This is a genomic window from Streptomyces sp. NPDC041713, from assembly GCF_055591085.1.
Genome location: NZ_JBVIZY010000002.1, coordinates 1 through 57671, shown reverse-complemented (window position 1 = coordinate 57671; position 57671 = coordinate 1). Strand labels below are relative to the sequence as shown.

The 57671-nt window shown below is 71.4% G+C and carries 50 protein-coding genes (1 of these 50 running past the window's edge); 24 read left to right on the top strand and 26 right to left on the bottom strand.

Annotated elements, in window-relative coordinates; genetic code table 11:
- The 4 genes from ACZ6CV_RS05110 to glxA form a co-directional block, all read left to right on the top strand.
- Positions 1–179: the 3' portion of a DUF4166 domain-containing protein gene (locus tag ACZ6CV_RS05110; RefSeq protein WP_469249673.1), read on the top strand. Its footprint begins 511 nt before the window's first position; 179 of the gene's 690 nt are visible here — the last part of the coding sequence; the start codon falls outside the window, past its left edge; its stop codon occupies positions 177–179.
- 32 nt (positions 180–211) lie between these two features.
- Positions 212–865, top strand: coding sequence for a TetR family transcriptional regulator (locus tag ACZ6CV_RS05105; protein WP_469250276.1), 654 nt, complete (start codon positions 212–214; stop codon positions 863–865).
- 335 nt (positions 866–1200) lie between these two features.
- Positions 1201–3057, top strand: a complete 1857-nt coding sequence (locus ACZ6CV_RS05100) for a glycosyltransferase family 2 protein (protein WP_469249672.1) — start codon at positions 1201–1203, stop codon at positions 3055–3057.
- A 3-nt stretch (positions 3058–3060) separates the two neighbouring features.
- Positions 3061–5028, top strand: a complete 1968-nt coding sequence (glxA, locus tag ACZ6CV_RS05095; protein WP_469249671.1) for a radical copper oxidase GlxA — start codon at positions 3061–3063, stop codon at positions 5026–5028.
- A 24-nt stretch (positions 5029–5052) separates the two neighbouring features.
- Here glxA and ACZ6CV_RS05090 read toward each other — a convergent pair whose 3' ends face one another.
- Positions 5053–6069, bottom strand: a complete 1017-nt coding sequence (locus tag ACZ6CV_RS05090) for a glycoside hydrolase family 6 protein (RefSeq protein WP_469249670.1) — start codon at positions 6067–6069, stop codon at positions 5053–5055.
- A 63-nt stretch (positions 6070–6132) separates the two neighbouring features.
- Entirely contained in the window at positions 6133–7134 is a 1002-nt protein-coding gene (locus ACZ6CV_RS05085) for an ArsR/SmtB family transcription factor (RefSeq protein WP_469249669.1), read from the bottom strand.
- A 122-nt stretch (positions 7135–7256) separates the two neighbouring features.
- On the opposite strand from ACZ6CV_RS05085, the gene ACZ6CV_RS05080 reads away from it, so the two are divergent.
- The 5 genes from ACZ6CV_RS05080 to ACZ6CV_RS05060 all read left to right on the top strand — a co-directional run bounded on the left by ACZ6CV_RS05080 (position 7257) and on the right by ACZ6CV_RS05060 (position 12763).
- On the top strand, positions 7257–8594 hold the full coding sequence (locus ACZ6CV_RS05080; protein WP_469249668.1) for an MFS transporter: 1338 nt from the start codon (positions 7257–7259) through the stop codon (positions 8592–8594).
- 10 nt (positions 8595–8604) lie between these two features.
- A complete protein-coding gene (locus tag ACZ6CV_RS05075) occupies positions 8605–9114 on the top strand; it encodes a MarR family winged helix-turn-helix transcriptional regulator (RefSeq protein WP_469249667.1) in 510 nt (169 codons plus the stop codon).
- A 52-nt stretch (positions 9115–9166) separates the two neighbouring features.
- Complete coding sequence (locus ACZ6CV_RS05070) at positions 9167–9499, top strand: DUF3817 domain-containing protein (RefSeq protein ID WP_358713685.1); 333 nt, start codon at positions 9167–9169, stop codon at positions 9497–9499.
- A gap of 73 nt (positions 9500–9572) precedes the next feature.
- Positions 9573–11273: an acyl-CoA mutase large subunit family protein gene (locus ACZ6CV_RS05065; protein WP_469249666.1), complete on the top strand. Its 1701-nt coding sequence runs from the start codon at positions 9573–9575 to the stop codon at positions 11271–11273.
- A gap of 398 nt (positions 11274–11671) precedes the next feature.
- Entirely contained in the window at positions 11672–12763 is a 1092-nt protein-coding gene (locus ACZ6CV_RS05060) for an alpha/beta fold hydrolase (protein ID WP_469249665.1), read from the top strand.
- Positions 12764–12813: 50 nt separating this feature from the next.
- Here ACZ6CV_RS05060 and ACZ6CV_RS05055 read toward each other — a convergent pair whose 3' ends face one another.
- Complete coding sequence (locus ACZ6CV_RS05055) at positions 12814–14211, bottom strand: sensor histidine kinase (RefSeq protein ID WP_469249664.1); 1398 nt, start codon at positions 14209–14211, stop codon at positions 12814–12816.
- Positions 14208–14951 (bottom strand): response regulator transcription factor, encoded by a 744-nt coding sequence (locus ACZ6CV_RS05050; RefSeq protein ID WP_355802697.1) that lies wholly within the window; start codon positions 14949–14951, stop codon positions 14208–14210. Before ACZ6CV_RS05050 ends, ACZ6CV_RS05055 begins: the two co-directional genes overlap by 4 nt.
- A gap of 64 nt (positions 14952–15015) precedes the next feature.
- Here ACZ6CV_RS05050 and ACZ6CV_RS05045 point away from each other — a divergent pair, with 64 nt between their 5' ends.
- Both ACZ6CV_RS05045 and ACZ6CV_RS05040 read left to right on the top strand, forming a co-directional pair.
- Complete coding sequence (locus ACZ6CV_RS05045) at positions 15016–16164, top strand: UDP-N-acetylglucosamine--N-acetylmuramyl-(pentapeptide) pyrophosphoryl-undecaprenol N-acetylglucosamine transferase (protein ID WP_469249663.1); 1149 nt, start codon at positions 15016–15018, stop codon at positions 16162–16164.
- Positions 16161–17165, top strand: a complete 1005-nt coding sequence (locus ACZ6CV_RS05040; protein ID WP_469249662.1) for an SDR family NAD(P)-dependent oxidoreductase — start codon at positions 16161–16163, stop codon at positions 17163–17165. The genes ACZ6CV_RS05045 and ACZ6CV_RS05040 overlap by 4 nt, the downstream gene beginning before the upstream one ends.
- Before the next feature lie 107 nt (positions 17166–17272).
- Here the strand turns inward: ACZ6CV_RS05040 and ACZ6CV_RS05035 are convergent, their stop codons facing one another.
- Entirely contained in the window at positions 17273–17911 is a 639-nt protein-coding gene (locus ACZ6CV_RS05035; RefSeq protein WP_469249661.1) for a TetR/AcrR family transcriptional regulator, read from the bottom strand.
- A gap of 340 nt (positions 17912–18251) precedes the next feature.
- Here ACZ6CV_RS05035 and ACZ6CV_RS05030 point away from each other — a divergent pair, with 340 nt between their 5' ends.
- The 4 genes from ACZ6CV_RS05030 to ACZ6CV_RS05015 all read left to right on the top strand — a co-directional run bounded on the left by ACZ6CV_RS05030 (position 18252) and on the right by ACZ6CV_RS05015 (position 22665).
- Positions 18252–19235, top strand: coding sequence for a tetratricopeptide repeat protein (locus tag ACZ6CV_RS05030; protein ID WP_469249660.1), 984 nt, complete (start codon positions 18252–18254; stop codon positions 19233–19235).
- Positions 19236–19904: 669 nt separating this feature from the next.
- The gene (locus ACZ6CV_RS05025) at positions 19905–20522 is read left to right on the top strand and encodes a DUF6230 family protein (protein ID WP_469249659.1); all 618 of its coding nucleotides are present in this window, start codon (positions 19905–19907) and stop codon (positions 20520–20522) included.
- Between the two features lie 162 nt (positions 20523–20684).
- The gene (locus tag ACZ6CV_RS05020) at positions 20685–21248 is read left to right on the top strand and encodes a DUF6114 domain-containing protein (RefSeq protein ID WP_362364978.1); all 564 of its coding nucleotides are present in this window, start codon (positions 20685–20687) and stop codon (positions 21246–21248) included.
- Positions 21238–22665 carry a hypothetical protein gene (locus ACZ6CV_RS05015; protein WP_469249658.1) on the top strand — a complete coding sequence of 476 codons (1428 nt, stop codon included), beginning with the start codon at positions 21238–21240 and terminating at the stop codon, positions 22663–22665. Before ACZ6CV_RS05020 ends, ACZ6CV_RS05015 begins: the two co-directional genes overlap by 11 nt.
- An 82-nt stretch (positions 22666–22747) precedes the next feature.
- Here the strand turns inward: ACZ6CV_RS05015 and pyk are convergent, their stop codons facing one another.
- The 3 genes from pyk to pta all read right to left on the bottom strand — a co-directional run bounded on the left by pyk (position 22748) and on the right by pta (position 27584).
- Positions 22748–24178, bottom strand: a complete 1431-nt coding sequence (pyk, locus tag ACZ6CV_RS05010) for a pyruvate kinase (RefSeq protein WP_469249657.1) — start codon at positions 24176–24178, stop codon at positions 22748–22750.
- A gap of 73 nt (positions 24179–24251) precedes the next feature.
- Positions 24252–25466 (bottom strand): acetate kinase, encoded by a 1215-nt coding sequence (locus ACZ6CV_RS05005; protein ID WP_469249656.1) that lies wholly within the window; start codon positions 25464–25466, stop codon positions 24252–24254.
- A 24-nt stretch (positions 25467–25490) separates the two neighbouring features.
- A complete protein-coding gene (gene pta / locus ACZ6CV_RS05000) occupies positions 25491–27584 on the bottom strand; it encodes a phosphate acetyltransferase (RefSeq protein WP_469249655.1) in 2094 nt (697 codons plus the stop codon).
- Positions 27585–27885: 301 nt separating this feature from the next.
- Between pta and ACZ6CV_RS04995 the strand changes: the two genes are divergently transcribed.
- On the top strand, positions 27886–28911 hold the full coding sequence (locus ACZ6CV_RS04995) for an ATP-dependent 6-phosphofructokinase (RefSeq protein WP_355802675.1): 1026 nt from the start codon (positions 27886–27888) through the stop codon (positions 28909–28911).
- Between the two features lies 1 nt (position 28912).
- On the opposite strand, the gene ACZ6CV_RS04990 is transcribed toward ACZ6CV_RS04995, so the two are convergent.
- The 13 genes from ACZ6CV_RS04990 to ACZ6CV_RS04930 form a co-directional block, all read right to left on the bottom strand.
- Positions 28913–29656: a helix-turn-helix domain-containing protein gene (locus tag ACZ6CV_RS04990; RefSeq protein WP_469249654.1), complete on the bottom strand. Its 744-nt coding sequence runs from the start codon at positions 29654–29656 to the stop codon at positions 28913–28915.
- A gap of 74 nt (positions 29657–29730) precedes the next feature.
- Positions 29731–30066, bottom strand: a complete 336-nt coding sequence (locus tag ACZ6CV_RS04985; RefSeq protein ID WP_469249653.1) for a hypothetical protein — start codon at positions 30064–30066, stop codon at positions 29731–29733.
- A gap of 487 nt (positions 30067–30553) precedes the next feature.
- Complete coding sequence (locus ACZ6CV_RS04980; RefSeq protein ID WP_469249652.1) at positions 30554–30895, bottom strand: hypothetical protein; 342 nt, start codon at positions 30893–30895, stop codon at positions 30554–30556.
- Complete coding sequence (locus ACZ6CV_RS04975) at positions 30888–31232, bottom strand: hypothetical protein (protein ID WP_469249651.1); 345 nt, start codon at positions 31230–31232, stop codon at positions 30888–30890. The genes ACZ6CV_RS04980 and ACZ6CV_RS04975 overlap by 8 nt, the downstream gene beginning before the upstream one ends.
- A gap of 104 nt (positions 31233–31336) precedes the next feature.
- Positions 31337–32293, bottom strand: a complete 957-nt coding sequence (locus tag ACZ6CV_RS04970) for a putative T7SS-secreted protein (RefSeq protein ID WP_469249650.1) — start codon at positions 32291–32293, stop codon at positions 31337–31339.
- A gap of 256 nt (positions 32294–32549) precedes the next feature.
- Complete coding sequence (locus ACZ6CV_RS04965; RefSeq protein WP_469249649.1) at positions 32550–33161, bottom strand: hypothetical protein; 612 nt, start codon at positions 33159–33161, stop codon at positions 32550–32552.
- A 378-nt stretch (positions 33162–33539) separates the two neighbouring features.
- A complete protein-coding gene (locus ACZ6CV_RS04960; RefSeq protein WP_469249648.1) occupies positions 33540–34574 on the bottom strand; it encodes a hypothetical protein in 1035 nt (344 codons plus the stop codon).
- The gene (locus ACZ6CV_RS04955) at positions 34562–35215 is read right to left on the bottom strand and encodes a hypothetical protein (RefSeq protein WP_469249647.1); all 654 of its coding nucleotides are present in this window, start codon (positions 35213–35215) and stop codon (positions 34562–34564) included. Before ACZ6CV_RS04955 ends, ACZ6CV_RS04960 begins: the two co-directional genes overlap by 13 nt.
- Positions 35216–35392: 177 nt before the next feature.
- Positions 35393–36265: a carbohydrate ABC transporter permease gene (locus tag ACZ6CV_RS04950; protein WP_469249646.1), complete on the bottom strand. Its 873-nt coding sequence runs from the start codon at positions 36263–36265 to the stop codon at positions 35393–35395.
- Positions 36266–37222 (bottom strand): carbohydrate ABC transporter permease, encoded by a 957-nt coding sequence (locus ACZ6CV_RS04945; RefSeq protein ID WP_469249645.1) that lies wholly within the window; start codon positions 37220–37222, stop codon positions 36266–36268. It lies immediately after the preceding gene.
- Positions 37223–37385: 163 nt separating this feature from the next.
- Complete coding sequence (locus ACZ6CV_RS04940; RefSeq protein ID WP_469249644.1) at positions 37386–38753, bottom strand: extracellular solute-binding protein; 1368 nt, start codon at positions 38751–38753, stop codon at positions 37386–37388.
- A 163-nt stretch (positions 38754–38916) separates the two neighbouring features.
- On the bottom strand, positions 38917–39600 hold the full coding sequence (locus ACZ6CV_RS04935; protein WP_469249643.1) for a response regulator: 684 nt from the start codon (positions 39598–39600) through the stop codon (positions 38917–38919).
- Entirely contained in the window at positions 39597–41573 is a 1977-nt protein-coding gene (locus ACZ6CV_RS04930) for a sensor histidine kinase (protein ID WP_469249642.1), read from the bottom strand. Before ACZ6CV_RS04930 ends, ACZ6CV_RS04935 begins: the two co-directional genes overlap by 4 nt.
- A 216-nt stretch (positions 41574–41789) precedes the next feature.
- Between ACZ6CV_RS04930 and ACZ6CV_RS04925 the strand changes: the two genes are divergently transcribed.
- Positions 41790–43268, top strand: a complete 1479-nt coding sequence (locus ACZ6CV_RS04925; protein ID WP_469249641.1) for a cation:dicarboxylate symporter family transporter — start codon at positions 41790–41792, stop codon at positions 43266–43268.
- Between the two features lie 229 nt (positions 43269–43497).
- Here the strand turns inward: ACZ6CV_RS04925 and ACZ6CV_RS04920 are convergent, their stop codons facing one another.
- Positions 43498–44088, bottom strand: a complete 591-nt coding sequence (locus ACZ6CV_RS04920; protein WP_469249640.1) for a TetR/AcrR family transcriptional regulator — start codon at positions 44086–44088, stop codon at positions 43498–43500.
- A gap of 225 nt (positions 44089–44313) precedes the next feature.
- Here ACZ6CV_RS04920 and ACZ6CV_RS04915 point away from each other — a divergent pair, with 225 nt between their 5' ends.
- A complete protein-coding gene (locus ACZ6CV_RS04915) occupies positions 44314–46002 on the top strand; it encodes an MFS transporter (RefSeq protein ID WP_469250275.1) in 1689 nt (562 codons plus the stop codon).
- Positions 46003–46213: 211 nt separating this feature from the next.
- Positions 46214–46825: a dihydrofolate reductase family protein gene (locus tag ACZ6CV_RS04910; protein WP_469249639.1), complete on the top strand. Its 612-nt coding sequence runs from the start codon at positions 46214–46216 to the stop codon at positions 46823–46825.
- On the opposite strand, the gene ACZ6CV_RS04905 is transcribed toward ACZ6CV_RS04910, so the two are convergent.
- On the bottom strand, positions 46822–47619 hold the full coding sequence (locus ACZ6CV_RS04905) for an alpha/beta fold hydrolase (RefSeq protein WP_469249638.1): 798 nt from the start codon (positions 47617–47619) through the stop codon (positions 46822–46824). The two genes, ACZ6CV_RS04910 and ACZ6CV_RS04905, sit on opposite strands and share 4 nt — an antisense overlap.
- A 94-nt stretch (positions 47620–47713) precedes the next feature.
- Here ACZ6CV_RS04905 and ACZ6CV_RS04900 point away from each other — a divergent pair, with 94 nt between their 5' ends.
- The 5 genes from ACZ6CV_RS04900 to ACZ6CV_RS04880 all read left to right on the top strand — a co-directional run bounded on the left by ACZ6CV_RS04900 (position 47714) and on the right by ACZ6CV_RS04880 (position 52626).
- Positions 47714–48682 (top strand): helix-turn-helix domain-containing protein, encoded by a 969-nt coding sequence (locus ACZ6CV_RS04900; RefSeq protein WP_469249637.1) that lies wholly within the window; start codon positions 47714–47716, stop codon positions 48680–48682.
- Between the two features lie 55 nt (positions 48683–48737).
- The gene (locus ACZ6CV_RS04895; RefSeq protein ID WP_469249636.1) at positions 48738–49364 is read left to right on the top strand and encodes a mycothiol-dependent nitroreductase Rv2466c family protein; all 627 of its coding nucleotides are present in this window, start codon (positions 48738–48740) and stop codon (positions 49362–49364) included.
- Positions 49365–49438: 74 nt separating this feature from the next.
- A complete protein-coding gene (locus tag ACZ6CV_RS04890) occupies positions 49439–49831 on the top strand; it encodes a MerR family transcriptional regulator (protein ID WP_355802638.1) in 393 nt (130 codons plus the stop codon).
- Positions 49832–49861: 30 nt separating this feature from the next.
- On the top strand, positions 49862–50194 hold the full coding sequence (locus tag ACZ6CV_RS04885) for a thioredoxin family protein (RefSeq protein WP_469249635.1): 333 nt from the start codon (positions 49862–49864) through the stop codon (positions 50192–50194).
- A 185-nt stretch (positions 50195–50379) separates the two neighbouring features.
- On the top strand, positions 50380–52626 hold the full coding sequence (locus ACZ6CV_RS04880) for a HelD family protein (RefSeq protein ID WP_469249634.1): 2247 nt from the start codon (positions 50380–50382) through the stop codon (positions 52624–52626).
- On the opposite strand, the gene glgB is transcribed toward ACZ6CV_RS04880, so the two are convergent.
- The 3 genes from glgB to ACZ6CV_RS04865 all read right to left on the bottom strand — a co-directional run.
- Complete coding sequence (glgB, locus tag ACZ6CV_RS04875) at positions 52601–55183, bottom strand: 1,4-alpha-glucan branching enzyme (protein WP_469249633.1); 2583 nt, start codon at positions 55181–55183, stop codon at positions 52601–52603. The genes ACZ6CV_RS04880 and glgB overlap by 26 nt on opposite strands.
- 26 nt (positions 55184–55209) lie before the next feature.
- Entirely contained in the window at positions 55210–56673 is a 1464-nt protein-coding gene (locus tag ACZ6CV_RS04870) for a maltokinase N-terminal cap-like domain-containing protein (RefSeq protein WP_469249632.1), read from the bottom strand.
- Between the two features lie 140 nt (positions 56674–56813).
- Positions 56814–57671, bottom strand: an 858-nt coding sequence (locus ACZ6CV_RS04865) for an alpha-glucosidase C-terminal domain-containing protein (protein WP_469249631.1), incomplete at its 5' end; no start/stop codon positions are given.

Here is a 57671-nt window from a genome sequence, read left to right as displayed (position 1 = left end):
AGGTGCGGGAGTCCTACGACGACGCGACGGGCCGCTTCCGCATCCGGGTGCGCGTCGTGAACCGCCGCTTCGGGCCGCTCTTCGGTTACGAGGGCTCCTTCACGGCGACGTACGGCGACGTCCGCGCGTGCGGGGTGCGGCCCGGGCTGCGACCGGTGCGCGAGGAGGCGCGGGCGTGAGCGCGGCGAAGGAGCCGGCCAAGAGGGCGGGCGTGGGCGCGGCCAAGGACCCGGCCAAGAGCGCGGAGACGCGCGGCAAGCTCCTGGAGGGCGCGTTGCGCACGCTCACGGAGCAGGGTATCGCCAAGGCGTCGGCCCGCAACATCGCGGCGGCCGCCGGGGTCAACCAGGCGCTGGTCTTCTACCACTTCGGCTCCGTCGACGACCTGCTGGCGGCGGCGTGCCGCCACGGCACCGAGCAGCGGGTCTCCCTGTACCGGGAGCGCCTCGCGGAGATCGGCTCCCTCTCCGAACTCCTCGCCTTCGGGCGGGAGATGCACGAGGCGGAGCGTGCGGCGGGGCACGTCGCCGTGCTCGGCCAGCTGCTCGCCGGCGCGCAGACGCAGCCGCGGCTCGCGGCGGCGACGGCGGCGGGGCTCGCGCTCTGGATCGAGGAGATCGAACGGGTCCTGACCCGGGTCCTCTCCGCGTCGCCGCTCGCCGAGTTCGTCGACCCCGTGGGGCTCGCGCGGGCGGTGGGCGCGTCCTTCGTGGGCATGGAGCTGTACGAGGGGGTCGACCCGGAGGGTACGGGGCGGGCGCTGGACTCCTTGGAGCAGCTGTCGGTCCTCGTGACGGCCGTCGAGGACCTGGGGCCGCTGGCGCAGCGGGCGGTCCGTCACCGGTTGCGTCGTACGCGCGCTTGAACGGTTTCCCCGGGTGGGGGTGGGCCGCTCCGCGGTGGGGTGGGTGGGGGCTGCCCTCTGCCTTTTCCTGCCGGGTTCAAACAGGCCCGCCGCTCCGCGGCGGATGTTTCCCACCCGCCCACCCGTTTACCCCGCGACGCAGGGGCGGAGTAGGGGCGGGTGGGTGGGTGGGTCCCGGAGCCGTCCTTGCGTTCACACCCCCCAACCCCCCGCAACCCCGCCAAAACTCCCCACCGTAAAACCCCTCGCACGGGCGAACTCCGTTCGACACGCCGGTGAAAGTCCACTTTTGTGTGGGTATCGGCTCGTTCGATCACCAGAACCTGGAGGGCGCTGTGCGGCAGCCGGAGGGCTACGACTACGAGACCCACAGCACGCTCGCCGGCCCGCTCACTGAGCCGGACGGCGAGGACGCAACAGGCGAGGGCACCACAGGAGGCGCAGGCGAGGGGAAGCGGGGGGCCCGGACCTATCGGGTCCAGTACCGGTCCCTTCTCGCCGGTGAGCCCCACCGAATACGCGCCGTCCTCCTGATGAGCCTGGCCCCGGTGCTCACCGGTCTCCTGCTCGTGTACCTCGTCTGGCCCACCCACTGGACCGAACGCGAAGGCGCCGACCGCTGGCTGATAGGCCTGGACGTCACGATGCTCGTGGCGATCGGACTGATCGAGCTCTTCATGCTCGTGAACGTCGTCTCCATCGCCCACGCCACGATGGTCGCGAGGGACCCGATCCCCGTCTTCCCCGAGCCCGGCACCCGCGTCGCCTTCCTCACCACGTACGTGCCCGGCAAGGAGCCCCTCTCGATGGTCCGGGCCACCCTGGAGGGCGCCGTCCGCGTCCATCACCCCGGCCCCCTGGACGTCTGGCTCCTGGACGAGGGGAACACCCCCGAGGCCAAGGCCCTGTGCGAAGAGCTCGGCGTGAAGCACTTCACGCGCTTCGGGATCGAGGAGTGGAACCGCAAGAAGGGCCCGCACAAGGCCCGCACCAAGCACGGCAACTACAACGCCTGGCTGGCGCTCTACCACCGTGAGTACGACTTCTTCGCCTCCGTCGACACCGACCACGTCCCGCTCCCCAACTTCCTGGAGCGGATGATGGGTTACTTCCGCGACCCGGACGTCGCGTTCGTCGTCGGACCGCAGGTCTACGGGAACTACACGACGCCGGTCACCAAGGCCGCCGAGTCCCAGCAGTTCCTCTTCCACGCGCTGATCCAGCGCGCCGGCAACCGCTACCGCGCCCCCATGTTCGTGGGCACGAACAACGTCGTCCGGATCAGCGCGCTGACCCAGGTCGGCGGCCTGCACGACTCGATCACCGAGGACATGGCGACCGGCTTCGAGCTGCACCGCCACCGCAACCCGGCCACCCGGCGGCACTGGCGCTCGGTCTACACGCCGGACGTGCTGGCCGTCGGCGAGGGCCCGGCCTCCTGGACGGACTTCTTCACCCAGCAGATGCGCTGGTCGCGCGGCACCTACGAGACGCTGTTCAAGCAGTACTGGAAGGCGCCGTTCACGATGCCGCCGGGACGGCTCTTCTCGTACTCGCTGATGCTCGTGTACTACCCCATGACGGCCGTCAACTGGCTGCTCGGCATCCTCAGTTGTGTGCTGTTCCTGTGGTTCGGGGCCAGCGGCACCCAGGTCGCGGCGTCCGTCTGGCTGATGCTCTACAGCGACGCCGCCGCCCTCCAGATCGGCCTCTACCTCTGGAACCGCCGGCACAACGTCTCCCCGCACGAGCCCGAGGGCTCCGGCGGTCTCGCCGGCATGGCGATGTCGGCCCTCTCCGCGCCCATCTACGCCAAGTCGCTCGGCGCGGCCCTCGTACGCCGCCCCAGCCGTTTCGTGGTGACCCCCAAGGGCGGCGACGCGAGTCCGGACCGCCTGATGACCTTCCGCATCCACCTCTTCTGGGCGGTGCTGCTCGCCGGTTCGCTGGTCGCCTCCTTCGTGCTCGGCCACACCCACGCGGCGATGCGCACCTGGGCGGTCCTCGCGATGGTCATCTCCCTCGCGCCGGTCTCGATCTGGGCGTTCGGCCTCGCCAAGGAGCGCAGGGCGGCCCGGCTGGAGCGGCGGGAGCAGCGGGAGCGGGCGCCGCGGCCGGCCCCGCTCGGCGAGGAAGTGGAGGGCGAGCCGGAGCCCGCGTTCGCCACCGGCACGACGACAGGAGGGAACTGAGCCATGGCCTACCGCCCCTCGAAGCGGACCAGGAAGACACTGTTCGGAGTCGGCGCGGGCGCTCTGCTCGTGGGACTGAACGCGCCCGCCGCGCTCTCCTTCGCCGAGGAGCAGTACTACGACTACAAGATCTCCCGGCCCGGCTACAAGGCGCGGTACGGCTCCTGGAAGCAGGTCGACATCCCCAGGGAGTTCCGTACCAACGCCATCCACGCCGCGCTGCTGCACACCGGCAAGGTGCTGATCGTCGCCGGTTCCGGGAACGAGCAGAAGAAGTTCGACGCCGGGTCGTTCGACACGGTCCTGTGGGATCCGAAGAACGACACCTTCAAGAAGATCCCGACGCCGGAGGACTTCTTCTGCTCCGGGCACGCCCAACTCCCCGACGGGCGGCTGCTGGTGGCGGGCGGCACCGCGCGCTACGAACTGCTCGACGGCGAGGTGGACCGGGCCGGCGGCGGCATGCGGGTGAAGAACGAGAACCCCGACAAGCCGGTGGTCCTGAAGAAGGGCACCAAGTTCCGCTCGCCGTCCGGGATCGAGTACGTCAGCAAGTTCGACGTCAAGGTCCCCAAGGCCAAGCGGGACTTCGAGATCACGTACTCCAAGTCCGGGGTGATGCAGCCCTGGAAGACCAAGGTCAAGGCGAGCGAGACGCGCGTCTTCGTGGAGGCGGTCGAGGCGGGCGAGCATTCGGTCACCGAGAAGTCGGCGCAGTACGAGATCGAGGGGCTGACCGGCGACGAGGCGGACAACACCTACGGCATCGCCGAGAAGATCGACATGGAGAAGCAGGACTTCCAGGGGATCAAGGCGGCGTACGAGTTCGACCCGAAGGCCGAGCGGTACCTCCCCGTCGACCCGATGAAGAAGGCCCGCTGGTACCCGACCCTGGTCGGCCTCGAGGACGGCAAGGTGCTCGCGGTCTCCGGCCTCGACGACGTGGGCGTGATCGACCCGGGCGACAACGAGATCTACGACCCGAAGACCAAGAAGTGGACGGACGGCCCCAAGCGGTACTTCCCGACGTACCCGGCGCTCTTCCTCACCAAGGGCGGCAAGCTCTTCTACCCGGCGTCGAACGCGGGCTACGGGCCGGCCGACAAGGGCCGCGAGCCGGGCCTGTGGGACCTGGACACCAACACCTTCCAGAAGGTGCCGGGCCTGGAGGACATGGACCAGACCGAGACGTCGGCGTCCGTGCTGCTGCCGCCCGCGCAGGACCAGAAGGTGATGATCATGGGCGGCGGGGGCGTGGGCGAGTCGGACAAGGCGACGCCCCGCACGGCCGTGATCGACCTCAAGGAGGAGAACCCGTCCTTCAAGACGGGCCCCGAACTCCCGCAGGGCACCCGGTACTTGAACAGCGTCCTGATGCCGGACGACTCGGTCTTCACGTCCAACGGCTCGGGCGACTACCGGGGCCGCAGCGCCAGCAACATCCTCAAGGCGCAGTTCTACGACCCCAAAACCAACACCTTCCAGGAGGCCGCCGCGCCCAAGGTGGGCCGCAACTACCACTCCGAGGCGCTGCTGCTGCCCGACGGCCGGGTCGCCACGTTCGGCTCCGACCCGCTCTACGACAACGAGCAGAACACCAAGCTCGGCCACTTCGAGCAGCGCATGGAGATCTTCACGCCGCCGTCGCTGCACAAGGGCGGCGCGACCCGGCCGGTGCTCGGCGCGGGCCCGGAGCAGCTGGCGCCGGACGGCCGCGCCACGTTCCGCACCGACCACCCCGAGAAGATCGCCTCGGCCCGCTTGATGCGGCCGAGCGCGGTGACCCACACCACCGACGTCGAGCAGCGTTCGATCGCCCTCGGGGTCCACAAGGGCCGGGGCGCGGTGACGGTGGACGTGCCGCGCGGCGACGCGGCGCTGGTGCCGCCCGGCTGGTACATGCTCTTCGTGACGGACACCGACGGCACGTCCTCCGAGGCGAAGTGGATCCACGTCGGCCCCAAGGGCTGACCCGGCACGCCCCGGCGCCCGGCCTCAGGCCTGCTTCGCGTTGCGGGCCAGGCCGAGCGCGTAGTCGGGCCACCACTGCCCGGCCGCCGGGCCGCCCCGGCACGGGCCGTCCGAGTCCCCGGGGCGCTTGATCCACAGGACGGCGTCGAGCAGCGGCTCGCCGGTGCGGTCGGTCGGCGGGGTGCCGAGGCCGCGGCCCGGCGGGTTGCACCAGGCGTCCTGCCGGTCGCCGACCAGGGGGCCGCGGCCGTTGCGGCTGGTGTCCATGACGAAGTGCTTGCCGTCGACGGTGGCCGACAGCGTACGGCCGTACCTCTTGGTCGTCTCGTCGCTCTGGAAGTTGGAGACGTTCAGCGAGAAGCCGTCGGCCTGCGCGACGCCCGCCCTGCGCAGCGGCTCGGTGAGCTTGTGCGCGTCGTTGATCCAGCCGGGGTTGCCCGCGTCGAGGTAGACCTTCACCCCCGGCTGCCGCTTGAGCCGCTGGATCGCCTCGGAGAGCAGCTGGTAGCGCTCGTCGTGGTACGCGGCCGGGGTGCAGCCGTCGGCGATGTGCGGGATCGCGTCCGGCTCCAGGACGACGAGCGCGGGGGCGTCGCCGATCGCGTCGGCGAAGGTGTTCAGCCAGTCCCGGTACTGCTCGGAGCTGCCGGCGCCGCCCGCGGAGTGCTGCCCGCAGTCCCGGTGCGGGATGTTGTACGCGACGAGCACCGCGGTGCGGCCGTCCTTCGCCGCGCCCTGGGTCGCCTCCTTGATGTCGGGCGTCGGGTCGTCGCCGGCCGGCCACACGGCAACCGGCTGCTCGGAGATGCGCCGGAGCACCGTGGCGTCCTTGGTGCGGCCCTGCCGTTCCCACTGCTCGACCTGGCGGGCGGCGGCGCTGTCGGGGTCGACCCAGAAGGTGCCGGGCGCCGCGGCGGAGGCGGAGGCGGCGCCGCGCCCGGCCGCCGTCTTCTCCGTGCCGGAGTTCGACGAGCAGCCCGCCGTGAGGCCGAGGGCGGTGAGGGCCGCGAGTGAGGTGAGTGTGCGGAGCAGCCGGTGCATCCAGCCCCCTTGGGCGGTGGTGACGGTGACGGTCAGTCAGCCCGGCAATCGTTACATAAAGGACTATTCAAGCTCTTGTGCCACACCGCCCCCGGCGCTCAGCGCGGTCCCGAGCGGCGTGCACGTGTAGATCACCCGGTGCCCGTACCGGCGCGACACCAGCAGCCCCGCGTCCCGCAGCGCCGCCAGGTGCGCCGACACCGACGACGGCGCCAGCCCGAGCCGCTGCGCCAGGCCCGACGTGGTGTCCGGGGTGGCGAGCGCGGTGAGGACCGCCGCCCGGCCGCGGCCGAGGAGCCGGACGAGCGAGGCGGGCGTACGGCTCGCCGGCTCGGCCCACAGCCCCGCGATGCCTCGTACGGGGTACGCCACCGTCGGCTGCCACGGCGGATCGAAGCCGCTCACCACGTCCGGCCAGGAGAAGACGCTCGGGATGAGGACGAGACCCTGCCCCGACAGATCCCGCACGTGCTCACCCCGCCACTCCACGGTGAGCGTGCCGGCGTCCCACGAAAGGCGCCGGTCCAGCTCCGGGAGCAGCCCGCCGAGGCCGACCTCCGCGAGCCGCCGCGAGTGGTGGGCGACGTCGGCCTCCAGAAGCGCGCGCAGCCTCGGCCAGACCGGCTCGACCAGCGTGTGCCAGGCGGTCTCCATGACGTCCGCGAGCTCCCGCACGGCGCCCGCCGGATCGGCCAGGAGCGCCCGGCCCTTCGGCGACGCGGCGGCGCCCGGGGTGCAGGCGAGCGCCCGCGCCATGTCCTCCGCCGCCGCCTCGGGGTCGGCCGCGCGGACGCCCGCGATCTCCTCGTCGAAGCGGGCGGCGGGGCCGATCGGGGGCGGCCCGAGGAAGTCCGGGGCGTGCCCGCGCCGGGGCATCAGGAGCCACAGCGTGCTCAGGTCGATCTCCCGGCTCGCCGCGCGGATCTCGCGCAGCCACTGCGGGTGGTAGGCGTGGCGCTCGGGGCGCTTGAGGGTACGGACGGCCTCCTGGGTCTCCCACAACGGCGACACCGCGAACCGGCAGCGCAGCAGGTCGTCCTGACCGAAGTGCAGATGGAACGGCACGCGAACCCCTCCCCGGGCGCCGACGACGCGTCCCGGACGCCACGACGGCGTCCCCGCGCACCGAAGATTCGTCCGAGCCCGAAACTCTAGGGCAGCGCGCGCCCCCGCGTGAGGCTGCCGCCATGGCCCCTGAACCACCCCCGCCCCCGCCCACACCCAGGGCGCTACCCACGGCCCGGTCCGCCGGTTACCTCAAGGTCCTCGCCGTGACCGAGTTCCGTGCCGTCTTCGTCGCGCACGCGTTCTCGCTGCTCGGCGTCGTCGTCAGCGAGATCGCGCTGACCGTCCTCGTCTACGGGCTGACCGGATCGCCGCTGCTCGGCGCGCTCACCTTCGCCCTCGGCATGCTGCCGTACCTCGTGGGCGGCACGCTGCTCGCCGGGATCGCCGACCGGTATCCGCCGCGGCGGGTGCTCGTCCTGTGCGACGCGGTGTGCGCGGGATGCGCGGGCCTGATGGCGCTGCCCGCCACCCCCGTCGCCGCGCTGCTCGCGCTGCGCTGCGCCATCGCCCTCGTCGCGCCCGTCTTCAACGGCACCCGGATGGCGACGCTCACCGACATCCTCGGCGACGGCGACCTGTTCGTGCTCGGGCGCTCCCTGCTGCGGATCGTCTCGCAGAGCGCGGTCCTGGTCGGGTTCGGCCTCGGCGGCGTGCTCCTCACCCTGGTGTCCCCGCGGGGCGCCCTCGCCGTCACGCTCTGCACGTTCCTGTTCTCGGCGCTGGTGCTGCGGTGCGGGACGCGGCGGCGGCCCGCGCGCGCCCGGGGCGGCGGGGCGCTCGTACGGTACTCGCTGGGCGGCGCCCGGCAGGTGCTCGGCGACCGGCGGGTGCGGGCCCTGCTGCTGCTCTTCTGGGTGCCGCCGCTGTTCCTGGTCGCCCCGGAGGCGCTCGCCGCCCCCTACGCGGACGAGATCGGCATCGGGGCCGGCGGTGTCGGACTGCTCATGTGCGCCCTGCCGGTGGGCACGGTCGCCGGTGAACTCTGGGCCGGGTCGGTGCTGTCCGCCGCGGCACGCGCCCGCGTCGTCCTGCCGTTCGCCTCGCTCACGCTGGTGCCGCTGACCGTGTACGCGGCCACGCCCGGCGTGGTCCCCGCGCTGGCCGCGCTCGCGCTCGCCGGGGCCGGTTCGGCGTACACGCTCGGCCTGGACCGGTGGTTCGTCGAGGCCGTGCCGGAGGAGTTGCGGGGGCGCGCGATGACGGTGCACACGGCGGGCCTCATGACGATCCAGGGCGTCGGCATGGCGCTCGCGGGTCTGGCGGCCGAGTTCACCGCGGTGAGCACGGTCGTCGCGGGCGCCGGGGTCGTCGGCACCCTCTGCTGTCTCCTCCTGGCGCTTGAGGTGCGGCGCACGCGGGGCCCGGGGGAGCGGCCCCGAAGCCGTACGAAGGAGAGCGCAAGGGAACGTACGCCCGAATTGCGAGACGGGGCTGACCACCATGTGACCGACGGGTAAGGTCGATGGCGTGCCGAAGCCGCTCAGCCTCCCCTTCGATCCCATCGCCCGCGCCGACGAGCTCTGGAAGCAGCGCTGGGGATCGGTCCCGGCGATGGGCGCGATCACCTCGATCATGCGCGCGCACCAGATCCTGCTCGCCGAGGTCGACGCGGTCGTCAAGCCGTACGGCCTGACCTTCGCGCGGTACGAGGCGCTGGTCCTGCTCACCTTCTCGAAGGCCGGCGAGCTGCCGATGTCGAAGATCGGCGAGCGGCTCATGGTGCACCCGACGTCGGTCACCAACACGGTGGACCGGCTGGTCAGGTCCGGTCTGGTCGACAAGCGCCCGAACCCCAACGACGGCCGGGGCACCCTCGCCTCCATCACGGAGAAGGGCCGCGAGGTCGTCGAGGCCGCCACGCGCGAGCTGATGGCGATGGACTTCGGGCTCGGGGTGTACGACGCGGAGGAGTGCGCGGAGATCTTCGCGATGCTCCGGCCGCTGCGGGTCGCGGCGCAGGACTTCGAGGAGCTGTAGGAGCGCCGGGGTCGGCGAAGATCGCGCAAAACGGACGGTTACGCTCGGAGGCATGAAATCCAGCGTGCTGACCCGCTACCGGGTGATGGCCTACGTCACCGCCGTCATGCTGCTCGTGCTGTGCGCGTGCATGATCTTCAAGTACGGCTTCGACAAGGGCGAGGGTCTGACGCTCGTCGTGTCGCAGATCCACGGCGTGCTCTACATCATCTACCTGATCTTCGCCTTCGACCTGGGCTCCAAGGCGAAGTGGCCGTTCGGCAAGCTCCTGTGGGTGCTGATCTCCGGCACGATCCCGACCGCCGCGTTCTTCGTCGAGCGCAAGGTCGTCCGCGAGGTGCAGCCGCTGATCGCCGACGGCACCCCGGTCACCGCCAAGGCGTAAGCGCACCGCCACGGACAGGTCCGTGGCGGTCAGCCATCGACATTTACTAGGACGTCCAAGTAAATTCGGGGGTATGGACGCTGACGCGATCGAGGAAGGCCGCCGCCGCTGGCAGGCCCGTTACGACAAGGCCCGCAAGCGTGACGCGGACTTCACCACGCTGTCCGGGGACGCGGTCGACCCCGTCTACGGGCCCCGGCCCGGCGACACCTACGACGGGTTCGAGCGGATCGGCTGGCCCGGCGAGTACCCGTATACGCGCGGGCTTCACCCCACCGGGTACCGGGGCCGGACCTGGACCATCCGCCAGTTCGCGGGCTTCGGCAACGCCGAGCAGACGAACGAGCGCTACAAGATGATCCTGGCCAACGGCGGCGGCGGCCTCTCCGTCGCCTTCGACATGCCGACCCTCATGGGCCGCGACTCCGACGACCCGCGCTCGCTCGGCGAGGTCGGGCACTGCGGTGTCGCCATCGACTCCGCCGCCGACATGGAGGTCCTCTTCAAGGACATCCCGCTCGGCGACGTCACGACGTCGATGACGATCAGCGGCCCCGCCGTCCCCGTCTTCTGCATGTACCTGGTCGCGGCCGAACGCCAGGGCGTCGACCCCGCCGTCCTCAACGGCACGCTGCAGACCGACATCTTCAAGGAGTACATCGCGCAGAAGGAGTGGCTCTTCCAGCCCGAGCCGCATCTGCGTCTTATCGGCGACCTGATGGAGCACTGCGCGCGCGACATCCCCGCGTACAAGCCGCTCTCGGTCTCCGGCTACCACATCCGCGAGGCCGGGGCGACGGCCGCGCAGGAACTCGCGTACACCCTCGCGGACGGCTTCGGCTACGTGGAGCTCGGCCTCTCCCGCGGCATGGACGTCGACGTCTTCGCGCCGGGCCTCTCCTTCTTCTTCGACGCGCACGTCGACTTCTTCGAGGAGATCGCCAAGTTCCGCTCGGCCCGCAGGATCTGGGCCCGCTGGATGCGCGAGGTGTACGGGGCGCGGTCCGACAAGGCGCAGTGGCTGCGGTTCCACACGCAGACGGCGGGGGTCTCCCTCACCGCCCAGCAGCCGTACAACAACGTCGTACGAACGGCCGTCGAGGCCCTCGCCGCGGTGCTCGGCGGCACGAACTCCCTGCACACCAACGCCCTGGACGAGACCCTCGCGCTGCCCAGCGAGCAGGCCGCCGAGATCGCGCTGCGCACCCAGCAGGTGCTGATGGAGGAGACCGGCGTCGCCAACGTCGCCGACCCGCTCGGCGGCTCCTGGTTCATCGAGCAGCTCACCGACCGCATCGAGGCCGACGCGGAGAAGATCTTCGAGCAGATCAAGGAGCGGGGGCGGCGGGCCTGCCCCGACGGGCAGCACCCGATCGGCCCGATCACCTCGGGCATCCTCCGCGGCATCGAGGACGGCTGGTTCACCGGCGAGATCGCCGAGTCGGCCTTCCAGTACCAGCGGTCTTTGGAGAAGGGCGACAAGCGGGTCGTGGGCGTCAACTGCCACGAGGGTTCCGTCACCGGTGACCTGGAGATCCTGCGGGTCAGCCACGAGGTCGAGCGGGAGCAGGTCCGGGATCTCGCGGGGCGCAAGGAGCGGCGGGACGAGGGGCGGGTGCGGGCGTCTCTCGCCGCGATGCTGGCGGCCTCGCGGGACGGGTCCAACATGATCGCCCCCATGCTGGACGCGGTGCGCGCGGAGGCGACGCTGGGTGAGATCTGCGGGGTCCTCAGGGAGGAGTGGGGCGTATACGTGGAGCCTCCGGGCTTTTAACGATTTCCGCGCAGTTCCCCGCGCCCCTGAGGGGGCCTGGTGGGGGGTTGGTTGTGTGCGGGTGGGTGGGGGTTGCTCGCGCAGTTCCCCGCGCCCCTAAAAGACCCCCCGGCGCCCTGGTTAGCCCCGAAGGGGCGGACCAGGGGCGCGGGGAACTGCGCGCCCAGCCCCCACCCACCCGCAGCAGACGACGGGTCCAGGGGCGCGGGGAACTGCGCAAAGAGAGCCGCACCCTCCACGCACCCGCAGCCGACGAACGGGTTTCAGGGGCGCGGGGAACTGCGCAAAAAAAACGGTGACCGGACCCATCACGCGGGCGGCGAGAATTCGTAGGTTTAGGGCCCAGGGGCCAGGGCAGGCGCACCGCCGGTCCACCACCCCCCGCCCCAGGAGACCCCGTGACCTCGTCCGGCCACGCCCGCACCGCCGCCATCGCCATCGGAGCCGCCACCGCCACCGTCCTCGGCGCGCTGCTCATCGGCGGGTCCGGCGAGGTGAGCGCGAGCCCGCCGACCGAGCCGAAGGTGCAGGACGCCTTCGACTCGCTCGGCCCCGAGGTGCACGCCGCGAAGCTCTCCGACGGGCGCACCGCGCACTATTCGGACACCGGCAACAAGGACGGCAAGCCCGTCCTGTTCATCGGCGGCACCGGCACCAGCGCCCGCGCCTCGCACATGACCGACTTCTTCCGCACCACCCGCGAGGACCTGGGCCTGCGCCTCATCTCCGTGGAGCGCAACGGCTTCGGCGACACCGCGTACGACAAGGACCTGGACAAGGCCGACTACGCCAAGGACGCCCTCCAGGTCCTCGACCAGCTCGGCGTCGACGACGTGTCCGTGATCGCGATATCCGGCGGCGGACCCTACGCCGCCGAGCTCGCCGCGGCCGCCCCCGACCGCATCTCCCAGCTCCACCTCGCCGCCGCCCTGCCCCCGTACGGCACGAAGCCCGCGTACTGCGGCCTCTCCGACGACGCGCTCGCCGCCGCCGTGAAGGATCAGATCAAGGACCCGCGCAAGTGGTGGGCCTTCCCCGACGACAGCCCCGTCAAGTCCATCCCCGGCTTCGCCGACACCGCATACGAGGAAGGCGCCCGTACGTACAACCAGCGCGGCCAGCAGGCCGACCCGGCGCCCCAGGTGCACGAGCAGAAGCTGTACTGCGGGCGTCCCGGCCCCGACCTGTCCGGGCTCGACGCCCCCGTCTACCTCTACGGCGGCAAGAAGGACACCACCGTGCCGCCGGCCACCCTGAAGACCTGGCAGGAGGCGCTGCCGGGCAAGGAGCGGGTGCGCACCTACGCGGACTCCGGGCACGACGTGCAGTACCGGCACTGGGACCAGATCCTGGTCGACCTGGCGGGCCACGGCGACCGCACCGTCATCTGCAAGGGCGACAAGACCCGCGTCCTGGTCGCCCGCGAGGCCGACCGCCTCGTCGCCAAGAGCAAGGCCCAGCTGGGCAGTTGCGCCTGGGCGAAGAAATAGCCGCCCCGCACCGGTGCCTCACCCCGCCGGCGCCTCACCAAGCCGGCGCCTCACCCCGCCGGCAGGGACAGGCGGAACTGCGCGCCCCCGCCCGGCGCCCGTTCCGCCGTCAGCTCCGCCCCGTGCGCGTGCGCGATCTGCCGCGCCATCGCCAGGCCCAGGCCCGAACCCGGCAGGGCGCGGGCCTTCTCGGCGCGGTAGAAGCGGTCGAAGACGTACGGCAGGTCCTCCTCGGAGATCCCCGGGCCGTGGTCGCGCACCGTCAGGTCGGCGGCGGTCAGCGACACCTCGACCGGGGCGCCCGGCGGGCTGAACTTCGCCGCGTTGTCGAGGAGGTTGGTGAGCAGCCGGGACAGCCGCGCCGCCACGCCCGGCACGCTGAGCTCCGCCGCCTCCGGCGCCACCCGCAGCACGAACGGCACCGCGGGCCAGTGGCCGCGCGCCGCGTCCACCACGTGGGCGGTCAGCGGGGCGAGCCGCACCTCTTCGAGCAGCGGCTGCGGCTCCGCGTCCCTGGCCAGTTCGATCAGGTCGTTGACCAGGCCCGTGACCTCGCGCAGCTGCCGGCCGAGCGCGCCCGAGGCGCGGTCGCGCTGCGCGTCGGTCAACCGGTCGGCCTTGGCGAGCAGTTCGGCGTTGGTGCGCAACGCCGTGAGCGGGGTGCGCAGTTCGTGGGAGGCGTCCGCGACGAGCCTGCGCCGGGCCGCGACCGACTCCTCCAGCTCCGCCAGCATCGTGTTGAACGTGGCGGCGAGGCGGGTCACCTCGTCCTCGTGCCCCTCACGCCCCGGCGGCCCCGGCGGCAGCTCGATGCGGTGCCGGGCGTCCCGGGTGGCCGCGATGCGCTCGGCGGTGGCGGTGAGACGCGTGATCGGCGCGAGCCCGGTCCGCGAGACCCAGTAGCCGCCGGCCGCCGAGAGCAGCACTCCCGCGCCGCCCACCGCGGCGAGCAGCGACGCGGCCTGGCGCACCCCGCGCTCGGCGATGTCCGCGCGCAGCGCGACCTGCACCGCCTCACCCTTGCCGAACGTCGTCGTGAGCATCCGGCCCGGCTTGCCGCCGGGAAGCGTGAAGTTCGTGTAGTACGGGGCCCGTCGACCGGCGGCGACCGCGCGCGTCGGCCCCGACACCGGAAGCAGGAAGGGCTGCGCCGGGTCGTCCGCCGGGTCCGCGGGGACCACCTGCGAGCAGGCCGGGGCGCCGAGGAAACGGCACTCGCCGGCCAGCACGCCAGGACCCTCGGAGCGGTGCTGCTGGGCGACGAGCGTCGCCGACTGGGCGAGATTCTGGTCGAGTTGCTGGTACAGCTTGTAGCGGATCACGAAGAACGCGGCGGCGCACACCCCGACCGCCACCACCGCCACGGCCGCCGCCGCCATCACCGCGAGCCGGGTCCGCAGCGGCCTGCGCCGCCGCCAGCGCGCGCCCAGCCTGCGCCGCGCGCTCACGGGGAGCCCAGCCGGTAGCCGACGCCGTGCACCGTGTGGACGAGCCGCGGCTCGCCGCCCGACTCCAGCTTCCGGCGCAGATAACCCACGTACACCGCGAGGGAGTTGGAGTCCGGGCCGAAGTCCCGCCCCCACACCGCCTGTTGGATCAGCTCGCGCGGAAGGACCTGCCCCGCGTTGCGCAGCAGCAGCTCCAGCAGGACCGCCTCCGTGCGGCTGAACTCCACCCGGCGCCCGCCGCGCCGCCCGGTGCGCGTCGCCGGGTCGAGGACCAGATCGCCGTACGCGAGCTCGTCGCCGTCGTCCGCGGCCCGCTCCGGCGTCGCCCGCCTGAGCAGCGCCCGCACCCGCGCCACCAGCTCGTCCAGCGCGAACGGCTTGACCAGATAGTCGTCGGCGCCCGCGTCCAGGCCGTCCACGCGCTCGCTCACCGAGTCCAGGGCGGTCAGCACCAGCACCGGCGTACGGTCGCCCGCTGCGCGCAGCTGGCGGCAGACCGCGAGGCCGTCCATGACCGGCATCAGCACGTCGAGGACCAGCAGATCCGGCTGCCAGCGCGCCACCGCGGTCAGCGCCCGGTGGCCGTCCGCCGCGCCCCGCACCTGGTGGCCCTCGACCGTCAGCGCGTCCTCCACGGCGGCACGGACCTCCGGGTCGTCGTCCACGACGAGGATCCGGTGCCGCGGCCCCTCACCCGCACCCGGCGGGCCGCCCTTGCTGGTCACGCTCGCGAAGCTCATGGACCAAAGGTGCCAAACGCGGCTCTTAAAACCCTCTTAGACCCCCGCGTGAAGCTCCCGTGCCATGCGAACCTCTCTCTCCGTCGTGATCGGCGCGGGCGGCACCGGCGGGCACATCTATCCCGGCCTCGCCCTCGCCGACGCGCTCCGCCGGGCCGTGCCCGACGCGGTGATCTCCTTCGTCGGCACCGAACGCGGCCTGGAGACCCGGCTGATACCGGACGCCGGATACCGCCTCCACACCGTCGACATGATCCCCTTCGACCCCTCCCTCGGCGCGCGCCGCTTCATGCTGCCCGCCGCGCTGGTGAAGTCCGGCGCCCAGTGCCGCGCCATCCTGCGCGGGCAGGGCGCGCAGGTCGCCGTCGGCATGGGCGGCTACCCCAGCGCCCCCGTCATCGTCGGCGCCCGGATGGCCGGACTGCCGAGCCTCATCCACGAGTCCAACGCGGTGCCCGGCCGCGCCAACCGGTTCGCGGCCCGGCTCACCCCGAACATCGCGGTCGCCTTCGACCGCAGCCGCGCCCACCTGCCGGGCGGCGAGCGCGCGTACACCACCGGGATGCCGATCGCCGCGCCGCTCGCCGCGCTCGACCGGGCCGCGCTGCGCACCGAGGCGCGGCGCGAGCTCGGCGTACCGCCGGGGGCGCGGCTGATCCTCTTCAACGGCGGCAGCCTCGGCGCCGCCCGCCTCACCGAGGCAGCGGTCGGCCTCGCGGCGCGCTGGCGGCACCGCAGCGACGTCCACCTCCTGGTGAAGACCGGACCGGCGGCGCTGGACGAGACGCGCGCCCGGCTCGCCGTCGAGGGCGGCGACGCCGTCGCCCGCGCGGTGCCCTACCTAGACCGCATGGACCTCTCCTACGCCGCCGCCGACCTCGTCGTGTGCCGGGCCGGTTCGGCGACCGTCGCCGAACTGGCCGCCACCGGCGTGCCCGCCGTCCTCGTGCCCTACCCGCACGCGCCCGGCGACCACCAGACCCACAACGCGCGCGTCCTCTCCGACGCCGGCGCGGGCCTCCTGCTGCCCGACGCCGAGACCACCGCGGACCGCCTCGCGGGGTTGCTCGGGCCGCTGCTCGCGGACCCGGCACGGCTCGCCGCGATGAGCGGCGCCGCGGACCCCGGGCCGCACGCCCGCGCCGCCGACCTGCTCGCCGAGCGGGTCCTGCAGCTCGCCCACACCACCACCCCTCACCTGGAGTACGCATGAGCACCCCCACGACCTTCAGCTGGCAGGACCGCACCGTCCTCGTCACCGGCGCCGAAGGCTTCATCGGCTCGACCCTCGTCGACCTGCTGATCGCGGCGGGCGCGCGGGTCCGCGCCTTCGTGCACTACAAGCCGTACGCGGAGAAGGGGCACCTCGCCCACCTCATCGGCGACCCGCGGGTCGAGATGATCGCGGGCGACGTGCGGGACGCGGGGCGCGTGATGGACGCCGTCGACGGCTGCGACACGGTCTTCCACCTGGCCGCGCTGATCGGCATCCCGTACTCGTACGACTCGCCCGGCGCGTACGTCCAGACGAACGTGGTCGGCACCGAGAACGTCGCCGAGGCGTGCCGGCGGCACTCCGTGCGGCGGCTCGTCCACACCTCCACCAGCGAGGTGTACGGGACCGCGCTGACGGCACCGATCGCCGAGACGCACCCGTTGCAGCCGCAGTCGCCGTACTCCGCGTCGAAGATCGGCGCCGACATGATGGCGCTGTCGCACTGGCACGCCTTCGAGCTGCCGGTGACGGTGGTCCGCCCCTTCAACACGTACGGGCCGCGGCAGTCGGCGCGCGCGGTCATCCCCACGATCCTCGCGCAACTGCACGCCGGCGCACGGGAGATCAAGCTGGGCTCGCTGACGCCGACGCGTGACTTCACGTACGTGACGGACACGGCCCGCGGCTTCATGGCGATGGCGGTCGCCGACCGGGCGCTCGGCCACGCGGTCAACCTCGGTGTCGGCCGGGAGATCTCCATCGGTGACCTCGCGGAGGCGCTGATCGCGGCGTCCGGGCGGGAGGCGTCGGTGGTCGTGGACCCGGCGCGGCTGCGTCCCTCGGGGAGCGAGGTGGAGCGGCTTCTGTCGGACAACTCCCGGGCGCGGGAGTGGGCGGGCTGGGTGCCGGAGGTGTCCCTCATGGAGGGGCTCAAGCACACGTCGGCTTGGGTCGCCGAGAACTTGCGGCTGTTCGCTCCGGAGCGGTATCAGGTCTGAGTTTCCTCCGCGGGCCGGTGGGGGGGTCTCCTGTGCCGCCGCTTCGCGGCGGATGCTTCCCACCCGCCCACCCGTTCACCCCGCACCGCAAGCTCCACGCAGGAACCTCAAGCCTGTGCCGCTGCCGCCGCCAACCCGCCCAGCAGCAGCAGCGTGAACCGTCGTGCCCACTCCTCGTCCACCGGTTCCGCGCTGACCAGGGCGCGGTGGACCACCGCGCCCGCGATCACGTCGAAGATGAGGTCGGCGGTGCGGCCCGCCGACACCGCGTCGGGCTCGGCGGGGAGCTCGCCGCGCTCCTCGGCCCGCTTGCGGCCCGCGAGGACGAGCCGCTTCTGGCGGTCGACGATGGACGCCCGGATGCGGGCCCGCAGCGGCTCGTCCGTCGTCGACTCCGCCACCACCGCCATCAGCGCCGTCTTCGTCTCGGGCCGCCCGAGCAGCGCCGCGAACTGCAGGACCACGCCCTCGATGTCCGCCGCGAGGCTGCCCCGGTCCGGCAGCTCCAGCTGGTCGAAGAGTTCCGCCACCGCGTCCACGACCAGCTCGCTCTTGCCCGCCCAGCGCCGGTACAGGGTCGTCTTGGCGACGCCCGCCCGCGTCGCGACGGCGCCGAGCGTCAGCTTGGACCAGCCGAGCTCGACGAGGCCCTGCCGGGTCGCCTCCAGGATCGCGGCGTCGGCCGTCGCGCTGCGCGGGCGGCCGCCGGTGCGGGTGGCGGGAGTGGTGGGCGTACGGCTCTGCATGGGCGCGACCATACCGGCCAGTACGGAGCGATCCGGGGTGCGGAGTGAGCGAGATCACCGAAGGCGCCGTTCCGCGCCCCCGGGGGGACAGTTACGCTACGACCTGTAGCGAAAGTTGACGACCGCGGTGAACGGCGAACACCCCCGCGACGGCAGCGAACGCCACGAGAGACGACCACAAGCACGAACACGCACAGCACGACCACCGGCCCGGGGTGGGGACCCCGCGCCAACCGACGGTCCTCCTCGGGACCTTGAAGCGTGCCCCCGGTGACCCCGCAATCCGGCGGGGGGTCACGGACGGGCGCGGTTCCCGCACGGGTTGGGGGAGGATGTACTCATGCAGCCACGGAACATGTCCATGAGCGGTGTCGTCGACCTCGCCGCGGTGAAGGCGGCCCAGGAGGCCAAGGCGAAGGCGGAGCAGGCGCGCGCCGAAGCGGCCCGGCAGGGCGGGGGAGCGGCGGGCGCCGCGATCCCCCCGGCTTCCCTCGTCATCGATGTCGATGAGGCTGGCTTCGAGCGCGAGGTTTTGCAGCGCTCCACCGAGGTCCCGGTCGTCATCGACTTCTGGGCCGAGTGGTGCGAGCCGTGCAAGCAGCTGAGCCCCCTCCTCGAGCGGCTCACGCAGGAATACAACGGCCGTTTCCTCCTTGCCAAGATCGATGTCGACGCGAACCAGATGCTGATGCAGCAGTTCGGGGTCCAGGGGATCCCGGCTGTCTTCGCGGTGGTGGCCGGACAGGCCCTGCCCCTCTTCCAGGGCGCCGCACCCGAGGCGCAGATCCGCCAGACCCTGGACCAGCTCATCCAGGTCGGCGAGGAGCGCTTCGGACTGACCGGCCTGGTGGTCGACGCCGACGCGCAGGGCCAGGAGGCCCCGGCCCCGGCCGAGGTGCCCGCGGGTCCGTACGACGCGCTGCTCGAAGCGGCCGTCCAGGCGCTGGACGCGGGCGATCTCGCCGGCGCCGTCCAGGCGTACAAGAACGTGCTCAGCGACGACCCCGCCAACACCGAGGCCAAGCTCGGCCTCGCCCAGGCCGAACTGCTCCGCCGCGTCCAGGGCCTGGACGCGCAGACCGTCCGCAAGGACGCCGCCGACCGGCCCGCCGACGTGGCGGCGCAGATCGCCGCCGCCGACCTGGATCTGGTGGGCGGTCACGTCGAGGACGCCTTCGGGCGGCTCATCGACGCCGTGGCGCGCTCGGCAGGCGACGACCGGGACGCCGCGCGCGTGCGCCTGCTCGAACTCTTCGAGGTGGTCGGCGCCGAGGACCCGCGCGTCACGGCGGCCCGCACCAAGCTCGCCCGGGTGCTCTTCTGACCGGATGTCGAACCCGTGGCCGGGTCCGTCCCCCGGCCCGTCGGCTGACCAGTCCCTAAACGCCGGGGCTTGTGATGCCGGAGTGAAAAGTCTGTTCCCAGGACGCAAAGTGGCCGCGTTTTGCCAAAACTTGGTAAACGCGGCCACTGTTACTCGTAGTAAGAGAACGGCTTCCTTCTGGGTGCTTCCCTCCCCTCATGTCCCGTTCTGTTCCTCCCTTCTGAGCCACGGTCCGTGGCCGATCGATACCGCGCGGTCGCGCTTCGGTTATCCGGCCGTTACTAGCGAGTAACGAACCCCCTTGTGCGGGGGGCGAGAATGCACCACGATCGGCGACGCTCGGTCCGATGACCCGCAGCCCGAAAGCCAGTCGGGAGCGGGCCTTCTGGGTCCCCACCGAGCAGGCCGGTGACGCCGTCGCCGGTCTTGGACAGGGGGGTCTCTGCCGGTCCCGGCAGGGCCTGTCCGCGAGGTTGTGCGTGATGCGTCAGGCGCGACCAGTGGTTGTCGCTCGGGGGTGATCGCCGGTGAAGTGTGGTGCGGTTGCGCGCCTCCGATGCGGGCGCTCTCCTTCCCGAGGACGTAGCACTTCTCCCATCCCTGCCCGGCTGAGCCGCCCGAAAGGGAGCAGTCAGGGCCGGAGATGTACGTCCGAGAAGGAGGAAAGTCATGGAGTCCGTGGCTCGTGGCGGAACCAGATGGAAGCGGTTCGCCGTGGTCATGGTGCCGAGCGTCGCGGCGACTGCCGCGATAGGCGTCGCCCTGTCCCAGGGTGCGCTCGCGGCATCGTTCAGTGTGTCCGGCCAGCAGTTCAAGGTGACGGCCAAGGAGCTCAACGGCAAGGGGTTCGTCCAGTACGGAGCCCTTGACAGCGGCAAGTCGGGTCACCACCCGGTGGCCGTCGTCGGTCTCGAATCGGCGAAGATCACCAATCTCTGCCAGTCGGTGGTCGTGCCGGTCCCGGTCTTCGGCGATGTGTCGATGACCCTCAAGGCCGGTGGCGAGGGTGGTCCGAAGGTCGAGGCCAAGAAGCTCTACATCGACGCCGATGACCTGAAGGCCAATGCGACCTTCCACAAGGTCGACATCGGCGTCTCGGTCGACCAGACCACCAAGGGCCCTGGTCCGGCGAAGGGCGACAAGTACGCCCCGGACTCGTTCGCGCAGCAGGCGGAGTCGGTGAAGTTCACCGATGTCAAGCAGCGTGCGTGGGCGACCACCGCCGGTACCTTCAAGCTCTCTGGCCTCGGTATGTCGGTCAAGAAGGGCAAGCACGAGTGCTACTAGGGCAGTTGATGCCCTGGCGGGTCGCAGTTAGGCGGCCCGGTGCGCACTCCGTGCGATGAGAACGGCCGGGCGCGGGGGCGCGACGGCATCTGACGGAGCCGTCCCCGTGCCCGAATCCGCACGACACACAGAACCAACGCCATTCCCGAGGAGCTGTACGACATGAGCGCCGAAGCGCAAGTGGGACTGGGCGACAAGCTCGGCCGGATGCGCCTTCGTTTCCGAGGGTGGCGCGGTCAGCGCCCGTTCTGGGGTGGTCTGCTGACACTTCTCGGCGGCATCCCGATCATGTATTTCCCGTACGCGAATCTCACGCTCGGCACGATGACGATCCGGATGGCGACCACCGCCGGTGCCGGCTCGCTGATCATCGGCGTGCTGTTGGTCGTGCTCGGCCTGACCATGTGGTTCCAGCCGCACTCCCGGGTGTTCGCGGGTGTCGCGGCGATTCTGCTCGCCCTGGTCTCCCTGGTGGTCTCCAACTTCGGTGGCTTCGTCATCGGTTTCCTGCTCGCCCTGATCGGCGGCGCCCTCGGCGTCTCCTGGGCGCACGCGAAGCCCGCCGGTGAGCCCGCGAAGGGACGTACGACCGGAGCGTCCGGCGGCACCGACGGGGTCCCCGGGCCCACCGCCGCGGCCGGCGCGGGTGGGGTGAGCGGCGAACAGGACGATCTGTCAGGAACGAGCCCGACGAACGGGACGAACGGGAGGCACCGTGCCGGCTGACGAGGTGCACCACGAGGGCTTTGCGGGAGAGCCCCGTGCGAGAACCGGGCCGCGCCACGCGGCACCCAGGAAGCCGCTGCTGACCCGGCTGCAGGTACCCGCGGGCAAGGCGATCGCCATCGCTGCGATGCCCACCGCCGTGCTCATGGGCATGGGCCTGACCCCGACGCTCGCGCAGGCGAAGCCGGGCGTCCCGGACAACCCCTTCCAGGACGGGCCGTGTGTCACGGCGCCGGACAAGGACGCCGAGAAGGACGCGGAGAAGGACGCCGCGGCCAAGGCGAAGGAGGCGGCGGCCGAGAAGGACGCCAAGGACGCCGCGAAGGCGAAGGACGCCGAGAAGGCGAAGAAGGCCGAGAAGCGGGCGGACGAGGACGAGGCGAAGAAGGACGACGCCGAGAAGCCGACGCCGTCGACCGAGCCCTCCGCGGGCGACCGGGCGGACCCGGAGGACGAGGCCGGCTCCACCACCCCGTCCACCGGCGACAAGGACGGCGCGCAGGAGCCCGGGAAGACCCCCGAGCCCACCGAGACCAAGAACCCCTGGGACCCGCTGGGCGTCGGCGAGGCCCTCAAGGACGTCTTCACGCCCGACAAGGACAAGAAGGAGTCCGAGACCCCGGACCCGACCCCGTCCGACTCGGCGAAGACCGGCTCCGACACGACCGCAGGCGACAAGGCGGCGGACGACGAGGCCGCGGACGGCAAGTCCGGCGACGACAAGGCCGCGGACGACGGCGAGAACCCGCTCAAGGACACGACCGACAAGGTCACCAAGCCCGTCGGGGACGCCCTCGGCAAGGTCGGTGACGGGGTCGAGGACGGCGCGGACAAGGCCCGCGACGAGGCCGACAAGCTCCAGGACAAGCTCGACAAGGCCGCCGAGGACGCGAAGGACAAGGCCGCGGACCCGATGGCACCGGACGAGGACGGCAAGAAGCCGTTCCCGTGCGTCGTCGAGAAGAAGGTCGACGGAAAGGCCGAGCAGACGCCCGCGCCGATCCCGAACCAGCCCTGGCGCCTTGAGGCCAGCTCGCTCACGCTCAAGGGCGCCGACTACCAGGGCGTCGTGAACCTGACGATGCCGGGCGGTCAGAGCAAGCAGGCCCTCAAGTACGTCGTCCAGAACACCGACATCGGCGACCTGCACCAGATCGTCGAGGGACCGGGCGGCAAGAAGTACCACGTCGAGGCCGCCAAGGGCTCCACGTCCACCATCCGGGACGGGGAGACCACGATGTACACCGAGTCGATCTCGGGCAAGCTGTTCGGGCTGATCCCGATCACCTTCGACCCCGAGCACCCGCCGCCGCTGAACATCCCGCTGATCTACTTCACGGACGTGAAGGTGCAGCAGGCGGGCCAGTTCGGCGGAAACCTGACGATCCCGGGCCTGCACCAGTCCATCAGCGACTGAATCCGACTGAATCGCCGGCCGACGCACCGAGGGCGCCCCCCGTCGCGGGGGGCGCCCTCGGTGCGTGTCGTGCGTGCGGCGGTCAGTCCCGCTCGGCGCCGCCCAGGTGGTGCACCCGGACCATGTTGGTGGTGCCGGGGACGCCGGGGGGCGAACCGGCGGTGATGACGACGGTGTCGCCGTCGTTGAAGCGGTTCAGCTTGACCAGCTCGGCGTCGACGAGGTCGACCATCGCGTCGGTGTTGTCGACGTGCGGCACGACGTAGGAGTCGACGCCCCAGCTCAGGGAGAGCTGGTTGCGGGTGGCCTCGTCGGTGGTGAAGGCCAGGATCGGCTGGGCCGCGCGGTAGCGGGAGAGCCGGCGGGCCGTGTCACCGGACTGCGTGAAGGCGATCAGCGCCTCGCCGCCCAGGAAGTCCGCGATCTCGCACGCGGCACGGGCCACCGAACCACCCTGCGTACGCGGCTTCTTGCCGGGCACGAGCGGCTGCAGGCCCTTGGAGAGCAGCTCGCCCTCGGCCGCCGCGACGATCTTCGACATCGTCTTGACGGTCTCGATCGGGTAGGCGCCCACGGACGACTCGGCGGACAGCATGACCGCGTCCGCGCCGTCCAGGATGGCGTTGGCGACGTCGGACGCCTCGGCGCGCGTGGGGCGCGAGTTGGTGATCATCGACTCCATCATCTGGGTCGCGACGATCACCGGCTTGGCGTTGCGGCGGCACATCTCCACGAGGCGCTTCTGCACCATCGGGACCTTCTCGAGCGGGTACTCGACGGCCAGGTCGCCGCGGGCCACCATGACCGCGTCGAAGGCGGCGACGACGCCCTCCATGTTGGCGACGGCCTGCGGCTTCTCCACCTTGGCGATGACGGGGACCCGGCGGCCCTCCTCGTCCATCACCTTGTGGACGTCCTTGACGTCGCTCGCGTCGCGCACGAAGGACAGGGCGACCATGTCGCAGCCCATCTTCAGGGCGAAGCGGAGGTCCTCGATGTCCTTCTCGGAGAGCGCGGGCACGTTCACGGCCGCGCCGGGCAGGTTGATGCCCTTGTGGTCGGAGATGACACCGCCCTCGACGACGATCGTCTTGACGCGCGGGCCGTCCACCTCGACGACGCGCAGCTCGACGTTGCCGTCGTTGATCAGGACCTGGTCGCCCTTGGAGACGTCGCCGGGCAGACCCTTGTAGGTCGTGCCGCAGATCGACTTGTCGCCGGGCACGTCCTCGGTGGTGATGGTGAACTCGTCACCGCGCACCAGCTCGACGGGTCCCTCGGCGAAGGTCTCCAGACGGATCTTGGGGCCCTGCAGGTCGGCGAGGACACCGATGGCACGGCCGGTCTTCGCGGCGGCCGCACGGACGCGGTCGTACCGCCCCTGGTGCTCGGCGTGCGTGCCGTGGCTGAAGTTGAATCGGGCCACGTTCATGCCGGCCTCGATCAGCGAGACGAGCTGCTCTTCGGAGTCGACGGCGGGGCCCAGCGTGCAGACGATTTTGGAACGGCGCATGGGGCGATCCTATCGGTTTGTTTCGCTACGGAATATTCCGTCTGGTGGAATCTACAAATGGGCGGATGTCCGCTCAGGCGTTGCGGTTCTCGACCAACGCATACGTCTGCGCGGCGATCTCCAATTCTTCGTCCGTCGGCACCACGGCGACGGCAACGCGCGCGTACTCCGGCGAAATGAACCGTGCTTCGTCGGAACGTACGGAATTGAGCGCGCCGTCGACCGCCAGGCCCAGTTCCTCCAGGCCCGCCACGGCCGCCTCGCGCACCGGGGCGGCGTTCTCGCCGACGCCCGCGGTGAATGCGACGGCGTCGACCCGGCCGAGCACCGCGTAATAGGCGCCGATGTACTTCTTCAGGCGATGCACGTAAATGTCGAAGGCGAGAGCGGCCTCTTCGTCGCCCTCGTCCACCCGGCGCCGGATCTCCCGCATGTCGTTGTCGCCGCAGAGTCCGATCAGCCCGCTCTTCTTGTTGAGCAGCACGTCGATCTCGTCGATCGACATTTCGCCGACCCGGGCCAGATGGAAGATGACCGCCGGATCCAGGTCGCCGGAGCGGGTGCCCATCACGAGCCCCTCCAGCGGCGTGAGCCCCATCGAGGTGTCCACGCACTTCCCGCCCCGCACCGCGCTCGCCGATGCGCCGTTGCCCAGGTGCAGCACGATGACGTTGACGTCCTCGGGCGCCTTGCCGAGCAGCTCCGCCGTGCGCCGCGAGACGTACGCGTGGGAGGTGCCGTGGAAGCCGTAACGCCGCACGCGGTGCTCGTCGGCCGTGCGCACGTCGATGGCGTAGCGCGCCGCGGCCTCCGGCATCGTCGTGTGGAACGCGGTGTCGAAGACGGCGACCTGGGGCAGGTCGGGGCGCAGGGCCTGGGCGGTGCGGATGCCGGTGATGTTGGCCGGGTTGTGCAGCGGCGCCACCGGCACGAGCCGCTCGATCTCCGCGAGCACCTCGTCGGTGATCACGGTCGGCGCGGTGAACTTCAGGCCGCCGTGCACCACCCGGTGGCCGATCGCGGCCAGTTCGGGGGAGTCGAGGCCGAGCCCGTCGGCGGCCAGCTCCTGGGCGACGGCCTTCAGCGCCGCCTCGTGGTCGGCGATCGGCTCCTCGCGCTCCCGGGACCCGGCGCCGCCGGCCAGCGGGGTGTGCTTGAGCCGCGAGGTCTCCTCGCCGATCCGCTCGACCAGTCCGACGGCGAGGCGCGAGCTGTCGCGCATGTCGAGCAGCTGGTACTTCACCGACGAGGAGCCGGAGTTGAGGACGAGTACGCGCGTAGCGGTCACGGATTCGGGACGCTTTCTGTGGGGTTACGGGGTGGGCGTCTGGGTGGGCGTCTGGGCCTGGGCCTGGATCGCCGTGATGGCGACGGTGTTGACGATGTCCTGGACGAGCGCGCCCCGGGACAGGTCGTTGACGGGCTTGCGCAGGCCCTGCAGGACCGGGCCGACGGCGATCGCGCCGGCCGAGCGCTGCACGGCCTTGTAGGTGTTGTTGCCGGTGTTCAGGTCCGGGAAGATCAGCACGCTGGCCTGGCCCGCGACGTCGGAGCCCGGCAGCTTGGTGGCCGCGACGGAGGGCTCCACGGCGGCGTCGTACTGGATCGGCCCCTCGATCTTGAGGTCGCCGCGCTGCTCGCGCACCAGCTCGGTGGCCTCGCGGACCTTGTCGACGTCGGCGCCCGAACCGGACGTGCCGGTCGAGTACGAGAGCATCGCGATCCGCGGCTCGACCCCGAACTGCCGGGCGGTGGCGGCCGCCTGGACGGCGATGTCCGCGAGCTGCACGGCGTTCGGGTCCGGGTTCACCGCGCAGTCGCCGTACACGAGCACCTTGTCGGCGAGGCACATGAAGAAGACCGAGGAGACGATCGACGCCTCCGGCTTGGTCTTGATGATCTCGAAGGCGGGCCGGATGGTCGCGGCCGTGGAGTGCACGGAGCCCGAGACCATGCCGTCGGCGAGGCCCTCCTGGACCATCAGCGTGCCGAAGTAGTTCACGTCCGCCACCACGTCGTACGCGAGCTCGACGGTGACGCCCTTGTGGGCGCGCAGCTCGGCGTACTTGGCGGCGAAACGGTCCCGCAGCTCGGAGGTCTGCGGGTCGGTGAGCTCGGTGTCGGCGAGGTCCACGCCGAGGTCCGCGGCCTTCTTGCGGATCTGCTCGACCGGGCCGAGCAGCGTCAGATCGCAGACACCGCGGCGCAGCAGCACGTCGGCGGCGCGCAGCACCCGCTCCTCGGTGCCCTCGGGCAGCACGACGCGACGCCGGTCCGAGCGGGCCTGCTCCAGGAGCTTGTGCTCGAACATCATCGGCGTCAGGCGGTCGCTGCTCGGCGCCGAGACGCGCCCCATGAGGTCCCCGCTGTCGACGTACCGCTCGAAGAGGCCGAGCGCGGTCTCCGCCTTGCGGGGCGTCGCCGCGTTCAGCTTTCCCTCCAAGGCGAAGAGCTCGGCGGCGGTCGGGAAGGAGCCGCCGGAGACCGCGACGACCGGGGTGCCGGGGGCGAGGCGGTCGGCGAGGGTGAGGATCTCCGGGCCCGGCTGCTCGTTCAGGGTCAGCAGCACGCCCGCGATGGGCGGCGTACCGGCGCTGTGCGCGGCGAGCGAGCCCACCACCAGGTCGGCGCGGTCGCCGGGGGTGACGACGAGGCAGCCCGGGGTCAGGGCGTTCAGGAACGTCGGCAGCATGGCGCCGCCGAAGACGAAGTCGAGCGCGTCACGGGCGAGCCCGGAGTCGTCACCGAGCAGGACGCGGCCGCCGAGCGCGTGGGTGATCTGCGCGACCGTCGGCGCGGAGAGCGCGGGCTCGTCCGGCAGCACGTAGCTGGGCACGGGCAGGTCGGGGGCGAGCAGCTGGTGGATCTCGTCGCGGTCGGCGGGGGCCACCCGGTTGGTGATCATCGCGAGGACGTCGCAGCCGAGCGAGTCGTACGCGCGGTAGGCGTTGCGCGTCTCGGCGCGCACCGATTCGGCGGTCTGCTTCCTGCCGCCGACCACGGGGAGCACGGAGGCGCCGAACTCGTTGGCGAGCCGGGCGTTGAGCGCGAGCTCGTCGGGCAGCTGGGTGTCCGCGAAATCCGTGCCGAGCACGAGGACGACCTCATAATCCCTCGCGACCCGGTGGAACCGGTCGACGAGGCGCGAGACCAGTTCGTCGGTGCCCTGCTCGGCCTGGAGCGCCGACGCCTCGTGGTAGTCCATGCCGTACACGGACGCGGCGTCCTGGGCGAGCCGGTAGCGGGCCCGCAGCAGGTCGAAGAGGCGGTCGGGGCCGTCGTGGACGAGCGGCCGGAAGACGCCGACCCGGTCGACCCGACGGGTGAGGAGCTCCATGACTCCCAGTTCGACGACCTGGCGACCGTCGCCCCGGTCGATCCCGGTCACGTACACGCTGCGCGTCACGCGTGCTCTCCCCTTCTCCGGTGCCTGCTGAGCTGGTTCCCCTGCGCCCTGACGAGCTGGTTCTCCGCTGCCCTGATGAGCTGGACAAATACCCCGATATCGTGGCTGTGCCCTCTTGACAATACCTCTGCGGCTGGTTAAGCCGCCCGCCGGACGAAAGGCCCCACACGGGCGGTACCAAGGTCCCTGCCCACCCTTCGCACGGGCATCCGTCGCACAGCGGTGAGCGGCGACCCCGTTGTGGCCGTGGAACAATCGGACCGGCTCACAAGTACCAGCAGCGAGCAGGAGACACAGCGCGATGCGTATCGGAATTCTCACCGCGGGCGGCGACTGCCCCGGCCTCAACGCAGTGATCCGGTCGGTCGTGCACCGCGCCGTGACGCACTACGGCGACGAGGTCATCGGCTTCGAGGACGGCTACGCGGGCCTGCTCGACGGGCGCTACCGCGCCCTCGACCTGAACGCGGTCAGCGGCATCCTGGCCCGGGGCGGCACCATCCTCGGCTCCTCCCGCCTGGAGCGCGACCGCTTCCGAGCGGCCTGCGACAACGCCAAGGAGCTGATCGAGCGCAGCGGCTTCGACGCGCTGATCCCGATCGGCGGCGAGGGCACCCTGACGGCGGCGCGGATGCTGTCCGACGCGGGCGTGCCGGTCGTCGGCGTCCCCAAGACCATCGACAACGACATCTCCGGCACGGACCGCACCTTCGGCTTCGACACGGCGGTCGGCGTGGCGACGGAGGCGATGGACCGCCTGAAGACGACCGCGGAGTCCCACCAGCGCGTGATGGTCGTCGAGGTCATGGGCCGCCACGCGGGCTGGATCGCCCTGGAGTCCGGCATGGCCGGCGGCGCGCACGGCATCTGCCTGCCGGAGCGCCCCTTCGACCCGTCCGACCTGGTCGCCCTGGTCGAGGAGCGCTTCTCGCGCGGCAAGAAGTTCGCGGTGATCTGCGTCGCCGAGGGCGCGCACCCGCAGGACGGCACGATGAACTACGGCAAGGGCGCGATCGACCAGTTCGGCCACGAGCGCTTCCAGGGCATCGGCACGGCCCTCGCGTACGAGCTGGAGGCCCGCCTCGGCAAGGAGGCCAAGCCGGTCATCCTCGGCCACGTCCAGCGCGGCGGCACCCCCACCGCGTACGACCGCGTCCTCGCGACCCGCTTCGGCTGGCACGCGGTGGAGGCGGTGCACCGCGGCGAGTACGGACGGATGACGGCGCTGCGCGGCACGGACATCACGATGGTGCCGCTGGCGGAGGCGGTCACGGAGCTGAAGACGGTGCCGAAGGACCGGATGGACGAGGCTGAGTCGGTCTTCTAGCTCACCCCCGTCCGCCGCGCACCAACCCCCAGAAGTGTTCGAGGACCCGCTCCAGGTAGTCCCGCCCGGCCTCTCCGGACGCGTCCGAGCCGGCCCCGCCGCCCCAGCTGAGCGTGCGGGTCATCCGGGACTGGTAGTCGTCGTGCATCTGCCGCAGCACGTCCTCGACGTGCCGCTTCTCCACGGGCAGCAGCTTGCTGACCGGCCGCACGTACCCCTGCCAGCGGGTGGTGACGGCGCTGCGGAGCAGCTCGGCGAGCTGCTCGGCCCGCCCGGTGACGGTGACGAAGTCGGCGGGGGAGAGGTCGAGGGCGCGGGCGAGGGCGGCGGACTGCCGTTCGTTGCCGCGCCAGGTGCTGGTCTCCTCCATGCGGAGGTAGGCCTGGATCTCCACGCCGGCCGCGCGGGCCACGTCCTCCGGGGCGAGCCCGCGGGCGAGCCGGTGCTCGCGCAGGGTGCGCGCGGCGCCCATGAGGTCCCCGGGTGAGCACCACAGGGCGGCGGCGAGCGCGGTGAGCTCGGCGGAGGTGGGCGCGGCGAGCCCGCGCTCCCAGGCGGCGATGGTGTCGGCGGTGACGTAGGTGAGCCCGTAGCTGGCCCGCATCCCGTACGCGACATGCCCGTGCGCCATCCCGAGCGCCTCGCGAAGGCGCCGGGCGGCGGGGAAGTTGAAGGGGGGCGTGGGCTGCGCGGACGTGGGCTGCCCTTGAGGGTGAGGGTGGTGCGGCGGTTGGCTCGATTGCACGGGCACACCGTAGGCGGCTGCGGGGGTGGTGACTACGGTGTGTTCCTACGAGGTTGCGGAATGGGGCGAACCTCTCAATGGCCGTCGGGCCAGTCGACCGTGTAGCCGGAGGCTCGGTCGAACGCGATGCCGACCTGGGGAACCTTGACGTCGAACTCGGCCCCGAACCACTCCATCAGGGCCAGAGCGGCGGCCTCCGGCTGGTAGTCGGTGGGCAGGTAGTCGAGTTCCTGCACATGAATACCGATCGGCTCGCCGCCGCCGGCGCCCGGAGCGCGCTGCGCCATGAGACGCAGGCCGAGCGCGAGAAACGCGACGTCCTCGTCGTCGGCGAAGCGGTCCAGAACGCGCAAGTAGAACCGGTCGGAGATGACGAGGTCAGCGGGACCGGGCTGTTCCGAGTGGCTCACGCAGGCTGTAAGGGTGACCAGCATCCCCCAGGGGCCCATGAGCTTCCGGTAGGTGACAGTCCGGGGATTCAGGTTCTCTCGCATCAGTCGAAATTGAGTAGGTGTATGGCAGACATGTCTAAGGAGTACTCACAGCCGAGATGCGACGGCCGAGTGTTGCATTGGTACCTGTGGCCCGTCCCTGCGGGTTTTGCGGATGCTTCGCTCAGTAACGGGCGGGCCTCAATTGGCGTATTGCTCCGCAGGCACGCGAGGTCGCTCCGATCAGACGGCCCGAGCGACCCCCGCGGGCGCCGGGGCGGGGAAGGCGAAGGGGGGGCGCGGGCTACCCTTGCGGACCGGGCGGCTGGCTCGATTGGACGGGCACGCCGCGGGCGGCTGTGGGGGCGGTGACTACGGTGCGTTCCGACGCGGTTGTGGAGTGGGTGCACCTCACCGTGGCCATCGGGCACTTCGTGGCGCATTCGGTGAGCCGGGGACCCCTCGGTCAGAAGAGCTCGGATTCCGAGTCGCTGTTTCCGGGATCGGCGCTGTCGGGCCAGATCACCGTGTAGTCCTTGACGGTGGCACCGATGAAATCCGCGTCCTGGGTGCCATAAGGGATGACTGAGTTCGCGTTCTCGGGGATATCCGTGCGTGACAGATGGATACCGAAAAGGCAGGTGTCGCACCAGAAGGACGCGTACCCGATGCCGTCACCGGTCTTCTCGGTGAAGACCAGCACGAGATCCTTGGACCCACAGTTGGGGCACCGCACAGTCGGCGTGCGGGACGGATCCTCGTAGATCTCCTCGTAAGCACGCAGCCAGTCACTCCAGACGTTAGCCATCGGTTCCGCCTTCTTCCCTCGGGTTGTTCACGGGGTGGTTGTCCCACCACTGATCTTCGTGAGCGTAAGCCTCGTCCTCCCAGCGGCGCAGCTCCGCCTCGTTCGTAGGGACTCTGCCGCCCTGGCGGATCTGATCGACGTGGAACCGCTCATGAGAGAGCGTTCGGGCCAGTGTCTCCTCGTCGTAGAACGCGTCCCGGTACAAGCGGATCTCCGATGCCGAGGGTGTCGATCCTTGTAGTCCGGCGACGTTACGGTTGATGTTGACTCGGATGCCGGCCAGGTCCACCTGGTAGCGCCCGGACACTTGCCGCACGCTGTCCATGTTCATCGGCATGGGCGGGCCGTTGCGGGGTCGGCGTTTCGCCCGTCGCAGTACGAGAGCGGAGTTGCGACGCACGGAGCGTGCCATACCGCGCAGACCCATCCGACCAAGGCCTTTCAGCCCTTGGCCAGCCTGCCGGCGGTGGTGAGGCCCTTGCCGCCGGGTATGCAGTCCATCGCGGCGAACGCCACGTCCATCAGGGTGGCCTGGCCCTTGGCGTATTTGCTCAAGGTGTCGGCCAGCACGATCGCGCCCGCGACGATGACGATGGCCGCGAGGATCGGTCCGCCGATGATCATCGCGATGACGCCGACGACGGCGACGACGACCTTGCAGACGGCGACGATGGTGTCCCAGTTGTCGCTGACCCAGTCGCCGACCTCCTCCCACCACTTGCGGTTCTGGATGCCCGCGTCGGAGGCCTCGTCGATCTTCCGCTTGGCGGTGCCCGCGGCCTCCTCGCGCATCTTGCGCGCGTCCTCGGCCATCTTCTTCGCCGCGTCCAGCGCGCTCTTGGCGGAGTCCACATCACCCTGGGCGGACTTCTGGGCCTTCTCCGCGGAGTGCGCGTTGCGGGTGGCGGCGCGGACCTTGGACTCGTCCGGCTTGGGCACGTCCTTGCCCTTGTCGCCGTCGTCCTCGTACTTGTCGGCTTCCTTGCCGGCCCGCTCCACCCACGAATCAGCCGATGACAGACGGGACTTGGCGGAGGAGAGATCGGCCTGGGCCTCGCGGCCCTTGACCAAAGCCTTGTCCGCGAGGGACTGGGCGCGCTCCAGCTCAGGCCAGTACGCGGCCAGCGCGTCCCCCGCCATCTCGTAGCTCTTCTTGAGCTTCTTCAGCTTGTCGGGGGCGTCCTCGAACTTCTCCGTGAAGGCGTCGGCCGTCTTGCCCGCCCACTTGAGGATCGCGTCCTCGCCCGCCATCCCCTTGATGTCGCGGAGGACCCGGCCCACGTCGTCGGAGAAGTCGTGGAGGTTCTTCGCCAGCGACCGCACTCGGTGCGGATCACCCGGCGTCGGATCCTTCTCCAGGTCCAAGACGTGCCAGTCCGACGGCCGGTGGCCCCCCATACGTCTTCCTCCACCTCTCCAGCCCCGCCAACAACCGTACGCGCGAGCGAAGTTAGCGGACGGGCGTACGCACGTGAAGACGCCTCGCCCTCGTCGGCGGCTCCTGCGAGTCCGGGGTTGGGCCGTGATGCCGTCCATGTTCTTTGTCCGTGTGCATGGGGGCGCGTCTGCGGTCAGCGGGGCGCGGATTTCGAGTTCGCGTCATCGTTCCCGGGATTCGTGCCGCCGGGACCCGGTGGCTGCGGAGGGGCCGCTGTCACCCGTCGCCCTGCGCAACAGGAGGGGCGACGCCCGGGCCCGGCACGAACTCCAAGTCGGCTTTCGCCAGCCGGAAGAACACCCTGCGCGCCTCCGCCGCCTCCAGGGCACCCCTGTTCCACGCCTCCCACTGGGGTTCGGCAGGCCGGTGCCGCGCCCGTAGGTGCAGTCCGGAACTGAGCAGCATCAGGGAGTGCAGTGCGACGCCGATCTGCTCCTCCAGGGCCGGGGTGGCCACGAGTACGGCCCGCTCCGCGGCATCGCTCGCCGCCGCGACCACGGTGTCGACCCGTTCGGCCACCCGGACCTGCATCCACACGGCAAGCCCTTCCTCCGCACCCGCCCCGTTCGCACCGCCGCGCCGGCCGGCCGCGTCCCGCTCCTCCTGCCAGTCTTCTCGCGTGTCCGAAAGGGCGCTCATCGCAACATCCCAGGCCCGCAGGAACTCCAGGTAGGCCTGCATCCGTTGGCCGCGCAGCCACTGCCGGTGCTCGACCTGCGCCTGGGCGCTCACCTGCCGGCGGCCGACGAACACGCCGAGCAGTACGCCGACGATGCTGAACACGCCCGCCGCCACAGCGGCGGCGACCATCCCCCACGATTCGTTCACCCCCTCACCTTGCCCGGCCGGGCCCGCCGGTGTCGTGGGCGGGAAACGGAGTGGCCCTGGACGGCCCGTGACGGTCGCGTGCTGCACCGCACTGGCATGCCGGGGGTTCAGCCTGGCGGCCACTTCGCCTGCTTCTCGGCGGCCCGGCCGCCCCTGGCGGCGGCCGCGATCCACTGCCCGGGGCGGCTGTCCACGTCCGGCACAGCGCCCAGGTGGCGGGGCATGGTCGACCCACGTCGGGCCCCTCGCGGCATCGGGACGCCGTCGCGCAGGTCCGCCGTGACTACGACGACAGTGACCATCCCGGCGACGAGATCCGCTGATCGGCGACGGCCCGTCCGGCGGTGTGTCCTCGTCGGCCGGGACGGTCTCGCGCCGTCACCGGTTGATGGACTGGACCTCCTCCACCACCACGTCCTGCTCCGCGCCGAACTCGCCGTCGGGAAGCCGCTTCTCGCCGTTCACGCCCGTTCCCGTCCAGTGGATCTTCCACGTGACCGTCGCCTTCAGCGGGTACGAGCCGTCGCCGGACGAGCGCAGGTACTTCACGCCGCAGGGCGGGGTCTCCTTGGACTTGCCCTTGGCGTAGGGCGTGCCGATCTTGTCGCCGACGAGGTCGCAGACGCCGTTCGCGGGGTACGTTTCCGCGTCCGACGTGCCGGGGTCGATCTTGAGGGAGACGGGCACGGCGGTGGCCGTCGCGTGGATGTCCAGAACCGGGACCGAGGCGGTCACCGACACCGGCTTGAAGTCCGCGCCGTTCAGCCAGGCCCACGTGGGAAGGTTGACCTTCGTCGTCCCTGCGGGTGCGAGGGTCACTTCGGTGTCCGGGACGCGGATCTCCGCGTAGGCGAGGTGCGCGAGGATTTCCGGCGTGACGGCTTCGGGGGTGTCCGCCGGGGGCGGGTCACCCTTGTCGACCCAGAAGTACGGCTTGTCGCAGTCGAAGGCACCCGGGGCGCTCTCCCTGCCTTCGGGGATGAAACTGTCCCACCAGTAGCCGTCACCGGACTTGTCCTTGTTGAAGTCCTTGTAGGGCTTGCCGTTCACGTAGCGATTGCGCTGGGAGAGGTCCCACTCGGGGCCGGTGGAGTCGACCGCCCAGATGGGCTCCAGCTTCTTCTTGAGCTGAGCCGGCGTGAACGCCGGGGCGTAGTAGCAGGCAGGCGGGGTCCAAGCGGTCGCGGGAGTCACCGGTCCGGCATGGCCGCCCTTGCCGTTCTTCGAGCGGTCGTAGACGATTCCTCCCGCGGTGGCCGACAGCGTCTTCTCGTCGGCTCGCGCATTTACCTGGGTCTCGGTGTCACCACCACCCGGGTCGATGTCGGCCGATGCCGGCGTACCGCTCAAGGCGAGCGTGATGCCCGCGATCACCACGGCGGCGAAGGCCGGGCCTCTCCTTACGGCTGACACTGAACCGCCCCCCTCGTGGAGAAGATCTGCGAGGTCTGCCATGTCCCGTCGGCGTTCTTGAGCAGCTGCGTGTTGTACGCGACGTAGCTGTTCTTCGTCACGGGAGTCTTGTTGACCTTCTTGGTCGACTTCTTCTTCGTGTAGCCCTTGCCCTCGTCCGCGCAGAAGGTGAGCGTGGCCGTCTTCTTGTCCTTGAGCGTCACTCGGCGGTCGTAGTAGCGGATTTCCCCGGTGAGGCTGAGGCCGGCGTCCTTGAACTTGGCGACCCACGTGACCGAGGCCTCGAGGGCTTTGCCGGTGTTGTAGAAACCGAGAGCTTCACTCTTGGGGTCGGTCCCCGTGATCGCGGCGTTCACCGCGCGCATGCGTTGTTCGTTGTCCGCGAGGACGGCCTTCTTCACCGGGTCGCTGGTGTTGGCGGCGTCGAACGTCATGGTCAGATCCGCCGGCAGCTCGATCTTCGGCCGGTCCGCGGCGGACTCCGCCGGCTCACTCGGCGACGACGACTTCTCGCCGCCCCGGTCCGCGCCGGCGATCTTGTCGTCGTCCTTGGACGTGTCGTCGTCGCTGCCGCAGGACGTCAGAAGCAGGGCTGCGGCCGCGGTGAGTGCGGCCGTCGCGAGGCGGAGAGGGCGGTTCACTGTCGGCTCCTGGCGAGGTGGGAGAGGGCGCGAGCTCAGCACGCTAGTGCGGGCCCGGCCCCGTCGCCAGAGAGATGTGTGCCCACGAAAGGGGCGCGCGGGACGTATCGCCGCGAATTCATGTCACAGTTCTGTGCCTGGAGGGAGCAGGAGACGCGCGCGCCCGCAAGTCCGGACTCAGCCCTTCACCGCCCCGCCCAGCGCGAACCCCCCGCCCAGTTTCCGCGAGATCAGTACGTACAGCAGGATCACCGGCGTCGAGTACAGGATCGAGAACGCCGCGAGCTGGCCGTAGACCACCGTCCCCTTGTTGCCGAAGAAGTCGTTGATGCTCACCGACGCCGGCATCTGCTCCGGAGTGAGCAGCAGCATGAACGGGACGAAGAAGTTGCCCCACATCATCACGAAGGAGAAGACCGTCACCACGGCCACGCCCGGGCCCATCAGGGGGAGGACGATGCGCAGCAGGGACTGGAAGGACGACGCCCCGTCCGTCCACGCCGCCTCCTCGAGCTCCTTCGGGACGCCGTCCATGAAGTTCTTCATCAGCCAGATGGCGAACGGGAGTTGGGACGCCGCGAAGAAGAAGATCGTGCCCTGCATCGTGTCGATCAGGTCGACCTGCACGAAGAGCGCGTACACCGGGACCATGATCGCGGTGATCGGCAGGCTCGTCGCGAAGAGGATCGTCAGCATGAACGGGCGGTTCAGGCGCGAGCGGTAGCGCGAGAGCGGATACGCCGCCAGGGCCGCGCACACCACCGTGAGCAGCGTGCCGCCGCCGCACAGGAGCAGGCTGTTGAGGAGCGGGGTGAAGGTGATCTCGGGGGTCAGGACCTGGTCGTAGTTGTCGAGCGTGAGGCTGTCGGGGAGCCGCACCCGCAGGTCCGCCTCCGGGTCGAAGGAGGACAGGACCACCCAGGCGAGCGGCAGGACGAACGCCGCGGCCACCACCAGCAGCCCCGCGTCGGCCGCGAGCCGGTGCGACCTGCGGCGTGAACGGGGCCTGCGCGTAGGCCTGTTAGGGGCGACCTTCGAGTTGGCGGGCACTCAGACCTCCGTACGCAGCAGGCGCATGTAGACGAGGGAGAAGAGGGAGCCGACCAGGAGCAGCAGCAGCGCCACGGCCGTGCCATAGCCGATCATGCTCTTCTGGAACGCCTGCTCGTACATGAAGAGCGGCAGCGTCTGGCTGTCGTTGCCCGGGCCGCCGCGCGTCATCACCCAGATCAGGCCGAAGACGGAGAGCGTCTGCAGGGTGTTGAGCATGAGGTTCGTGCCGATCGAGCGGCGGATCATCGGCAGCGTGATGTGCCACATGCGGCGCCAGCCGCCCGCGCCGTCGACCTCGGCGGCCTCGGTGATCTCCTTGGGGATCTCGTTCAGGGCCGCGGAGTAGACGAGCATCGAGAAGGCCGTGCCCCGCCAGACGTTCGCGAACGACACCGCGAGGATCGGCAGCGTGAACATCCAGTTCTGGGACGGGAGATGGAGGAAGTCGAGGACGGCGTTGAGGGTGCCCTCGCGGCGGAAGAAGGCGTAGAGCAGGAAACCGGCGACGACCTCCGGCAGCACCCACGCCGTGACGACGATCGCGCCGGTGAGGGTGCGCACCGGCTTGGACGCGCGCTGCATGAGGGAGGCGAGGGCCAGGCCGAGCGTGTTCTGGCCGATGAGGGAGGAAAGGACGGTGAAGACGAGGGTGAGCCAGACGGCGTTGAGGAACCGTTCGTCGCCGAACGCCTCGCGGAAGTTGTCGAACCCCACGAAGCTCGACTCGGCCTGGCCGGTCAGCTGGAGATCGGTGAAGGCGATGTACGCGCAGTAGCCGATCGGGCCGGCGAGGAAGAGGGCGAGCAGGATGACGGCGGGGGAGACGGGCAGGGCGCGCAGCAGGCCGCGGCGGGCGCGCGCCCGGGGGCCCGGCGGGGCGGCGGCCGGGCCCGGTCCGCGGTGCGGCGTCTTGGCGACGCCGCCGCCGGGGCCCGTGGAGGATGCGGTGGTCACGTACGGGCACGCTCACTCTCTGGCTCGCTCGGGCTTCGGGCATCGGTGACGTGAGGGCGGTGCGGGCTTCGGTTCGACGGTGGCGGTGCGCGCTGTTCCTCGGAAGGTGACGTCGTACGGTGCGCGCTGTCCCTCGTACGGTGGCGTCCGTACGCGGCGCGCGCTACCTCTCGACGACTTCGCCGTCCGACGCCGCGTCGACCTCCTCGTCGTACCCCTTCGCCGCGTCCGCCACCGACGTGTCGCCCGTCGTCACCGACTCCATCGCCTCCTGGATCGCCGTGGAGACCTTCGGGTACGCGGGGAACGCGGGCCGGTAGTGCGTCGAGGCCACCAGGTCCGTGAAGAACTTGATGCCGGGCTGCGCCTTCACGTACGCCGGGTCGTCGGCGACGTCCTTGCGGACCGCGATGCCCGAGTTGGCGATGTACCACTTCTGGGCGTTGGCCTTCGTCTGCATCGTCTCGATGAACTTGAACGCCAGGTCGGGGTTGTCCGCCTTGGTGGGGATCGACCAGGTCCAGCCGCCGGACATGCTCACCTTGCCGGGGGCCTGGCCGTGCTGGGTCGGCATCGCCGCGAGGCCCAGCTTCTTCGACCACTCGGGCCACTCGTGGCCCGCGCCCTTGCCCCAGTCCTGCGGCAGCCACGAACCGTCGAGGTTGATCGCCAGCTTGCCCTCGGGCAGCAGCTCACCGCGCACGCGGGTGGCGAAGTTGGGGTCGAGCGCGTCGGAGACCTCCGGGCCGAGCTTCTCCTTGTAGACGGTCTCCACGAACTTCAGGGAGTCCTTGAACCCCTGGCCGCCCGTGACCCACTTCTTCGCCTTCGGGTCGTAGAGCGGGTCCTTGCCGGTGCCGTACGCGAGCATCTCGAAGCCCTGCATCGTCGCCACCTCGCCCACCGGCTTTCCGGTGTAGACGTTGAGCGGGATGACGTCCGGGACCTTCTTCTTCACGGTGCGGGCCGCGTCGAGGACCTCGTCCCAGGTCTTGGGCTGCCAGTCCGCCGGCAGTCCCGCCTTCTCGAAGATCGCCTTGTCGAACCAGAGGCCGCGGGTGTCCGTGCCGTCCGGCACGCCGTACGTCTTGCCGTCGGCCGCCTTCGCCGCGGTCTTCGCCGTGTCGACGAACTGATCCCAGTCCTTCCACTTGTTCAGGTAGGGATCGAGTGGTTTCAGATAGCCGCTGGTGATGTCCGAGTTGATCAGGAAGGTGTCCTCGTAGACCAGGTCGGGGGCGGTCTTCGGGGAGCGCATCATCTGCTGCAGCTTGGTGTAGTACTCGGAGTCCGGCGCCTTGATCGGCACCAGCTTCACCTTCTTGCCGGGGTTCTCCTTCTCGAACTGCTTCTTGATGCCCTCCAGGTACGTGTCGGTGACCTTGATCTTGTTGTCCGTGGACTGCTTGAAGGAGACCTTCACGGTGTCGGGGTCGTCGCCGGAGTCGCCGCCGCACGCGGTGAGGGTGGCGGCGGCGAGCAGGGCGGAGGCGGTGAGGAGCAGGCGGGTGGGGGTGGGGCGCACGGGCACGACCTCCTACGGGCCGGCGCGGCGGGGTCGCCACGCGGGTTGCCCGGTGAACGTACGGGCGCGCTCCGAGCAAGGTCAATGCCCCTGCGGGGGCTGTGAATTGATGCTTGTCGGCAACGTGACAACGTTGTTGTCGGACGTACGTCGGTGAGGCGCCCGGGGCTCAGTCGCCCGCGGTGAGCCAGCGGTAGACGAGTTCGGGGCGGCCGACGTGGCCGTACTGGGGGCTGCGGGCGGCGCGGGCGGTGTCGACCAGGTGTTCCAGGTAGCGGCGCGCGGTGATGCGGGACAGGCCGGCCGACTGGGCGGCCGCGGTGGCGGTCAGGCCGTCGGGGGCGGCGCGCAGGGTGCGGATGACGCGTTCGAGGGTGGGGCCGCTGAGTCCCTTGGGCAGGGCGGCGGGGCCCGGTGCGCGCAGGGTGGCGAGCGCGCGGTCCACCTCGTCCTGGCCGGTGGCCTCGCCCTCCGCCGCGGCCGAGCGGTACTCCGCGTAGCGGGTGAGGCGGTCGCGGAGGGTGGCGAAGGTGAAGGGCTTCAGGACGTACTGGACGACGCCGAGGGAGACGCCCTCGCGGACGACGGCCAGGTCGCGGGCGGAGGTCACCGCGATCACGTCCGCGGGGTGGCCCGCGGCGCGCAGGGAGCGGGCCAGCTGGAGGCCGTGGCCGTCGGGCAGGTGCAGGTCGAGGAGGATCAGGTCGACCGGGGTGCGGTCGAGGACGCGGCGGGCCTCCGCGGCGGAGTGGGCGGGGCGGGGGGTGGCCTCGAAGCCGGGGACTCTGTTGACGTAGAGGACGTGGGCGTCGGCCGCGACGGGGTCGTCTTCGACTACGAGTACGCGGATCACTGGGCGCCTCCGTGATCGCTTCTGTCATCCCGGGGCGGGCCCATTGCGGGCTCGTGGGGGTCGTCGTTTTCCGTGCGCGGCAACGGGGCGGGGGGCTGCGTCGTGCTTCGGTCGGTGCCACGGTTGTCTGTGCGCGGCGCCGGGGCTGAGCCCTGCGTCGTGCTTCGGTCGGTGCCACCGTTGTCCGTGCCCGGCACCGGGGGCTGTGCCCACTCGTCCCGCCATGCGGAACGTTTGCCCACAGCAGGAGCGGCCTCGGTAGCTGTGCTCTGCGTCGGGGCGGGGGCGGCGTCGGTACCTGTGGCCTGCATCGGGGCAGGGGCGGTCCCGGTCCCCGGGCCCTGCGGGGCAGCCGTCGTCGTCGGGGTGATCGTTACTTCGAATTGCGCTCCGCCCTCCGGGGCTTCCCGTACCGTCAGCGTGCCGCCGTTGCGGGTTACCGTCTGGTGGACCAGGGCCAGGCCCAGGCCGCGGCCCGTCGGGGCCTTCGTGGACCAGCCGCGGGTGAAGACCGCCCGGCGCTGCGCGGGGTCGACCCCGGGACCCGTGTCCGCGACGCGCAGACGCAGGCCCGCCTCGTCCGCCCGTGCCGTCACCGTGACCCGCGCCGCCGGGGACCCCTGCGCTGCGTCGACCGCGTTGTCGATGAGGTTGCCGAGTACCGTCACCAGATCTCGCGCGGAGAGCGCCTCCGGGAGCACGCCGTCGTCGATGCTGCTGTCGTCCGAGACGACCAGTTCCACGCCGTGCTCGTTGGCCTGCGCCGCCTTGCCGAGCAGCAGCGCGGCGAGGACGGGCTCGCTCACCGCGGCCACCACCTGGTCGGTCAAGGCCTGCGCCAGCTCCAGCTCGGCCGTGGCGAAGTCGACCGCCTCGTCCGCGCGGCCGAGTTCGATGAGGGACACCACCGTGTGGAGCCGGTTCGCCGCCTCGTGGGCCTGCGACCGCAGCGCCCGCGTGAAGCCGCGCTCGGAGTCCAACTCACCGGCCAGCGCCTGGAGTTCGGTGTGATCGCGCAGCGTCACCACCGTGCCGCGGCGCTCGCCGCCCGTCACCGGGGAAGTGTTGACGACCACCACGCGGTCGGCGGTCAGATGCAGTTCGTCGACCCGCGGCTCCGCGGCGAGCAGCGCGCCGGTCAGCGGTGCGGGGAGCCCGAGTTCGGCGACGTTGCGGCCGATCACCGGCTCGCCGGCCACCCCGAGCAGCTCGCGGCCGCCGTCGTTGATGAGGGCCACCCGCCGCTGTCCGTCCAGCATCAGCAGACCCTCGCGCACGGCGTGCAGCGCCGCCTCGTGGTAGTCGTGCATCCGGCTCAGCTCGGCGGCGTTCATGCCGTGCGTGCTGCGGCGCAGGCGCGCGTTGATCACGTACGTACCGATGCCGCCGAGCACGAGCGCCGCCGCCGCGACGCCGAGCAGCGCGAGGAGCTGGCCGCGGGCGTTCGCGGTGATCTCCTCGATGGTGATGCCGGCGCTGACCAGGCCGACGATCCGGCCGTCCCGCTCGGTGGGGCGGTCCCAGATCGGCGTGACCACCCGTACCGAGGGGCCGAGCGTCCCCGTGTACGTCTCCGTGAAGGTCTCGCCGCGCAGCGCCGCCGCCCGGTGGCCGAGGAAGCGCTCGCCGATGCGCCGCTCGTCCGGATGCGTCCAGCGGATGCCGTTCCGGTCCATGATCGTGACGAAGTCGACGCCGGTGTCCCGCTGCACCTGCGCCGCGTACGGCTGGAGCGTCTCGGACGGGTCGCTGCCGCGGACGGCCTCCCGTACCGACGGGGCGTCCGCGACCGCCCGCGCCGCCGCGGTCGCCTGGCGGCGCGCGCTCGTCTCGGCCTGGTGCTTGTCGCTGAGGTACGTGAAGAGCGCGCATCCGGCGACCACCACCGCGACCAGCACGATCTGCATCGCGAAGAGCTGGCCCGCCAGGCTGCGGGGCAGCCGGCGCGGCCGGGCGGGAGGGATGCGGGACATGCTGCCAGTCTGCCTCGTCACCCTTCGAGTACGAGCAGTTGCACCTCCCGCCGCACGAAGCACCCCGCACTCGTATAAGCGCGAACTAAATGAACGCAAGGGTGACCGCCCTCACAGGGCAGGAGATAGTCGCCGGGATCGCCCGGACCGCCCAGGACGTGAGCCGCACGCACTGCAGGCACCGCAACGCCGACGTCGTCGTTCAAGGAGGGCCCCGTGACCAGCACGGCTGACCCGCACAAGGCACCCGCCGCCCGGCGGGACCGCACGCATTACCTCTACATCGCTGTCATCGGCGCCGTCCTGCTCGGCATCGCCGTCGGCTTCATCTGGCCGGACTTCGCCAAGGAGCTCAAGCCCGTCGGCTCCGGCTTCGTGAACCTGATCAAGATGATGATCTCGCCGATCATCTTCTGCACGATCGTGCTCGGCGTCGGTTCGGTGCGCAAGGCCGCCAAGGTCGGCAAGGTGGGCGGGCTCGCGCTCGGCTACTTCATGGCGATGTCGGTCGTCGCGCTCGCCATCGGCCTGGTGGTCGGCAACATCCTGCACCCCGGCTCGGGCATGGACCTCACCGAGTCCGAGAAGGGCGCGGGCCACGACGCGGCCGAGGAGGCGGACAAGGGCCTCGTCGACTTCGCGCTCGGCATCATCCCCAAGACCGTCGTCTCCGCCTTCACCACGGGCGAGGTCCTCCAGACGCTGCTCGTCGCGCTGCTCGTGGGCTTCGCGCTGCAGGCCATGGGGCGCTCCGGCGAGCCCGTGCTGCGCGGCATCGGGCACATCCAGAAGCTGGTCTTCCGCGTCCTCGGCATGATCATGTGGGCCGCCCCGATCGGCGCGTTCGGCGCGATGGCGGCCGTCATCGGCGAGACCGGCGTCGACGCGCTCAAGGCGCTCGCCACGATCATGATCGGTTTCTACGTCACCTGTGTGCTGTTCGTGGTGGTCGTGCTCGGCACGCTGGTGCGCCTGGTGACCGGGGTCAACCTCTTCAAGCTGCTCAAGTACCTGGGCCGGGAGTTCCTGCTCATCCTCTCCACCTCGTCGTCGGAGTCCGCGCTGCCGCGGCTCATCGCGAAGATGGAGCACCTGGGGGTCAGCCGCCCGGTCGTGGGCATCACCGTGCCGACCGGCTACTCGTTCAACCTCGACGGCACCATGATCTACCTGACCATGGCGTCCCTGTTCATCGCCGACGCCATGGACCAGCCGCTCGGCATCGGCGAGCAGATCTCGCTGCTGCTCTTCATGATGATCGCGTCGAAGGGCGCGGCGGGCGTGTCCGGCTCGGGCATCGCGGTCCTCGCGAGCGGCCTCCAGTCGCACAAGCCGGCGCTGGTCGACGGGGTCGGCCTGATCATCGGCGTAGACCGCTTCATGAGCGAGGCCCGCGCCCTCACCAATTTCGCGGGCAACGCCGTGGCCACGCTGCTGATCGGCACCTGGACCAAGGAGGTCGACAAGGAGCGGGTGACGGCGGTACTCGACGGCCAACTCCCCTTCGATGAGCGGACGTTGGTGGACGACGGGCACGGGGATCCTGTCGGCGCCGAGGACGACAGGGACGGCGCGCGGACCGAGGGCAGGGGTACGGACGCGAGCGCGGACACGGACAGGGGTACGGACGCGAGCGCGGACACGGAGGCCGTGCCGGAGCAGCGTGACGACGGCAAGGAGCCGGCGAAGGTCTGACCCCGCCCCCTCTTCTCTCCCACCCGCCCACGCCCCCGCCGACACCGTCGCGGGGGCGTGGGCCGTCCCCGCGCGGGGGAAGCTTCGGCGTGACGCTGTGACGGCTAGACGGTGGTGCGCGCGGAAGCGGAGGCGGGGCGGCGATGCAGGGGCGACCGGCCTCGACCTCTTCCCGCCCGAGCGCCTGTCCGCCCACAGGGATTGAGACCGCGGGCGGGACACCAGCCGCTCACGCCAGCGCCGCGATGATCCCCCGCGCCCGCTCCACCGGCACCCCCGCCGACAGGAGCGCCGTCGACGCGGCGGCGAGGCCCGCGTCCTTCGGGTCGAGCAGGCCGTCGTTGACGGCCTCCATCAGGCCGAAGAGCTGCTGCTCGTGGACGTACGAGAGGGCGGCGGGCGGCAGTGGCGAGGCGAAGGAGCCGTCCTCGTGGCCGGCGCGCAGCAGGTTCACGCACTCCTCGCGGACCGGGGCGAGACGCTGCCGGATGCCTTCCATCGTGACGCTGCGCTGCGCGAGGGCGACGAGCAGGCGGTAGCCGTCGGCGATTTCCCAGACGGCGACCATCGAGTGGGCGAGCGATTCGGCGGGGTCGTCCGACCGTGCCCGCCCCGAGGCGTGGGCCGCGGCGACCGCCTCGACGGCGCCGTCGATGAGCGCGCCGATCAGCGCCTCACGGCTGGGGAAGTGGCCGTACACCGTCCGGCGCACGACGCCCGCGGCGCGCGCGATCTGGTCCATGGACGCGTCCGGATCGCGCAGCAGCTCGGCGAGGGCCACCTCCAGGATGCGGCGGCGGTTGGCGTCGGCTCGGCTCATGCGCTCCATTGTGCACGCGGCCCGGGGAGGGGTTCCCGGGGGTTCACGGGCTTCCCGGGGTTCCCCGCGGGGTTCCTTTGGGGCGCTCTCCACCCGTTTTGCACGTGACTGTGCAATGGCGTAAGTTGCACAGTCGTGTGTAATTGCACAGTGCTGTGCAAGGTCACCGGACGGACAGAAACGTGAACGGGGAGCAGGAAGGGTGAGGCTTCGGTGGCTCTGCTGATGAAGCAACCGGTCGAGGAGATGAAGCAGCCGTACGCGCGCCGCTGGTGGGCGCTGGGCGTGCTGTGTCTGAGTCTGCTGATCATCGTCATGGCGAACACGGCGCTGACCGTGGCCGCCCCCGACATGACCAAGGACCTCGGGCTCTCCAGCTCCGACCTGCAGTGGGTCATCGACGGCTACACCGTCCCGTACGCCGCGCTGATGCTGCTGCTCGGCGCGATCGGCGACAAGTACAGCCGGCGCGGCGCGCTGGTGCTCGGACTCGTCGTGTTCGGCGCGGGAGCGGTCGCGGGCTCGCTCGTGGACAGCTCGGGCGGGGTCATCACGGCCCGCGCGGTGATGGGCTTCGGCGCGGCGATGATCATGCCGGCCACGCTGTCGCTGCTCGCGGCGACCTTCCCGCGCGCGGAGCGGGCCAAGGCCATCGTGCTGTGGACCGCCACCGCGGGCCTCGCGATCGCGGCGGGCCCGCTGGTCGCGGGCGCGCTCCTGGAGGACCACGGCTGGGCGTCGACCTTCCTGATCAACGTGCCGGTCGCCGCGCTCGCGATCGTCGGCGCCTTCGTGCTGATCCCGCCGTCCAAGGCCGGGCACCACAACCGGATCGACTACGTCGGCGGCCTGCTGTCCGTGATCTGGACCGGCGCGCTCGTCTACATGATCATCCAGGGCCCGCACTTCGGCTGGGACGCCAAGGCGATCTCGGCGGCGGTCGTCGCGGGCCTCGGCCTGCTCGCCTTCGTGGCCTGGGAGCTGCGCCACCCGCACCCGATCCTGAACGTCCGCCGCTTCCTCGACCGCCGCTTCGCCGGTTCGAACCTCGCGGTGGCGCTGTTCTTCCTCGCGGTCTTCGGCGCGTTCTACTACCTCACGCAGCACCTGCAGTTCGTCCTCGGCTACAACCCGCTGGAGACGGGCGTGCGCATGCTGCCGCTCGCCGGCGCGGTCTTCGTCGGCTCGGCGCTGACGGGCTATCTGACCCCGCGCATCGGCATGAAGATCACGGTGTCGGCGGGCATGGTCGCGGGCACGGTGGCGCTGGCGCTCCTGACGCGGGTGGACTCCGGTTCCTCGTACGGGGACTTCGTCGCCCCGCTGATCATCCTGGGCCTGGCCATCGGTCTCGCCCTGTCGCCCTGCACGGACGCCATCATGGGCGCGTTCCCGGAGTCCGAACTGGGCGTCGGCGGCGCGGTCAACGACACCTCCCTCGAACTCGGCGGCTCGCTCGGCATCGCCATCCTCGGCTCGGTGCTCGCCAGTTCGTACTCCTCGAAGCTGGCGGACGCGGCGGAGGCCTCCGGCACCAAGCTGCCGGCCGGCACGCTCGACACCGCGCAGGACTCGGTCGGCGCGGGCTACGCGGTGGCGCAGGGCATCGGCGAGAAGGCGCAGGCTGCGGCCGAGAAGGCGGCTCACGCGAGCTCGCAGCAGCAGGCGGCCCAACTCAAGGGCCAGGCCGACCAACTCGCTCAGGGTGCGGGCAAGATGGCGGACGCGGTCGGCTCCGCGTTCTCGGACGCGGTGGCGCACACGAGCCTCATCGGCGCGGCGATCCTTGGCGTCGGCACGGTGCTTGTGGCGGTGCTGCTGCCGCGCAAGGGCCGGGACGAGGCGGCGGCCGGCGACGACGCGGGCCCGTCGGGCGACCGCTCCCCGGACCGGGAGCCGCAGCTGCAGGACTGAGCCCCTGCGCTCGCCTTCACCATCGGCCGGGTCGTCCCTTGCGGGGCGGCCCGGCTTCGTCGTCCCGTCCCGGGGAGCTGCGGGCGTCCGTCCGCCCGGTGAAAAAAGGTCCCCGAAAAACGTTGACACCACTCCAGGTGAAGTACTACGTTCAGACCACTTCAACCGGAGTACAACACGCACAGCCGTCACCACCGCCCCAAGGAGCCGTATGCGAAAGCTCGTCTACTACATCGCCGTCAGCCTCGACGGATTCATCGCCGGGCCCGACGGCGCCGACCCCACGGGCCCCGACGGGTTCTGGCCGGTCGCGCAGGACTACGTGCAGCACCTCGCCGAGACGTACCCCGAGACCCTGCCCGCCCCGGCCAGGGAGGCGCTCGGCATCACCGCCGCGGGCACGCACTTCGACACGGTCCTCGAAGGGCGCAGGACGTACGAGATCGGCCTGGCCGCGGGCTTCGCGAACTGCTACCCGCACCTGCGCCACCTCGTCTTCAGCCGCACCCTCACCGAGAGCCCCGACCCCGGCGTCGAACTCGTCGCCACCGACCCCGTCGAGAAGGTGCGGGAGCTGAAGCGCGAGGACGGCAAGGACATCTGGCTGTGCGGCGGCGGCGAGCTCGCCGGAGCGCTGCGCGGCGAGATCGACCGCCTCATCATCAAGTTGGGCCCCCTCTCGCTCGGTTCGGGCACCCCTCTCTTCGCGCACAAGACCCCCTTCGACCCGGTCCTCTACCAGCGGACGGACGCCGTCCTCCTCGACAGCGGCACGGTTTTCCTCACGTACGACAAGGCCGCGGGGGACGTGAACGGGTCCTAGACCGTGAGCCGTTGGCCCCCGCCGGCCGCCGCACGCAGCAGCACGTCCGTCAGTTCGCCGGGGGTGGACAGCATCGGCCAGTGCCCCGTGGCCAGTTCGAAGAAGGTGGCGCGCGGGTCGGCCAGGTGCTGGACGAGCGGCAGGCCCGACGCCACCAGCGCTTCCAGCGCGGCGATGTCCATCGCCCCGCCGGTGGTGCAGAAGACGCCGGTCGTCGGAAGGGCCGCGACCGCCTCCGAGATACGGAGCCGCTGTGCGTACGGGCCGGCCGGCGCGGGCGAGACGAGGCGCGCGAGCCGGTCGAGCGCCTCTTCGGGAACGCCCGCGAGATTCCCGAAGGCCTGCAACTCGGCCCGGGCGGGCGCCGGGATGCGCCAGCCGTCCTCGGCCCGCTCCTGCTGGCGCAGCGTCCGGTCGCGGGCCGGGCCCTCGGGCATCTGCTCGCGGACCTGGTCGATCATGGAGAGGCCGTCCTGCGGCATGGGCGAGTCCAGGTACACGAGCCGGGCGATCCGGTCCGCGCGCCGGTCGGCGGCGCCTGTGGACGGGTAGATGCCGTAGCAGTAGCCGACGAGCACCACCTCGGGCGCGTCGATGTGGTCGATCAGCTGGGTGAGGTCCTCGATGTGGGTCTCCAGGTCGACCCCGGGCCCCGCCAGATGGCGGCGGTCACCGAGCCCGGTGAGCGTCGCCGCGTGCACCTCGGCCCCCGCCGCCCGCAGCCCGGCGGCCACGTCCCGCCAGAGCCAGCCCCCGGTGTACCCGCCCGACACCAGCACGAACGTCGTCGTCATGAGTCCTCCTCCGCTCAGCGGCGCCCCCCGCGGCCCTCGTGTGCCGCGCGCCCGCCGGTACGGTAGGAACTCCCCCTGAGGGAGGTTCAAGTCCGTGTCGCCCGACGATCCGTGCAGCACGCCCGATGACCTGTGGAGCATCGGACAACTCGCCGAACGCGCGGGTGTCACCGTCAAGACGGTCCGCTTCTACTCCGACCGCGGCCTGCTGCCCGAAGCCGCCCGCAGCGGTGGCGGCCACCGCCGCTACGGCCCCGACGCGCTCGACCGGCTCCGCCTCATCCGCTCCCTGCGCACCCTCGACCTGCCGGTGCCCGACGTGGGCCGGGTCCTCGACCAGGAGGACGACCTGGAGGACCTGATCGCGGGGCAGCTGCGGGAGGTCACCTCACGCCTCGCGGCGCTGCGCTGGCGGGAGGCGGCCCTGCGGCTCCTGGCCGACTGCACGGTGCGGGAGCGCGCCGAGCGGCTGCGCCTGATCGGGACGGTGACCTTCCCGCCCGGCACGGCCGCGATCGCCCGGTTCTGGCGGAACTGGCTGCCCGCGCGGCTGCCCTCCAAGGTGGCCAGCGGGATCATCGACCGGGCGGTGCCGGCCCTGCCCGACGACCCGACCCCGGCCCAGGTGCTCGCCTTCGCCCGGCTGCAGGAGTTCGTGACCGGCCCCTGCTTCGTCCCCGGCCCGCGCGCGGGCACCGAACACGGCGTGCCCCAAGTGCAGGTGCCCGAAGTCCACGCGCCCGGCAAGGGCTACCGTCCCGCCGTCCTCTACGCGGGCCTGCCCGAAGCCTTCGAACTGGCGACGGCGGAGCTGCGCGCGGGACGCGCCCCGCACGACGGCGAGGCCCTCGACTGCTTCGTCGCCGTCCACGCCGCCGCCCTGGGCCGCCGCGACACCGCGGACTTCCGCCGCGGCCTGCACCCCATGCTCGCCGCGGAAGCCCGCATCGACCGCTACTGGCAGCTCACCGCGGAGATCGAGACCCCGCCCCCGGGCCCACCGGAGCCGACACCCGGAGCCGCGGACAACTGGCTCAGGGCGGCCCTCGGCGCCACCGTCTGACGCGCGCCACCGGCGGTTGTGGTGCGGCAACTCCCGTGGAGCGTACGGTGGTTGCGTGAGCGACCACACCGAACCGGAACCGCAGCGCGTGGGCGTCGACTTCTGGTTCGACCCCGTGTGTCCGTACACCTGGATCACCTCGCGGTGGCTGCGCGAGGTGGAGCGGGTGCGGGACGTCGACGTGCGGTGGCGGGTGATGAGCCTCGCCGCCCTCAACGCGGACCGTGCCGTCGATCCGGAGGATCCCGAGGGGCTGTACGGGGAGTACATGAAGGCGCCGGGACGCATCTGCGCGGCCGTCCGTGAGCGGTACGGGAACGCGGCGCTCGGCCGGTACTTCGACGCGCTCGGGGAGCGGATCCACGGACGGCAGGACTGGGCGGGCACGGGGGCGGCCCTCGCCGACGCCGGGCTGCCCGCGGAGCTCGAAGCGGTGGCGATGACCACCGCGTACGACGACGCGGTACGGGCCTCGCACGAGGCGGGCGTCGCGCTCGTCGGCGAGGACGTCGGCACACCGGTGCTCGCCGTGGACGGCGTGGGCGCGCTCTTCGGGCCCGTCGTGTCCCCGGCACCGCGGGGCGAGGCGGCCGGGCGGCTGTGGGACGGGGTGGTCCTGATGGCCGGGGTGGAGAGCTTCCACGAGTTCAAGCGGGGGCCCGCCGCACCCGACTTCCGCTGAGGCGCCCGCCCGCCCGGCGGCCGTCGTCCAAAACCCCTGGCCTTGACGCCCACGTCAAGGATTACCGTCGGGGCATGCGAATCGGCGAGCTCGCGGCGCGCGCGGGGACGACCACGCGGACGCTGCGCTACTACGAGTCCCGCGGGCTGCTGCCCGCGCGGCGCACCGGCAACGGCTACCGCACGTACGACGAGGACGACGTGCGGCTCCTGGAGCAGATCAGGACTTTGCAGGACTTCGGGTTCGACCTGGAGGAGACCAGGCCCTTCGTGGAGTGTCTGCGCTCCGGCCACCCGGAGGGCGACTCCTGCCCCGCGTCGCTCGCCGTGTACCGCCGCAAGCTGGGCGAACTCGACGCGCTGATCGGCGAGTTGAGCGCCGTGCGCGAGCAGGTCGGCGCGCAGCTGGCGCGCGCCGAGGAGGCGTTCGTGAGCGGCCCCGAGCCGCGGTGCGAGCTCACGGGATGACGGAAACCGCGGCATGAGGAGAGTGGGCACGTGAAGGCAGCCGGAGTGGCCGAAGTGACGGACGCGGACTTCGCGGGGGAGGTGCTGGGCGAGGCGGGCAGGCCCGTCCTGGTGGAGTTCACGGCGGACTGGTGCGGGCCGTGCCGGCAGCTGGCGCCGGTGCTCAGCGAGCTGGCGCGCGAGGAGGCGGAGCGCCTGAAGATCGTGCACCTGGACGTGGACCGCAGTCCGCGGACCGCCATCGCCTACCAGGTGCTCTCGGCGCCGACGATGATCGTGTTCCGGGACGGGGAGCCGGTGAAGCAGATGGTCGGCGCGCGGGCCAAGCGGAAGCTGCTCGCCGAGCTGGCCGACGTGCTCTGACCGGACTCCGTTCGGACTCCAAGCGGACGCCAAACGAAGAAATGCCCCGGACGAATTGACGTCCGGGGCATTTCTCTGCGTATATTGGATTCTTTCGCGAAGCCCTGCCTATTTGCGTACTCATTCACGCATGGCGGTCCAGCGGAAAGTTTCAATAAGAGCACTGTAACTGGCGAGGGGCTGAATTGTCAACCGAGGAATTGCGGGAAGAGCAGCAATTCGTCTCCGGGCTGTACGCGCGCCTGGACGCGCTGCGCGAGGAGGCCGAGGCCGCCGTGCGGACGTCGTTGTCGCAGGTGGGCACCGGTCTTCAGGCGCGCCTTGAGCGGGATGTGCTGGTGGCGGAGCAGTCCGGCCTTCTCGCCGCCTTCGACGCGGGGGAGAACGGGCTCTGCTTCGGCAGACTCGAATTCCGGGACGGCCGCGACCACCACATCGGACGCGTCGGTATCCGCGCGTCCGACACCGAACGCACCCCGCTCGTGATCGATTGGCGGGCCGACGTGGCGCGCCCCTTCTATCTCGCGACGGGCCACACCCCGATGGGCCTGCGCAGGCGCCGGCACATCACCACCAAGGGCCGCGAGGTCACCGATCTGCACGACGAGCTCCTCGACCTGAGCGACACCACCCGTACGGGCCACGAGGGCGCCGACGCCGACGAGGTGCTGCTCGCCGCGCTCGACTCGGCCCGCACCGGCCGCATGCACGACATCGTGCAGACCATCCAGGCCGAGCAGGACCGCATCATCCGCGCCCCGCACCGCGGCGTCCTCGTCGTCGAGGGCGGCCCCGGCACCGGCAAGACCGTCGTCGCGCTGCACCGCGCCGCGTTCCTGCTCTACGCCCACCGCGAGCTGCTCGCCAAGCGCGCGGTCCTGGTCGTCGGCCCGAACCCGGCCTTTCTCGGCTACATCGGCGAGGTGCTGCCCGCGCTCGGCGAGACCGGCGTGCTGCTCTCCACCGTCGGCGAGCTGTTCCCCGGTGTGACCGCGACCGGCACCGACACCCCGCAGGCCGCCGAGGTGAAGGGCCGCGCGGAGATGGCCGACGTCCTCGCCGCCGCCGTGCGCGACCGGCAGCGGACCCCCGAGCCGGGTGAGCCTGTCGTCATCGCGCACGACGACGGCGACCTGATCCTCGACTGGACCGTCGCCGACCAGGCGCGCGAGGCGGCCCGCGCCGCCGACGTGCCGCACAACCTCGGCCGCCCGCACTTCGCGTTCCGGATCATCGACGCGCTGACCGAGCAGCTCGCCGAGCGCATCGGCCACGACCCGTACGGCGGCCCGAACTTCCTGGGCCCCGACGACATCGCCCAGCTCGGCAAGGCCATCGCGGCCAGCGCCGAGGTGCACGCCGCCATCGACGAGCTGTGGCCGGTGCTGACCCCGCAGCGCTTCCTCGCCGAGTACCTGGAGGAGCCGACCGGCCTGGACGAGCGGGACGCGGCGGCGATCCGCAGGCCGTACGACGCGCCCTGGACCGCCGCCGACGTGCCGCTGCTCGACGAGGCCGCCGAGCTGCTCGGCCACGACGACAGCGCCGAGCGGGCCGCCGCCGAGGCCGACCGGGCCCGGCAGATCGCCTACGCGCAGGGGGTGCTCGACGTCTCGCGGGCCTCCCGCACGTACGAGTTCGAGGACAAGGACGAGGACGACGCCGAGGTCCTGCTCGCGCACAACATCATCGACGCGGAGCGGATGGCCGAGCGCCAGGAGGAGACCGACCACCGCAGCGCCGCCGAGCGCGCCGCCGCCGACCGCACCTGGGCGTTCGGCCACATCATCGTCGACGAGGCGCAGGAGCTCTCCGCGATGGCGTGGCGGCTGCTGATGCGGCGCTGCCCGACCCGCTCCATGACGCTGGTCGGCGACCCGGCGCAGACCGCGGAGGCGGGCGGCTGCGGCTCGTGGGAGAGCATCCTCGCGCCGTACGTCGAGGACCGCTGGGAGTACACCCGGCTCGGCGTCAACTACCGCACACCCGTGGAGATCATGGACGTCGCCGCCGAGGTGCCGCGCCGGGAGCACCCCGGCTTCCGGCCGCCGAGCTCGGTGCGGTCCACCGGAGTGCGGCCCTGGGCGCGCCGGGCCGACGACCTCGCCGGGGCCGTCGCCGCCGCGGTGGCCGACGAGGCACCCGACGAGGGCCGCCTCGCCGTGATCGCGCCGCGCGAGCTCCACGCGGAGCTCGCCGCTCAGCTGCCCGGAGTGAGCGCCGGGCAGGCCCCCGACCTGACGCGGCCGGTCGTTCTGATCGACCCGCGTCAGGCGAAGGGCCTGGAGTTCGACACGGTCCTGGTCGTCGAGCCCGCCCGGTACGGCACGAGCGACCTGTACGTGGCGCTCACCCGCGCCACCCAGCGCCTCGGCATTCTGTACGCGGATGAGCTGCCCGTCGCGCTCAAGCGGGCCGAAGCCACACCGTAGCCAGCGGCGGCAGGGTCAGCCGCAGTGACGCGGGGCGGCCGTGGGACGCCACCGGCTCCGGTTTGACCGGGTCGGGGTTGGTGACGTCACCGCCGCCGAAGCGGGCCTCGTCGGTGTTCAACACCTCCTGCCAGGCGCCGAACTCGTCCGGCACGCCGAGCCGGTAGCCGTGCCGGACGACCGGTGAGAAGTGCGAGACGGCGAGCAACGGGGTGCCGTCGGAGTCCTCGGCCGGGTGGCGCAGGAAGGCGAAGACGTTGTCCTCGGCGGCGTCGCCCTCGACCCAGGCGAAACCGCCGGGGTCGGTGTCGCGCTGCCACAGGGCGCCCTCGCGCCGGTAGACGGTGTTGAGTTCGCGCACGAGGTCGCGCACGCCCCGGTGGTCGACCTCCGCGCCGTACGCCGGGTCGAGGAGCCACCAGTCAGGGCCGTGGGTCTCCGACCACTCGGCGCCCTGGGCGAACTCCTGCCCCATGAACAGGAGTTGCTTGCCGGGGTGGGCCCACATGAAGCCGAGGTAGGCGCGCTGGGTGGCCCGCTGCTGCCACCAGTCGCCGGGCATCTTGGAGACCAACGACCGCTTGCCGTGCACGACTTCGTCGTGCGAGATGGGCAGGACGTAGTTCTCGCTGTAGGCGTACACCATCGAGAAGGTCATCTCGTTGTGGTGGTGCTTGCGGTGCACCGGCTCCTTGGCGGCGTAGCCGAGCGAGTCGTGCATCCAGCCCATGTTCCACTTCAGGCCGAAGCCGAGGCCGCCGCGGGCCGGGCTCTCGGGGGTGCCGGGGCCCTCGTGGTGGGTGGCCCGGGTCACGCCGTCCCAGGCCGTGGACTCCTCGGCGATGGTGACGACGCCGGGGCAGCGGCGGTAGACGGTGGCGTTCATCTCCTGGAGGAAGGCGACGGCGTCGAGGTTCTCGCGGCCGCCGTGCGCGTTCGGGGTCCACTCGCCCTCCTCGCGGGAGTAGTCGAGGTAGAGCATTGAGGCCACGGCGTCGACGCGCAGGCCGTCGATGTGGAACTCCTCGCACCAGTACGTGGCGTTGGCGACCAGGAAGTTGCGGACCTCCTTGCGGCCGTAGTCGAATTCGAGGGTGCCCCAGTCGGGGTGCGCGGAGCGGGCCGGGTCCTCGTGCTCGTACAGGGGGCGGCCGTCGAACTCGGCGAGCGCCCAGTCGTCGCGCGGGAAGTGCGCGGGTACCCAGTCCATCAGGACGCCGATCCCGGCCCGGTGCAGCGCGTCGACGAGGAACTTGAAGTCGTCCGGGGTGCCGAGGCGCGCGGTCGGCGCGTAGAAGCCGGTGACCTGGTAGCCCCAGGAGCCGCCGAAGGGGTGCTCGGCGACGGGCATCAGCTCGACGTGGGTGAAGCCGAGGTCGGACACGTACGCGGGGAGCTGTTCCGCCAGCTGACGGTACGTCAACCCCGGCCGCCATGATGCCAGATGGACCTCGTACACCGAGAACGGCGCCTCGTGGGCCGGCCGGTCCGCGCGGTGCGCGAGCCACTCCTCGTCGTGCCACTCGTGGTGCGACTCGTGCACGATCGAGGAGTTGGCGGGCGGGGTCTCGGTGCGGCGCGCGAGCGGGTCGGCGCGCAGCGTCGTCGAGCCGTCGGGCCGGGTGATCGCGAACTTGTAGAGCTCGCCCTCGCCGACGGACGGCACGAACAGCTCCCAGACGCCGCTGCCGCCGAGCGAGCGCATCGGGAAGCCGGTGCCGTCCCAGTAGTTGAAGCCGCCGACGACCCGCACGCCCCGGGCGTTGGGCGCCCACACCGTGAACCGGGTGCCGGTCGCGCCCTGGTGGATCATCGGCCGGGCCCCGAGCGCGTCCCACAACTGCTCGTGCCGCCCCTCACCGATCAGGTGCAGGTCCAACTCGCCGAGCGAGGGCAGGAAGGAGTACGTGTCCTGGATCTCCAGCTCCGTCTCCTCGTACGTGATGCGGAGCCGGTAGTCCTCGGGCACCGACCGCAGCGGCACGACGGCGGAGAAGAAGCCGTCGCCGTCGTCGCGCAGCTCGACGCGCAGGTCGTCGGCGACCACGGTGACCACCCTGGCGTACGGGCGCAGCGCCCGGAAGGCCGTGCCGCCCGGCACGGGGTGGGCGCCGAGGACGCCGTGCGGGTCGTGGTGGGTGCCGCTCAGGAGCCGGGCCCGGTCCTCCTCGGGTACGGGGGATTCGGTGACGGGTCGGGAGGGGGTCCGGGTCGCGGGGATGGCACCCGAGGCCGGTGGAGGTCCGGCCTGTGGTCCGACCACCGCGCCGCCGCGCCCGGCCGGCGCCTTCGCCACCGTCTTCGCAGCCGCCTTCTTGCCGGTCCCGGCACGCTTGGCGGCGCTCTTCGCACCCTGCGCGCCCGCCGAAGTCTTGGCGGTCTTCGCCGCCTTGGCTGCCTTGGCCGTCTTCGCCGTCTGGGCGGTCTTCGCCTTCTTCGCCGTGCTCGTGGTGGCCTTCGCCGTCTTCGCGCTCCGGCGGGGCTTCGGGGTCTTCTCGGCCTGCTCGGTCTTCTCGACGGCGGGCTCGTCGGTCGGTTTGCGGGGGCGCGGGGTCACGGGGGAGGCCTCCTGCAGAGGGATGGTCAGCGGGCTTCGTCGGCGGAGCCGTCCTGGGCGAGGCGGCGGACCGCGGCCAGGGGGACCGGCAGCCAGTCGGGGCGGTGCCGGGCCTCGTAGAGGACTTCGTAGACCGCCTTGTCGGTCTCGTGGGCGCGCAGCAGTACGGGGTCCGTGCGCGGGTCGCGGCCGGCGACCTCCGCGTACCCGGCGCAGTACGCGGCCCGGCAGGCGTCGGCCCACTCGGGTTCCCACGTGCCGTGCGAGGCCGCGTAGTCGAAGGAGCGCAGCATGCCCGCGACGTCGCGGACCGGCGGCTGCGGCAGCCGCCGCTCGGCGAGCGGTCTGGCCGGTTCGCCCTCGAAGTCGATGAGCGACCACGCGCCGTCCGGCGAGCGCAGGCACTGCCCCAGGTGCAGGTCGCCGTGGACGCGCTGGGCCGTCCACGACTGGCCCTCGCCGCCGAGGTCCGCAAGCGCCTCGAAGGCCGTGAGCAGCCCCGGCGCGTAGGGCCGCAGGGCGGGCACCGCACGGGCCGCGGCGGTGAGGCGCTCCGCCATGGCGTCGGCGGCCCGCCCGACCTGGGCCCGGCCGAGCGTGACGGTCGGCAGCGCGGCCGCGAGGGACGCGTGCACCTCGGCGGTGGCGCGGCCGAGCGCCCGTGCCTCGCCGGTGAAGGACTCGCCCTTGGCGCGCATCCGCAGGGCGAGCTCCCAGCCGTCCTCGGCCCCGGCCAGGAACGGCTGGAGCACCCCGAGGCCGCAGGCGTCGTCGTCCGCCGCGCCCGCGCCGTCCGCCGGGCGGTTCGTCCCGTTCGCGAGGTCCGCGAGGAACCAGGCGGCGGGTGCGGGCACCCGGGCGCAGCCTTCGCGGGCGAGCTGCAGCGGCAGCTCTATGTCGGGGTTGACGCCGGGCACGACGCGGCGGAACAGCTTGAGGATGAACGTATCTCCATAGACGAGCGACGTGTTGGACTGCTCGGCGCCGAGCAGCCGCGGGGTGAGACCGGAGGGGATCTCGACCCTCATGTCGCGCTCGAAGCGGAGCACGCCGTGCCGGCCGGGTATCCGCAGCCGTTCGAGGAGCAGTTCGGCCAGGTGCGGGTCGTGCAGGCCCTCGTACACGGTGCTGTCTGCGAGCGGGCCCTCGGTGACGTGGCCGATCAGCGCGGAGGCCAGGTGCGGCGGCAGCGAGCGGCGCACGCCGAGCAGCAACTGGTAGCAGTCGGCGGGCCGTTCGGGCGGGGCGCCGTCGAGGGCGGGGCCCTGCCCTGGGACGGCGGGCTGGCGGACCCGCAGGAGCAGGTGGAGCAGGCCCGCCGGTGAGCTGCGCGGCAGGAGTTCGGTGGCCGTCACCGCTTCCAGGCCGCTGATGGGGCGGCCCTTTCCGGCGAACCACCGCTGCCGGGGCAGCCACTCGCGCAGCAGCGGGTCGAGCGAGGCGAGCAGCGCCGAGGCGTGCGCACCGGGGCGAAGGGCGGCTTCCGACATGGCGTCGCGTCCTTTCCGCGTCGCGGACAAGGCAGGAGTGCGGGAGTGCCGTGGTGCGTGGAGGGGTGTGCCGGTGGTGCGTAGGAGTGCCCAGGGCGGGGCGGGTGGAAACCGCCCCGCGGGGGTCGCGCTGCCGGAGCCTACGCCGGTTCCTTGCGCAGCCGGAACCAGTAGAACCCGTGCCCCGCCAGTGTCAGGAGGTACGGCAGCTCACCGATGGCCGGAAAGCGCACCCCGCCGATCAGCTCCACGGGGTGGCGTCCTTCGAAGGTCTGGAGGTCGAGTTCGGTGGGCTGGGCGAAGCGGGAGAAGTTGTGGACGCACAGGACGAGGTCGTCCTTGTATTCGCGCAGGAAGGCGATGACGGCGGGGTTGGTGGAGGGGAGTTCGGTGTAGGAGCCCAGGCCGAAGGCGGGGTTCTGTTTGCGGATCTCGATCATGCGCCGGGTCCAGTGCAGCAGGCTGGAGGGGCTGCTCATGGCGGCTTCGACGTTGGTGACCTGGTAGCCGTAGACGGGGTCCATGATCGCGGGCAGGGAGAGGCGGCCCGGGTCGCAGGAGGAGAAGCCGGCGTTGCGGTCGGGGGTCCACTGCATGGGGGTGCGTACCGCGTCGCGGTCGCCGAGCCAGATGTTGTCGCCCATGCCGATCTCGTCGCCGTAGTAGAGGATCGGGGATCCGGGCAGCGACAGGAGCAGGGCGGTGAAGAGTTCGATCTGGTTGCGGTCGTTGTCCAGGAGGGGGGCCAGGCGGCGGCGGATGCCGATGTTGGCGCGCATGCGGGGGTCTTTGGCGTATTCCGCATACATGTAGTCGCGTTCTTCGTCGGTGACCATCTCCAGGGTGAGTTCGTCGTGGTTGCGCAGGAAGATGCCCCACTGGCAGCCCGAGGGGATGGCGGGAGTCTTGGCGAGGATCTCGGAGACGGGGTAGCGCGACTCGCGGCGTACGGCCATGAAGATGCGGGGCATGACGGGGAAGTGGAAGGCCATGTGGCA

Bases quoted from the DNA above. Each gene is read 5' to 3' on its own strand.
- ACZ6CV_RS04920 (WP_469249640.1), bottom strand. From the start codon at position 44,088: ATGAGCCGAGCCGACGCCAACCGCCGCCGCATCCTGGAGGTGGCCCTC.
- ACZ6CV_RS04995 (WP_355802675.1), top strand. From the start codon at position 27,886: ATGCGTATCGGAATTCTCACCGCGGGCGGCGACTGCCCCGGCCTCAAC.
- pyk (WP_469249657.1), bottom strand. From the start codon at position 24,178: ATGCGCCGTTCCAAAATCGTCTGCACGCTGGGCCCCGCCGTCGACTCC.
- ACZ6CV_RS04870 (WP_469249632.1), bottom strand. From the start codon at position 56,673: ATGTCGGAAGCCGCCCTTCGCCCCGGTGCGCACGCCTCGGCGCTGCTC.
- ACZ6CV_RS05040 (WP_469249662.1), top strand. From the start codon at position 16,161: ATGAGCACCCCCACGACCTTCAGCTGGCAGGACCGCACCGTCCTCGTC.
- ACZ6CV_RS04910 (WP_469249639.1), top strand. From the start codon at position 46,214: ATGCGAAAGCTCGTCTACTACATCGCCGTCAGCCTCGACGGATTCATC.
- ACZ6CV_RS04930 (WP_469249642.1), bottom strand. From the start codon at position 41,573: ATGTCCCGCATCCCTCCCGCCCGGCCGCGCCGGCTGCCCCGCAGCCTG.
- ACZ6CV_RS05045 (WP_469249663.1), top strand. From the start codon at position 15,016: ATGCGAACCTCTCTCTCCGTCGTGATCGGCGCGGGCGGCACCGGCGGG.
- ACZ6CV_RS05070 (WP_358713685.1), top strand. From the start codon at position 9,167: ATGAAATCCAGCGTGCTGACCCGCTACCGGGTGATGGCCTACGTCACC.
- ACZ6CV_RS05065 (WP_469249666.1), top strand. From the start codon at position 9,573: ATGGACGCTGACGCGATCGAGGAAGGCCGCCGCCGCTGGCAGGCCCGT.
- ACZ6CV_RS05030 (WP_469249660.1), top strand. From the start codon at position 18,252: ATGCAGCCACGGAACATGTCCATGAGCGGTGTCGTCGACCTCGCCGCG.
- ACZ6CV_RS04890 (WP_355802638.1), top strand. From the start codon at position 49,439: ATGCGAATCGGCGAGCTCGCGGCGCGCGCGGGGACGACCACGCGGACG.
- ACZ6CV_RS05050 (WP_355802697.1), bottom strand. From the start codon at position 14,951: ATGAGCTTCGCGAGCGTGACCAGCAAGGGCGGCCCGCCGGGTGCGGGT.
- ACZ6CV_RS05090 (WP_469249670.1), bottom strand. From the start codon at position 6,069: ATGCACCGGCTGCTCCGCACACTCACCTCACTCGCGGCCCTCACCGCC.
- ACZ6CV_RS05080 (WP_469249668.1), top strand. From the start codon at position 7,257: ATGGCCCCTGAACCACCCCCGCCCCCGCCCACACCCAGGGCGCTACCC.
- ACZ6CV_RS05025 (WP_469249659.1), top strand. From the start codon at position 19,905: ATGGAGTCCGTGGCTCGTGGCGGAACCAGATGGAAGCGGTTCGCCGTG.
- ACZ6CV_RS04970 (WP_469249650.1), bottom strand. From the start codon at position 32,293: ATGGGGGGCCACCGGCCGTCGGACTGGCACGTCTTGGACCTGGAGAAG.
- ACZ6CV_RS04980 (WP_469249652.1), bottom strand. From the start codon at position 30,895: ATGGCTAACGTCTGGAGTGACTGGCTGCGTGCTTACGAGGAGATCTAC.
- glxA (WP_469249671.1), top strand. From the start codon at position 3,061: ATGGCCTACCGCCCCTCGAAGCGGACCAGGAAGACACTGTTCGGAGTC.
- ACZ6CV_RS04905 (WP_469249638.1), bottom strand. From the start codon at position 47,619: ATGACGACGACGTTCGTGCTGGTGTCGGGCGGGTACACCGGGGGCTGG.
- ACZ6CV_RS04975 (WP_469249651.1), bottom strand. From the start codon at position 31,232: ATGCCGATGAACATGGACAGCGTGCGGCAAGTGTCCGGGCGCTACCAG.
- ACZ6CV_RS05020 (WP_362364978.1), top strand. From the start codon at position 20,685: ATGAGCGCCGAAGCGCAAGTGGGACTGGGCGACAAGCTCGGCCGGATG.
- ACZ6CV_RS05035 (WP_469249661.1), bottom strand. From the start codon at position 17,911: ATGCAGAGCCGTACGCCCACCACTCCCGCCACCCGCACCGGCGGCCGC.
- ACZ6CV_RS04915 (WP_469250275.1), top strand. From the start codon at position 44,314: ATGAAGCAACCGGTCGAGGAGATGAAGCAGCCGTACGCGCGCCGCTGG.